General features: G+C 59.6%; 56 protein-coding genes, 1 tRNA gene, 1 pseudogene and 1 riboswitch (1 of these 59 cut by a window edge). Of the genes and pseudogenes, 33 read left to right on the forward strand and 25 right to left on the reverse strand.

Annotation, left to right across the window (positions count from 1 at the left end):
• From AB2L51_RS08260 to cobD, 3 genes and pseudogenes are all read right to left on the reverse strand, one after another.
• Positions 1-127 (reverse strand): annotated as a pseudogene (locus AB2L51_RS08260) (IS481 family transposase); the annotation flags it as partial.
• A 126-nt stretch (positions 128-253) separates the two neighbouring features.
• Positions 254-514, reverse strand: a complete 261-nt coding sequence (locus AB2L51_RS08265) for a hypothetical protein (protein ID WP_086646250.1) — start codon at positions 512-514, stop codon at positions 254-256.
• Positions 515-670: 156 nt separating this feature from the next.
• Positions 671-1,750 (reverse strand): threonine-phosphate decarboxylase CobD, encoded by a 1,080-nt coding sequence (cobD, locus tag AB2L51_RS08270; RefSeq protein WP_395582169.1) that lies wholly within the window; start codon positions 1,748-1,750, stop codon positions 671-673.
• 49 nt (positions 1,751-1,799) lie between these two features.
• Here cobD and cbiB point away from each other — a divergent pair, with 49 nt between their 5' ends.
• Both cbiB and bluB read left to right on the forward strand, forming a co-directional pair.
• Positions 1,800-2,789: an adenosylcobinamide-phosphate synthase CbiB gene (cbiB, locus tag AB2L51_RS08275; RefSeq protein ID WP_395582179.1), complete on the forward strand. Its 990-nt coding sequence runs from the start codon at positions 1,800-1,802 to the stop codon at positions 2,787-2,789.
• Entirely contained in the window at positions 2,786-3,424 is a 639-nt protein-coding gene (gene bluB, locus AB2L51_RS08280) for a 5,6-dimethylbenzimidazole synthase (protein WP_395582168.1), read from the forward strand. The genes cbiB and bluB overlap by 4 nt, the downstream gene beginning before the upstream one ends.
• A gap of 33 nt (positions 3,425-3,457) precedes the next feature.
• Here bluB and AB2L51_RS08285 read toward each other — a convergent pair whose 3' ends face one another.
• The 7 genes from AB2L51_RS08285 to AB2L51_RS08315 form a co-directional block, all read right to left on the reverse strand.
• Positions 3,458-4,984: a cobyric acid synthase gene (locus tag AB2L51_RS08285; protein WP_395582178.1), complete on the reverse strand. Its 1,527-nt coding sequence runs from the start codon at positions 4,982-4,984 to the stop codon at positions 3,458-3,460.
• A 14-nt stretch (positions 4,985-4,998) separates the two neighbouring features.
• Positions 4,999-5,625, reverse strand: coding sequence for a cob(I)yrinic acid a,c-diamide adenosyltransferase (gene cobO / locus AB2L51_RS08290; protein ID WP_395582167.1), 627 nt, complete (start codon positions 5,623-5,625; stop codon positions 4,999-5,001).
• Between the two features lie 44 nt (positions 5,626-5,669).
• The gene (locus AB2L51_RS08295; RefSeq protein WP_395582166.1) at positions 5,670-6,248 is read right to left on the reverse strand and encodes a histidine phosphatase family protein; all 579 of its coding nucleotides are present in this window, start codon (positions 6,246-6,248) and stop codon (positions 5,670-5,672) included.
• A 121-nt stretch (positions 6,249-6,369) separates the two neighbouring features.
• Positions 6,370-7,719 (reverse strand): cobyrinic acid a,c-diamide synthase CobB, encoded by a 1,350-nt coding sequence (locus tag AB2L51_RS08300; RefSeq protein WP_395582165.1) that lies wholly within the window; start codon positions 7,717-7,719, stop codon positions 6,370-6,372.
• Positions 7,720-7,722: 3 nt separating this feature from the next.
• The gene (gene cobN / locus AB2L51_RS08305; RefSeq protein WP_400921504.1) at positions 7,723-11,163 is read right to left on the reverse strand and encodes a cobaltochelatase subunit CobN; all 3,441 of its coding nucleotides are present in this window, start codon (positions 11,161-11,163) and stop codon (positions 7,723-7,725) included.
• A gap of 14 nt (positions 11,164-11,177) precedes the next feature.
• Positions 11,178-12,230 carry a cobalamin biosynthesis protein CobW gene (gene cobW, locus AB2L51_RS08310; RefSeq protein WP_395582163.1) on the reverse strand — a complete coding sequence of 351 codons (1,053 nt, stop codon included), beginning with the start codon at positions 12,228-12,230 and terminating at the stop codon, positions 11,178-11,180.
• Positions 12,227-12,667: a DUF1636 family protein gene (locus AB2L51_RS08315; RefSeq protein WP_395582162.1), complete on the reverse strand. Its 441-nt coding sequence runs from the start codon at positions 12,665-12,667 to the stop codon at positions 12,227-12,229. The genes cobW and AB2L51_RS08315 overlap by 4 nt, the downstream gene beginning before the upstream one ends.
• Between AB2L51_RS08315 and AB2L51_RS08320 the strand changes: the two genes are divergently transcribed.
• The 4 genes from AB2L51_RS08320 to AB2L51_RS08335 all read left to right on the forward strand — a co-directional run bounded on the left by AB2L51_RS08320 (position 12,564) and on the right by AB2L51_RS08335 (position 16,768).
• Positions 12,564-12,824 carry a hypothetical protein gene (locus AB2L51_RS08320; RefSeq protein WP_395582180.1) on the forward strand — a complete coding sequence of 87 codons (261 nt, stop codon included), beginning with the start codon at positions 12,564-12,566 and terminating at the stop codon, positions 12,822-12,824. The two genes, AB2L51_RS08315 and AB2L51_RS08320, sit on opposite strands and share 104 nt — an antisense overlap.
• 18 nt (positions 12,825-12,842) lie before the next feature.
• Positions 12,843-13,074, reverse strand: a riboswitch (cobalamin riboswitch).
• Between the two features lie 194 nt (positions 13,075-13,268).
• A complete protein-coding gene (locus tag AB2L51_RS08325; RefSeq protein ID WP_395582161.1) occupies positions 13,269-13,742 on the forward strand; it encodes a MarR family winged helix-turn-helix transcriptional regulator in 474 nt (157 codons plus the stop codon).
• A 25-nt stretch (positions 13,743-13,767) separates the two neighbouring features.
• On the forward strand, positions 13,768-15,978 hold the full coding sequence (locus tag AB2L51_RS08330) for an FUSC family protein (RefSeq protein ID WP_395582177.1): 2,211 nt from the start codon (positions 13,768-13,770) through the stop codon (positions 15,976-15,978).
• Positions 15,979-16,168: 190 nt separating this feature from the next.
• The gene (locus AB2L51_RS08335; RefSeq protein WP_395582160.1) at positions 16,169-16,768 is read left to right on the forward strand and encodes an acetate uptake transporter; all 600 of its coding nucleotides are present in this window, start codon (positions 16,169-16,171) and stop codon (positions 16,766-16,768) included.
• 101 nt (positions 16,769-16,869) lie between these two features.
• Here AB2L51_RS08335 and AB2L51_RS08340 read toward each other — a convergent pair whose 3' ends face one another.
• Positions 16,870-17,889 carry an enoyl-CoA hydratase/isomerase family protein gene (locus AB2L51_RS08340; protein WP_395582159.1) on the reverse strand — a complete coding sequence of 340 codons (1,020 nt, stop codon included), beginning with the start codon at positions 17,887-17,889 and terminating at the stop codon, positions 16,870-16,872.
• Between the two features lie 62 nt (positions 17,890-17,951).
• Between AB2L51_RS08340 and AB2L51_RS08345 the strand changes: the two genes are divergently transcribed.
• Both AB2L51_RS08345 and AB2L51_RS08350 read left to right on the forward strand, forming a co-directional pair.
• Complete coding sequence (locus tag AB2L51_RS08345) at positions 17,952-18,446, forward strand: flavin reductase (RefSeq protein ID WP_395582158.1); 495 nt, start codon at positions 17,952-17,954, stop codon at positions 18,444-18,446.
• A 49-nt stretch (positions 18,447-18,495) separates the two neighbouring features.
• Positions 18,496-18,627 (forward strand): hypothetical protein, encoded by a 132-nt coding sequence (locus AB2L51_RS08350; protein ID WP_260400870.1) that lies wholly within the window; start codon positions 18,496-18,498, stop codon positions 18,625-18,627.
• 34 nt (positions 18,628-18,661) lie between these two features.
• Here the strand turns inward: AB2L51_RS08350 and AB2L51_RS08355 are convergent, their stop codons facing one another.
• Genes AB2L51_RS08355 through AB2L51_RS08365 form a run of 3 tightly spaced genes read right to left on the reverse strand, consistent with a single transcriptional unit; the run spans position 18,662 to position 21,107 of the window.
• Positions 18,662-19,456 carry a metal ABC transporter permease gene (locus tag AB2L51_RS08355; protein WP_395582157.1) on the reverse strand — a complete coding sequence of 265 codons (795 nt, stop codon included), beginning with the start codon at positions 19,454-19,456 and terminating at the stop codon, positions 18,662-18,664.
• A complete protein-coding gene (locus tag AB2L51_RS08360; protein WP_395582156.1) occupies positions 19,456-20,262 on the reverse strand; it encodes a metal ABC transporter ATP-binding protein in 807 nt (268 codons plus the stop codon). The genes AB2L51_RS08355 and AB2L51_RS08360 overlap by 1 nt, the downstream gene beginning before the upstream one ends.
• The gene (locus AB2L51_RS08365; RefSeq protein ID WP_395582155.1) at positions 20,259-21,107 is read right to left on the reverse strand and encodes a metal ABC transporter solute-binding protein, Zn/Mn family; all 849 of its coding nucleotides are present in this window, start codon (positions 21,105-21,107) and stop codon (positions 20,259-20,261) included. Before AB2L51_RS08365 ends, AB2L51_RS08360 begins: the two co-directional genes overlap by 4 nt.
• A 186-nt stretch (positions 21,108-21,293) precedes the next feature.
• On the opposite strand from AB2L51_RS08365, the gene AB2L51_RS08370 reads away from it, so the two are divergent.
• From AB2L51_RS08370 to AB2L51_RS08380, 3 genes are read left to right on the forward strand one after another with little or no spacing between them, the layout of a single operon-like run.
• On the forward strand, positions 21,294-21,875 hold the full coding sequence (locus tag AB2L51_RS08370) for a Fur family transcriptional regulator (protein ID WP_395582154.1): 582 nt from the start codon (positions 21,294-21,296) through the stop codon (positions 21,873-21,875).
• Positions 21,875-22,396, forward strand: a complete 522-nt coding sequence (locus AB2L51_RS08375; RefSeq protein WP_395582153.1) for a hypothetical protein — start codon at positions 21,875-21,877, stop codon at positions 22,394-22,396. Before AB2L51_RS08370 ends, AB2L51_RS08375 begins: the two co-directional genes overlap by 1 nt.
• 27 nt (positions 22,397-22,423) lie before the next feature.
• Positions 22,424-23,467 carry an asparaginase gene (locus tag AB2L51_RS08380; protein WP_395582152.1) on the forward strand — a complete coding sequence of 348 codons (1,044 nt, stop codon included), beginning with the start codon at positions 22,424-22,426 and terminating at the stop codon, positions 23,465-23,467.
• Between the two features lie 157 nt (positions 23,468-23,624).
• Here AB2L51_RS08380 and AB2L51_RS08385 read toward each other — a convergent pair whose 3' ends face one another.
• Positions 23,625-24,332 carry a histone gene (locus tag AB2L51_RS08385; protein ID WP_395582151.1) on the reverse strand — a complete coding sequence of 236 codons (708 nt, stop codon included), beginning with the start codon at positions 24,330-24,332 and terminating at the stop codon, positions 23,625-23,627.
• A gap of 324 nt (positions 24,333-24,656) precedes the next feature.
• On the opposite strand from AB2L51_RS08385, the gene mtnA reads away from it, so the two are divergent.
• From mtnA to AB2L51_RS08415, 6 genes are all read left to right on the forward strand, one after another.
• Positions 24,657-25,754, forward strand: a complete 1,098-nt coding sequence (mtnA, locus tag AB2L51_RS08390; RefSeq protein WP_395582150.1) for an S-methyl-5-thioribose-1-phosphate isomerase — start codon at positions 24,657-24,659, stop codon at positions 25,752-25,754.
• A gap of 31 nt (positions 25,755-25,785) precedes the next feature.
• Positions 25,786-26,283, forward strand: a complete 498-nt coding sequence (locus tag AB2L51_RS08395) for an aminoacyl-tRNA deacylase (protein ID WP_395582149.1) — start codon at positions 25,786-25,788, stop codon at positions 26,281-26,283.
• 156 nt (positions 26,284-26,439) lie between these two features.
• Positions 26,440-27,330, forward strand: a complete 891-nt coding sequence (locus AB2L51_RS08400; RefSeq protein WP_395582148.1) for a DUF2272 domain-containing protein — start codon at positions 26,440-26,442, stop codon at positions 27,328-27,330.
• A gap of 72 nt (positions 27,331-27,402) precedes the next feature.
• On the forward strand, positions 27,403-28,446 hold the full coding sequence (locus AB2L51_RS08405; RefSeq protein ID WP_395582147.1) for a cysteine synthase A: 1,044 nt from the start codon (positions 27,403-27,405) through the stop codon (positions 28,444-28,446).
• Positions 28,447-28,575: 129 nt separating this feature from the next.
• Positions 28,576-28,794 carry a hypothetical protein gene (locus AB2L51_RS08410; RefSeq protein ID WP_395582146.1) on the forward strand — a complete coding sequence of 73 codons (219 nt, stop codon included), beginning with the start codon at positions 28,576-28,578 and terminating at the stop codon, positions 28,792-28,794.
• A gap of 6 nt (positions 28,795-28,800) precedes the next feature.
• Complete coding sequence (locus tag AB2L51_RS08415) at positions 28,801-29,550, forward strand: class I SAM-dependent methyltransferase (RefSeq protein WP_395582145.1); 750 nt, start codon at positions 28,801-28,803, stop codon at positions 29,548-29,550.
• A 177-nt stretch (positions 29,551-29,727) separates the two neighbouring features.
• On the opposite strand, the gene guaA is transcribed toward AB2L51_RS08415, so the two are convergent.
• Positions 29,728-31,326, reverse strand: coding sequence for a glutamine-hydrolyzing GMP synthase (gene guaA / locus AB2L51_RS08420; protein ID WP_395582144.1), 1,599 nt, complete (start codon positions 31,324-31,326; stop codon positions 29,728-29,730).
• Between the two features lie 228 nt (positions 31,327-31,554).
• On the opposite strand from guaA, the gene AB2L51_RS08425 reads away from it, so the two are divergent.
• Complete coding sequence (locus AB2L51_RS08425; RefSeq protein WP_395582143.1) at positions 31,555-31,992, forward strand: hypothetical protein; 438 nt, start codon at positions 31,555-31,557, stop codon at positions 31,990-31,992.
• Between the two features lie 71 nt (positions 31,993-32,063).
• A tRNA-Arg gene (locus AB2L51_RS08430) sits at positions 32,064-32,140 on the forward strand.
• Positions 32,141-32,371: 231 nt separating this feature from the next.
• Here AB2L51_RS08430 and AB2L51_RS08435 read toward each other — a convergent pair.
• Positions 32,372-33,556, reverse strand: coding sequence for a lipase family protein (locus AB2L51_RS08435; RefSeq protein ID WP_395582142.1), 1,185 nt, complete (start codon positions 33,554-33,556; stop codon positions 32,372-32,374).
• 149 nt (positions 33,557-33,705) lie between these two features.
• Positions 33,706-35,043, reverse strand: coding sequence for a PQQ-dependent sugar dehydrogenase (locus tag AB2L51_RS08440; RefSeq protein WP_395582141.1), 1,338 nt, complete (start codon positions 35,041-35,043; stop codon positions 33,706-33,708).
• A 221-nt stretch (positions 35,044-35,264) separates the two neighbouring features.
• Here AB2L51_RS08440 and AB2L51_RS08445 point away from each other — a divergent pair, with 221 nt between their 5' ends.
• Complete coding sequence (locus AB2L51_RS08445) at positions 35,265-36,860, forward strand: L-lactate permease (protein WP_395582140.1); 1,596 nt, start codon at positions 35,265-35,267, stop codon at positions 36,858-36,860.
• Between the two features lie 51 nt (positions 36,861-36,911).
• Here AB2L51_RS08445 and AB2L51_RS08450 read toward each other — a convergent pair whose 3' ends face one another.
• Positions 36,912-37,208, reverse strand: coding sequence for a putative quinol monooxygenase (locus AB2L51_RS08450; protein ID WP_395582139.1), 297 nt, complete (start codon positions 37,206-37,208; stop codon positions 36,912-36,914).
• A 257-nt stretch (positions 37,209-37,465) separates the two neighbouring features.
• On the opposite strand from AB2L51_RS08450, the gene lgt reads away from it, so the two are divergent.
• Genes lgt through AB2L51_RS08470 form a run of 4 tightly spaced genes read left to right on the forward strand, consistent with a single transcriptional unit; the run spans position 37,466 to position 41,122 of the window.
• Positions 37,466-38,314, forward strand: coding sequence for a prolipoprotein diacylglyceryl transferase (lgt, locus tag AB2L51_RS08455; RefSeq protein WP_395582138.1), 849 nt, complete (start codon positions 37,466-37,468; stop codon positions 38,312-38,314).
• 8 nt (positions 38,315-38,322) lie between these two features.
• Positions 38,323-39,351 carry a class I SAM-dependent methyltransferase gene (locus tag AB2L51_RS08460; protein WP_395582137.1) on the forward strand — a complete coding sequence of 343 codons (1,029 nt, stop codon included), beginning with the start codon at positions 38,323-38,325 and terminating at the stop codon, positions 39,349-39,351.
• A complete protein-coding gene (gene pgeF / locus AB2L51_RS08465) occupies positions 39,348-40,151 on the forward strand; it encodes a peptidoglycan editing factor PgeF (protein WP_395582136.1) in 804 nt (267 codons plus the stop codon). The genes AB2L51_RS08460 and pgeF overlap by 4 nt, the downstream gene beginning before the upstream one ends.
• Entirely contained in the window at positions 40,148-41,122 is a 975-nt protein-coding gene (locus tag AB2L51_RS08470) for a hypothetical protein (RefSeq protein WP_395582135.1), read from the forward strand. The genes pgeF and AB2L51_RS08470 overlap by 4 nt, the downstream gene beginning before the upstream one ends.
• Before the next feature lie 79 nt (positions 41,123-41,201).
• Here AB2L51_RS08470 and AB2L51_RS08475 read toward each other — a convergent pair whose 3' ends face one another.
• From AB2L51_RS08475 to AB2L51_RS08495, 5 genes are all read right to left on the reverse strand, one after another.
• Positions 41,202-42,626, reverse strand: coding sequence for a transglycosylase SLT domain-containing protein (locus AB2L51_RS08475; RefSeq protein ID WP_395582134.1), 1,425 nt, complete (start codon positions 42,624-42,626; stop codon positions 41,202-41,204).
• Between the two features lie 334 nt (positions 42,627-42,960).
• A complete protein-coding gene (locus AB2L51_RS08480; RefSeq protein WP_242005473.1) occupies positions 42,961-44,019 on the reverse strand; it encodes a transporter in 1,059 nt (352 codons plus the stop codon).
• A 170-nt stretch (positions 44,020-44,189) separates the two neighbouring features.
• Positions 44,190-44,465 (reverse strand): hypothetical protein, encoded by a 276-nt coding sequence (locus AB2L51_RS08485; protein ID WP_166113138.1) that lies wholly within the window; start codon positions 44,463-44,465, stop codon positions 44,190-44,192.
• A 160-nt stretch (positions 44,466-44,625) separates the two neighbouring features.
• The gene (hisC, locus tag AB2L51_RS08490) at positions 44,626-45,693 is read right to left on the reverse strand and encodes a histidinol-phosphate transaminase (RefSeq protein WP_395582133.1); all 1,068 of its coding nucleotides are present in this window, start codon (positions 45,691-45,693) and stop codon (positions 44,626-44,628) included.
• A gap of 116 nt (positions 45,694-45,809) precedes the next feature.
• Positions 45,810-46,382 carry an ankyrin repeat domain-containing protein gene (locus AB2L51_RS08495; protein WP_395582132.1) on the reverse strand — a complete coding sequence of 191 codons (573 nt, stop codon included), beginning with the start codon at positions 46,380-46,382 and terminating at the stop codon, positions 45,810-45,812.
• 344 nt (positions 46,383-46,726) lie between these two features.
• On the opposite strand from AB2L51_RS08495, the gene tkt reads away from it, so the two are divergent.
• The 8 genes from tkt (at position 46,727) to AB2L51_RS08535 (ending at position 56,078) form a co-directional block, all read left to right on the forward strand.
• On the forward strand, positions 46,727-48,829 hold the full coding sequence (gene tkt, locus AB2L51_RS08500) for a transketolase (protein WP_395582131.1): 2,103 nt from the start codon (positions 46,727-46,729) through the stop codon (positions 48,827-48,829).
• Between the two features lie 87 nt (positions 48,830-48,916).
• Positions 48,917-51,772, forward strand: coding sequence for a bifunctional transaldolase/phosoglucose isomerase (locus AB2L51_RS08505; protein ID WP_395582130.1), 2,856 nt, complete (start codon positions 48,917-48,919; stop codon positions 51,770-51,772).
• Between the two features lie 25 nt (positions 51,773-51,797).
• A complete protein-coding gene (gene gnd, locus AB2L51_RS08510) occupies positions 51,798-52,796 on the forward strand; it encodes a phosphogluconate dehydrogenase (NAD(+)-dependent, decarboxylating) (RefSeq protein ID WP_395582129.1) in 999 nt (332 codons plus the stop codon).
• A gap of 53 nt (positions 52,797-52,849) precedes the next feature.
• Complete coding sequence (locus AB2L51_RS08515; protein ID WP_395582128.1) at positions 52,850-53,758, forward strand: HAD family hydrolase; 909 nt, start codon at positions 52,850-52,852, stop codon at positions 53,756-53,758.
• 17 nt (positions 53,759-53,775) lie between these two features.
• Complete coding sequence (pgl, locus tag AB2L51_RS08520; RefSeq protein WP_395582176.1) at positions 53,776-54,525, forward strand: 6-phosphogluconolactonase; 750 nt, start codon at positions 53,776-53,778, stop codon at positions 54,523-54,525.
• A 17-nt stretch (positions 54,526-54,542) separates the two neighbouring features.
• Positions 54,543-55,268 (forward strand): ribose-5-phosphate isomerase RpiA, encoded by a 726-nt coding sequence (rpiA, locus tag AB2L51_RS08525; protein ID WP_395582127.1) that lies wholly within the window; start codon positions 54,543-54,545, stop codon positions 55,266-55,268.
• A complete protein-coding gene (locus AB2L51_RS08530) occupies positions 55,259-55,837 on the forward strand; it encodes a gluconokinase (protein WP_395582126.1) in 579 nt (192 codons plus the stop codon). The genes rpiA and AB2L51_RS08530 overlap by 10 nt, the downstream gene beginning before the upstream one ends.
• A gap of 13 nt (positions 55,838-55,850) precedes the next feature.
• A complete protein-coding gene (locus AB2L51_RS08535) occupies positions 55,851-56,078 on the forward strand; it encodes a hypothetical protein (protein ID WP_395582125.1) in 228 nt (75 codons plus the stop codon).
• Between the two features lie 48 nt (positions 56,079-56,126).
• Here AB2L51_RS08535 and AB2L51_RS08540 read toward each other — a convergent pair whose 3' ends face one another.
• Complete coding sequence (locus AB2L51_RS08540) at positions 56,127-56,351, reverse strand: hypothetical protein (RefSeq protein ID WP_395582124.1); 225 nt, start codon at positions 56,349-56,351, stop codon at positions 56,127-56,129.
• 107 nt (positions 56,352-56,458) lie between these two features.
• Here AB2L51_RS08540 and AB2L51_RS08545 point away from each other — a divergent pair, with 107 nt between their 5' ends.
• On the forward strand, positions 56,459-56,479 hold the start of the coding sequence (locus AB2L51_RS08545) for a TroA family protein (RefSeq protein WP_395582123.1). Its footprint extends 1,014 nt past the window's final position; 21 of the gene's 1,035 nt are visible here — the first part of the coding sequence; the start codon lies at positions 56,459-56,461; its stop codon lies off the right edge, out of view.

A 56,479-nucleotide genomic window follows, 5' to 3' on the forward strand; every position in this document is an offset into this window, starting at 1 on the left:
ATTTTGCAACTGTTTCCGGGTTGATCCCGAACTCCTTGCTCAGCGCCGCGAGCGAAGCCTGCGATCGCTGTATTGCTGCTCGCACGGCGTGCGTGGTCGTGGCGCTCCCAGGACGTATCTGCCCCATGAGGCTTCCTTCCACTCACGTGAAAATATCACACCATCAAACTACGGGACTAAACACCTAAGCCCTGCCTCATACAAGCACCCGGCATGTGCGTGCCGCTGTTAAAGCGGCACGCAAGAGGCCTTATCAGGCCTTGGGGGCGTCTTCTTCTTCGTCTTCGTCCCAGTCTTCATCGTCTGCTTCAAAGACCAGTTCTACCGTAATGGTCGCGTCGTCCCCTTCCTGCAGGGCCTTGGCGTCTGCTTCGGCTTCTTCCACCTTTTCGTAGAGCTTGCCTTCGTTAGGGTCTTCCTGCCACTCGTTCCGTGGCTCCCAGAAGGACAGTTCGCCCTCCGCATCTTCACGCTGGATGAGGTAGCCTACGATCACTTCGTCTTGGTCTTGCATGGCGGTATCCTTTTCTGCCTGTTTCCTTCTATGAACCATGTCGCAAAAAAGGGAAGAGGAAAGCGCGACAAACAGTTTGATGAAAATATGACAAGGCAGGATTTTGCGGCCATAAGGCACTAAAATCCACCATTCCACGCCCCGTTCATCTCTTTTTTACGCGCCCTGCCGGGCCACCTGCCATGCCTTGAGCGCACATGCCAGCCGGGTCCATTCCGCCTCGTTGGCGGGCAGGCCAATCCGCAGGCTATGGGAACACCCGGCAAAGCGGCGGGTTACAATGCCGTGGCGGCACAGATGCACCCACAACCCATAGGCATGGGGGGTATCAACCAGCGTGAACAGCGTTGCCTGCCCCCGCCACGCAAGGCCTGCACCATGCAGCATCTCTACCAGCCTTGCATGAGCCAGACGGGCTTTTTGCGCAGCCTGCTGCACCCAGTGCGTATCGGCCAGCGCCTGCGTACCTGCGGCGAGGGCCACAGCTCCGACCGGCCATGAACCCAGCAGGGAGCGTGCCTTTTGTGCCAGTACGGGAGTCGCCAGCAAAAAGCCCAGCCGCACACCCGGCAGACCATAGCTCTTGCCAAACGAACGCAGCACCACAAGGGCCGGGTGCGGCAACAGGGAAGCCACACTATGGGTGGCAAAATCCCCGAAGGCTTCATCCACCACAAGCCAGCTCCCCGCCTTTGCGCACTGCTCCGCCAGAGCCGCAAGGTCCTGCATGTCCAGCAGGCGGCCATCGGGGTTATTGGGGTTGCAGATCACACAGGCCGTTCCCGCCTGTTGCGCGGCTTGGCGAACCTGCTGGACATGCTCCACGCCGCTCCATGGCACACCATTATGCTCCCACGCCTGCCCGTGGCCAGAATAGGTTGGACCCAGCACGCAGGCCCTCCGTGCCCCCAGCAACCGGGGTAGCAGGGCTATAAGGCTCTGGCTGCCGGCCCCGGTTACCACCATGTCGGGTGTTGGCACGCCGTAGGCACGGGCGGCAACCTGTTGCAAAGCCTGTTCCTCCCCTTCTTCGGGCAGGCGTTGCAGGGTTTTCGGGTCTGGCCAGACCAGCGGGTATGCAACAGGGTTAATCCCTGTGGAGAGGTCTATAAAAGGCTCCGGCGCACCCACAAAATGCCGCATGACAGCCTGAACCTGCCCGCCATGGCTGGGCACCGGCAGTTCTGCTGCATCCGTTGTGGAGGACAAACCGTTAGGCGGTGCTGCGTGGTGCATGGTAGCGTCCGTGATCTTTTGTGCCAGCCTAGTGTTCATAGCCACCCCCATGCTGTTCTTCCCCCTCTCCATCACCCTGCCCGTTGCAGCCCTTGCCGCTGGCATGGAAGCCGCCTGGGGTTACCCGGCCCCCCTGCTGAACATGATCGGCCACCCCGTTATGTGGATTGGCGCACTGATCGACCGGCTCGAGCATGTGCTGAACAGGATGAACACATCCGAGCGCACACGGCGGTTATCAGGGTTTGTGGCACTGGCCCTGATTATTACCATACCCGTTACCCTTACGGCCGGCCTGCTTGGGGTGGGTTATACTCTTTTACCCGCCCCTGTCATGCTGCTTGTGCAGGCAGGGCTGGCCAGCACGCTTGTGGCACAGCGCTCGCTATGGGTGCATGTGCAGGCTGTGGGCACGGCCCTGCGCCACAATGGCCTGTCTGCTGGCCGCAAAACCGTAAGCATGATTGTAGGGCGTGACACCAGCGCACTGGATGAGGCCGCAGTTGTGCGCGCGGCACTGGAAAGTCTGGCCGAAAATTTTTCGGACGGGATTGTGGCCCCATTGTTCTGGACCGCCCTGTTTGGCCTGCCGGGCACGGTTTTTTACAAATGTGTCAACACGGCCGATAGCATGATCGGCCATCTTAACCCCCGTTACAGAGCCTTTGGCATGGCTGCGGCCAAACTGGACGACCTGATCAACCTGCCAGCCTCCCGCCTGGCTGCGCTGTGCCTGATGCTGGCGGCCCCACGGCAGCAATGGCCCCATATCTGGCGGACCATAAAGCGTGACGCGCCCCGCCACCGCTCCCCCAATGCAGGCTGGCCGGAAGCCGCCATGGCCGCAGCCCTGAACACCCTGCTGGCAGGCCCGCGCTCCTATGGTGGCAAAATGACCAAAGACCCATGGATTGGCAACGGCACATCCGGGGCCGGTGTGGCTGATCTGGAGCGTGGGCTGCGCCTGTACCGGCGTGCGTGCGGCGTGCTTATTGCCGGGTTGCTGTGCGCTGCACTTGGCGGCATGATAGGGGCATGAACGCACCCTCCTTCTCCCCCGCTTTTGCAGCCGAACTTGAGCAGCTTTTTACATGGCGGAGGGATGTGCGCCATTTCCGGACAGACCCGCTCCCCGACCATACCTTGGCACACCTGCTGGAAACCGCCTGTCTGGCCCCCTCCGTGGGGCTGAGCGAGCCGTGGCGCTTTGTAAAGGTGGATAGTCCGACCCGCCGCCATGCGATCCGCGAGAACTTTGCTCACAGCAATGCGCGTGAACTGGCCGGACGAGGCGGGGACGACGCCCAGCGTTACGCATCGCTCAAACTGGCCGGGCTGGACGATGCCCCTCACCATATTGCCGTTTTTTGCGAAACCAACCCCACACAGGGCCGCGGACTGGGCCGCGGCACCATGCCCCAGACCACCACATGGTCCGCGGTTATGGCCATCCATACCTTCTGGCTGGCAGCAACCGCACAAGGCATTGGTGTGGGCTGGGTTTCCATTCTGGACCCCAAAGAGGCCAACAGGGTGCTGGCCATTAACCCGGAATGGCAGTTTCTGGCCTATCTGTGCGTTGGCTATCCGCTGGAACCTGCCAGCTCGCCCGAGCTGGAACGCCGTGGCTGGGAACAGCGCAACCCCGCACGCCGCAAATGGATTGCCCGCTAGCCCGTACAGTGCAGGGCATGCGCCCCTTTGCCATCAAGCAGCGTAAACCGGCAGGCTGGCCAGTGCCAGAAGAGCGTCTATATCCATATGGCGTTCCAGATGATCGGCCAGATGGTCCAGTGCGGCGTCCACCACACCATCATGCATGTCCGGCAGGGTCTGCCCGGCCTGCGCCCATGCCCCCTCTGGTGCAAACGCGGCTCCTCCGGCCCGTTCGAGCAAGGCCAGCCGGGCCGCACGGTGTGTAAACACGCCATGCAGGTATGTTCCCCAGACCCGACCATTCCCCGACACGCACCCTTCGGCCTGCCCGTTCAGCCACAGGAGTGGGGTAGAACCCTCCGGCCTGTGGCTTTGCCCCAGATGCATTTCGTACCCTGCAACGGGCTGACCTCCTTGAGCCAGAAAACCCTTGCCGTATTCAAGCCTTTTATCATCTCCCAGAACAGTATGGATGGGTAATAGCCCAAGCCCCTGCGCCGCGCAGGGCGGGCCTTCCGTGCCGTGCGGGTCGGCAACACTATGGCCCAGCATCTGGTAGCCACCGCAAATACCCATAACCACACCACCTTTTTGCACATGCTCTACAATACGCCCAGCCCAGCCACGCGCGCGCAGGCACGCCAGATCCGCCAGAGTAGCTTTGGAGCCGGGCAGAAGAATAACATCGGCCTGAGGCAGGGCCTCCCCTTCCATAACGGGAATAACCTCGACCCCCGGTTCGGCACAGAGCGGGTCCAGATCATCAAAATTTGCAATCATGGGTAATATGGGCACAACCACGCGCAAGCGGGGTTCTGGTTGCATATCCCCCACTCGGCCCTGCAACCGCCTTGCCCGCAGGGTGTCCATGAGGTCGGCGGCATCCTCGGCGGGCAGGTCATGGACATCAGGCAGGTATGGTACCAACCCAAGCGCCTGCCAGCCGGTTTTTTCAGCAACAAACTGCATACCATCGGCAAACAGGGTCGGGTCGCCACGCATGCGGTTGACCACAAACCCCTTGATCCGCTCGGCATCTTCTGGCTGCAACACAACCTGTGTGCCAACAAGGCTGGCGATCACGCCGCCTCGGTCAATATCCCCCACCAGCACAACAGGCGCCTGCACGGCGCGGGCAAAGCCCATATTGGCAATATCATGCCGCCTCAGATTAACTTCGGAGGCGGACCCTGCTCCCTCAACCAGAACAATATCCGCACTGGCCGCCAGATTTTTAAAACTTTGCAGAACCTGCGGCATAAGCTGCTCTTTGCGGCTCTGATAATGCCGGGCCTCCACCGTATCCACCCGCTGGCCACGCACAACTAGCTGCGACCCGGTCTCGCCCTGTGGTTTCAGCAAAACCGGGTTCATGTCCGCCATGGGCGGCACACCACAGGCTCGGGCCTGTAGGGCCTGTGCCCGCCCGATTTCTCCACCATCCAGTGTAACGGCGGCATTGTTGGACATGTTCTGTGGTTTAAAGGGCAATACCCGCAGCCCCCGCCGCACAAGAGCCCGCGCGAGCCCCGCAACCAGTGTGGATTTGCCAACGCTTGAGCCTGTACCCTGCACCATAAGAACGCGAGCGCTCAAAACTCCACGCCTTCCTGTGCCTTGATCCCGGCTTTGAAGTGGTGCTTGACCAATGTCATTTCCGTGACCAGATCAGCCCCGTCCAGCATGGGCTGTCTGGCGTTACGGCCCGTTACCACAACGTGCTGGCTTTGTGGCCGGGCGTTAATATCCGCCAGAACCTGCTCCATATCCAGATACTCGTAGCGCAGGGCTACATTCAGTTCATCCAGCACCACAAGGGCAACATCCGGCCGGGCCAGCGCCTGCACCGCAACGGCCCATGCGCGTTCGCACGCTGCCACATCCCGCGCGCGGTCCTGTGTTTCCCACGTAAACCCTTCGCCCATGCTGTGCCATTCCACCAGATCACCAAAGCGTTCGAGTGCCCGGCGCTCACCCGTATGCCATGCGCCTTTGATAAACTGCACCACCACCACGCGCCGGTCATAGCCCAGCATGCGTAGCGCAAGCCCAAAGGCTGCCGTGGATTTGCCTTTGCCCGGCCCTGTATTAACCAGCAGCAGACCTTTTTCCCCAATTTTGCTGGCGACCTCCTTATCCTGCACAGCCTTGCGTTTGCGCATTTTTTCCTTATGGCGTTCGGCGTCGTGCTCTGGCGTATTGTGCTGCTCGTTACTCATGGTTTTGGTATTCTCTGTCTGTCAGATACATGTGTACGGCTGGCTCACGCAACAGGGTGCAGAGCCGGACGGGTGGCGGCCTGCTCCACCATAAACAGCCGTGCAAAACCCTGCGGCATGGAGGGGGCCAGCAGTTCCGGCTGCTCCCCCGCCGCCAGTGCGCTGAGAATACGCAGCGGCCCGCCGTGTGAAAGCACACACGCGGCCTCCCCCTTACGGTGCATATCCTGCCAGAAGTCGGTAATACGGTGGCAGAGCGCCAGACCGCTCTCCCCCTCCGGCGGAGCAAAGCTGGATGGGTCCCTGGCCCATTCATCCAGTTGCCTGCGCTCGATATCCTGCCAGCGCAGCCCTTCCCAGCGGCCAAAGTCCAGTTCGGCCAGCCTTGGGTCCACCCGCAGTTCCATACCTGTTACAGATGCCAGACGTTGCGCCATGTCCCGGCAGCGTTGTGCAGGCGAACTATGCAGCACACGGCAGACCGCCCCCTTGGCCAGAACAGAAAGCCCGGACACGATTTTTTCCCATCCCGGACGTAACGCCACATCCTGCCTGCCGTAACAGACACCTTCGGGCAGCAGCACGGGAGCATGCCTTACCAGCAATACAGGAAAAGACTGCATGGCCTGTCTCCTCTTTTCATCTCTGTCCGTTGTTCACACCGACCAGACGGGCCAGACAAACCGGCCCCGACCTGCCCCAGACACTTTGCCGACAAGCCGGACACACCACCACCCCCTTAATTCAGGCGCAAGACATGGTGATCGGCTCTGGCACACTGGCCAGCACATGGAAAAAGGAGCCAGACACAAACCCACGCTGGCCACCACACATCCCCAGTTCCTCACCTATGCCAGAACGCAGGCTGGCCAGTGGGGCATCCTGCCCCCCCTCCAGCACGGTGGCATAATGGAACTCATGCCCGCGCAAACGCGCACCACGCGCACCCAGAACACCATCTGCTACAAGAGTGGCCTCACGGTAACCCAGATTCAATTTGCGTCGCGCAAAAGACGTGCTGTGGCCAAGCAAACCTGCCATGCCATGCCGCACACCCTGTGCATCTTCCAGCCCCTGCCCCAGCACCATAAAGCCCCCACATTCGCCATGCACAGGGCGTGTGCGGGCAAAATGCGCCAACCCGGTAAGGAAAGTGGCAGCCCCCGCCAGCACGCCCGCATGGAGTTCGGGGTAACCACCGGGGAGCCAGCAGGCCGTGCAGGATGGGTCCGGGGCCTCATCCGCCAGAGGGGAAAACGGCACCAGTTCCGCCCCGGCCTGCCGCCAGAACAGGGCCAGATGCCCATACAGGAAGGAAAAAGCCGCATCATCCGCCACGGCGATCCGCTGCCCCGGTGGCGGCAGCACGCCGGTTTGGAGTAGCTCCTCCCCCATTCCACCCTGCAAAGGCCGGGCAGCGGCCAGAATACCGTCCAGATCCAGTTCACGCTCGGCCTTGTCTGCCAGATCGGACAGCCAGCCAGCGAGGTTCCCATGCTCACGCGCCTGCACAAGACCCAGATGCCGCTCTGGCAGGGTTTGCCCCATCTGCCGCATCAATGCGCCATAAACGGGTAGCTGCGCGGCCTGCACGGCCTCGCGCCCCAGCCGCTCATGCCGGGGGGAGGCCACACGGTTGAGCACAACCCCGCTCACCTGCACATGGGGGGACCATTGTGCAAACCCCCAGGCGATTGGTCCCACAGACTGCCCCTGCCCCGACACATCGAGCACAAGCAGAACCGGAATACCAAAATACGCAGCAATATCGGACGGCGCTCCCCGCTGGCCGTCGGGCAGGGATAAGCCATCAAACAGCCCCATGGCTGATTCCACGACCAGAATATCCACGTCCTGACAGGCCGCCTGCATAACGCGGCCCAGCAGGGCATCGGGCATGCACCAGCTATCCAGATTAAGACCCGGACGGCCCGTAATGGCGGCATGAAAAGCCGGGTCTATGTAATCCGGCCCGGTTTTGACCGCCCCAACCCGCAAACCCCGCCTGCCAAACGCTGCCAGCAGGGCCAGTGTAAGCGTTGTCTTACCCCCGCCAGACCGTGGAGCAGCGACCATAATGGCCCGTGTTGTCATACGTTATTCACCCTCATCCAGCACACAGGCCACGCTGTTACCGCGGGGGTGCCACAGACCACGCCGCATGGCCTCCTTGAAGCGCTGGCGCATGGCCTCCCTTGCTGCAGGGTTGGCTTGGCGCAAAAAATCATCACATTCCGCATTCCCCAGCGTTGCGGCAAACACCAGATCAAACTGCGGGTCAAAGCGCTGAGACATGGTGGCGGCAAAACCGTGCAACGCGTCCAGCCCGCGCGCCAGTTCGGCGGCACCGGCATATCCGTGCTGCTGCATGCCTTTTATCCATTGCGGGTTGGCCAGACGGCCCCGCACAATGCGGGCGACCTCATCCGCTGTGCCGCGCAGGCGGGGAGACTGTGGGCGGGAGGTATCTCCGTGCAGAACCGCAGGCGCGCCCCCCGCCATGTGGCTGGCGGCGGCCAGCCCCCCTTCATGCGCGGCAATATCGGGACTTTCCAGCAAGTCGGTTTCGGCATTGTCCTGCACGTGCAGAACAGTTTCCGCCCGCCCCAGTAGGGTGGACAGGGCAGCCTGATCGCGCGTGCCATCCCGCCCGCCACCATACATCCACGAGGAACCTTCCAGCCATGCAGCCCCCAATTCGTCACGATTATGCCATGTGCCGTGGAGCAGATGCTCCTCCACCCCGGTACCGTAACTTCCTGTGGCGGCACCAAAAATACGTGCGGTTGCCCGTTTGCGGGCCTCCCCCTCCAGCCCTCGGGCCTGTGCTGCAAGGGGGTTCCAGCCATCAGGTTCACGCCGGGCGGCTACGGCGCTGACCGCCTGATCGAACAGGGCAATCTGCTCGCCAAAGGCATCCCGGAACAGGCCGGAAATACGGAGTGTGACATCCACTCTGGGCCGGTCCAGTACGGGGAGAGGAATAACCTCAAACCCGCACACATGGCCCGTGCTGGCAGTGCGCTGCACCTCCACCCCCATAAGGCGCAGGGCCAGAGCCAGATCCTCCCCCCCCGTGCGCAGGCTGGCTGAACCCCACATATCCATGACAAGCCTGGTCAGGGGTTCGCCGTGTTCCTGCAGGTGGCGGGTCAGCAGGACCTGCTCCATCCGGGTCGCCAGCACCACCGCGGACGGCGTTGGCAGGGCACGCGGGTCCACGGTAAAAAGGTTGCGCCCGGTTGGCAGCACATCAATACGCCCACGCGTTGGGGCACCGGCTGGCCCGGCCGCCACCGGCTGCCCGGCCAGAGCCGCCAGCAGGGCGTGCATTTCCGCCGTGCCGCACTGCTTTATGCGCTGCGTAACATCGGCCACAAATGTCTGGTCCTCCTGCCGGGCACAGGCTTGTGCAATAGTTTGCACAAGGGCTGTGCAGCGTGGTGCCGTTTTGCCAAAAACATGCAGCCCGTCACGGATTTGCAGGTCCTTGACATCACACAGATACGCATCCAGCCGTGCCAGTGCTTCTGTCTCATCCAACTCCCCGGGTCTGACACCACTTTCAGCCAGAACACCCGTGCGGGTTGCACGTTCCAGAATATCCGCCCGCAGCAGGGCACCACGGCGGGGGTCCAGCCCATCGGCCTCCGCGTATTCATCAATCAGGCGTTCGAGTTCCTGCATTTCGTCCGACAGGCTGGCCTGCATGACCGGAGGCGTCATATGCCCGATGGTTACAGCACCCAGACGCCTGCGGGCAGCAGCGGCCTCCCCCGGATTATTGACAATAAAGGGGTAAATGACCGGCATATCCCCCGTAAGCACCGCAGGTGCGCAGAGCGGGGAAAGAGCCGTTGCCTTGCCCGGCAGCCATTCCAGCGTGCCGTGTGTGCCCAGATGCACCAGTGCATCCAGTTTTTGGCTACGACGTAGCCAGAGGTAAAACGCCACATAAGCATGGCACGGTGGCTGGTCCGGGTCGTGATATGTGGCTTTACGCTCTGCGGTTTTTCCTCGGTCGGGCTGCACGGCAAGGGTTATGGCACCCAGAGCCACGTAACGCAGGTGGAATGCGCCATCCCTTACCGCTGCATCCTGCTCCGGCTGGCCCCATGCGTCCGCAATGGTAGCCATGAAGTCCGGCGGCAGTTCCGCGCTCAGGACTTTATAGTCTGCCAGAGATAAAACGGCCTGCGGGGGGGACTGGGCCATAAGGCGGGCCAGTTCCTGCGCGGTTGGCACCGGCTGATCCCCTACCCGGTACCCCTGCTGCTGCATATGCTCCACAATGTTGTGCAGGCTGGCAAAACCGTCCAGACCAACAGCATGGGCCACATGCGCACTGCCCTGCTCCAGCCCAGCGCCGGGGTAGTCCGAGAGCACAATACCAACCCGTTTTTGCTCTACAGGCGTATGCCGCAACCGCGCCCATGCCATGGCCCGCGCCGCCACCATGGCAATGCCTGCATCATACGCCACACGCTGGGCGGGCAGCCCCGGAGCCGCCTCCTGACGGAAGGAAATGGGAAATGTGGCGATTGTTCCATCAAGTTCTGGCAGAACAACCTGCATGGCAAGGTCCGAGCGCCCCAGCCCGCGAGCACTTTTGGTCCACAAGGCCTGCGTGCAGCCCGGCTGGAGCACCTGCAACACAGGCGCACCCGCCGCATCCAGCGGGGAACTCCCCAGCCCCCCGCGAGCGGAAAAACAGGTGGCGTTCAACACCACATCGGGCTTTGTGCAGCGCAAATGCTCCGCAACGCCCTGCGCAACGCCGTGATCCTTGAGGGATGTCACAAACAGCACCGCCACGGTGCAGCCCTGCCCGGCCAGCACCTCGGCCAGCCGTTCCACCCCCGCCATGTCCGATGCCTGAAGATGCGCTCGGTAAAAAACCAGCGCCGCCGAACAGACCGCCTGCTCCCCGGCTGCCGGATACGTACGGTAAACACCCCATGTGGGCAAAGGCCCGGGCTTTGTGCCGTCATCCTCCCCATATCCGGCAAGGGCTGACATAAGCCGCAGGGCTGCGGCCATGTTATCTGGCCCACCTTGGGCGAAAAAGCCGTTCAGGCGTTGCCGTTGGGCGGCCTGCACACCGTAGGACAGTTCAGCCAGACGGGCATCATCCACCGTACCCTCCGCTGGCTGCCCGGCCCCACCGCACCCGGTATGGCCGGGCAGAAACACGACAGGCACAGCCTGCTCGCGCGCCCACGCGGCCAGTTCCTCCGCCCCGTAACGCCAGTAATCCAGCCCACCCAGCAGACGCACCACCACGCATCTGGCCCCCTGCAGGGTACTTTCCACATACAGGTCGATCGACATGGGGTGCCGCAGGCGGGCCAGACTTGTCACCTGAACGGATGGTAAGCGGGCATGCTCCTGCGTACGCATCTGCTGTGCCGCGTGATGCAACCCCAGCAGATCACTCTCTGTAAAGGACAGAACAACAATATCCGCACCGGGCAGGCCCAGATCTTCGGCTGTATCCTGTTCATCCAGTGTCCGGTTTTCGCGGACCAGAAGGTGCATGCCCGTAAACTCCCTTACGCGGCCAGATAGCCTGCAAGAGCGGCGGCAATGGCCGGAGCGTCCAGCCCTTTCTGGCCGATGACCACAATACGGCCCGTGCGGTCCTCCCCCGCACCAAGGGGGCGGTCGAATTCATGCCGGAAGCGGCTGCCCACACCCTGCACGGCCAGACGCATGGGTTTACCTGCAACGCTTGCAAAGCCTTTCATGCGCAGCACGTCAAAGCTGCGGGCCGTGTTTTGCAGGGTGGTCAGGAACTCATCCACACTGTGCTGCTCGGGCACGGCGACCACAAAGCTTTCAAAATCATCATGCTCGTGCTCGCCATCTTCCGCATCATGGTGGGATGGGCGGGCAGCCAGGTCGCTCTCGGCCGCAGCGCCAATACCCAGAAGTACGGCAGGGTCCACCCTGCCTTCCGTTGCCCGCACAATCTGCACAGGACGGGGAGCATGGTCCCGAATATGCTGCTCCACCGTTGCCAGCTGCGCTGCATCCAGCAGGTCGGTCTTGTTCAGCACCACCAGATCGGCAGCGTTGATCTGGTCTTCAAACACCTCGGCCAGCGGGTTGTCGTGATCCAGCGAGGGGTCTTCGGCCCGCTGTGCTTCCACGGCCTGCGGGTCATCCGCAAAGCGCCCGGCGGCTACGGCGGGGGCATCCACCACGGCCACAACGCCATCTACCGTCATGCGGCTACGCACCGTGGGCCAGCCAAACGCCTTGAGCAGGGGCTTGGGCAGAGCCAGCCCTGATGTTTCGATCACCACATGTTCGGGTGGGTCGGCCCGGTCCAGCAGGGCTTCCATAGTGGGCAGGAAGTCATCCGCTACAGTACAGCACAGGCAGCCATTGGTCAGTTCGACAATGTCTTCCTCGCGGCAGTCTTCCACCCCGCAGCCACGCAGGATTTCGCCATCAATACCGAGCGAGCCGAATTCATTCACCACCACGGCAATGCGATGCCCCTGCGCCCGGCTGAGCAGATGCCGCAGCAAGGTGGTTTTACCAGCGCCCAGAAACCCGGTGATAATGGTTACGGGTACACGTGTCTTGGCAGCAGTCATGGTTCTTCCTGTTCGTTATAAAGCGTTGCGGGCACACGCCCCAGCACCATATCGGCCAGCGTTGCCGGGCGGCGCGATGGCATGACAGTCCCTTTGGCCGATGCCGCATAGTGGCGGGCATACGCCAGAATATCCTCAGCTTTTTCCGGCCCAAGGTGGCCCAGCAGCCATGTCCAGCGCGCGGGCATGGCTATGGCCGCCGTACACCCCCGGTCACACGCTGCCAGACAGGCCACCGGGCGCAGCGTGGCGGAAGGGGCTGCCCCAGCCAGACGCTCCGCATCCAGCAGAACCTGCAGGCGCTCGAGCAGTTGCGCACCCGGTGGGCAATCCATGGCAGGTCCGCCCCGCCTGCACGTAACGCAGACATGCAGCACGGGTGGCCCAGCCTGTGCTGAAGGAGCAGAAGGGGAAGACAAAGAGTGTTCGGCGGTCATGCGTCTTTCCAACGGGCCATTGTTCCACAATGTGGGGTTGTGGCAGGCATGGGGCAGTAACAACCAGCCCTCTGCCACGCATATGGCAAAGAAAACGCACCACCGGGTGCATCCGTGCCTGCCAGGCACCCCGCCAGCAGACAACGCCAGAACGTAACCATTCCCGCAGGAACGGCCTTACAGACGAGTGATGGCAGGTCTCCTGGCTTGTACCCTGCCTGCACCAGCCATGAGCTGACGCAAAGCACTGTCCCGCTGCCTTCCCGAGTCCCGAAAGGACCAGTGGCGACCCCGAACAGGGCCGGGGCGGAACATGATGGGTACTTACAGTTGCGGGGGCAGCGACGGCCTTGCACCGGTCTTCCCTTTTCACCCCGGTCAGGGGCACCATCAAGTGTTGGCATGATGTGCACAAAAACCCTGCCGATTCAAGGCATGTCGCACTCTGGCCAAGCATGGCTGCGCAGCATGAACAGGCCGGAAAGGCCCTATCCTGCCCTGGAACATGGAGCACGGAACATGATTGACCCACAGGATGGGCTGGCCTATTTTACCCATATACTTTTTATCTCAACTATAATGACACTAATTTAATGGACCGATGACTGAGCCGCGCCACATGCCAGCACTGGACGAAACGTATTTTCCCGGCATGGCGCTGACCTTCCGGGTCATGCGGCTGGCAACGCTCTGGCGCACGCAACTGGACCGGGCCCTGCGCCCGCATGGCATGTCCCTTGCTGTCATGCGCCCTATGGCCTACCTGTGTATGCTGCCTGAAGGGGCAACCCAGCGCGACCTCGCCCAGACCATGACCATAGACTGCTCCGCACTGGTACGTGTTCTTGACCTGCTGGAAAAACAGAAGCTGATCACCCGCACACCCGATGCTCAGGACCGCCGTGCAAAACGCCTGTTCCTGACAGAGGCCGGGCGGGAACAGTGCAGGCTGTTCCATACGATTGCCGCCGAGCTCGAGCAGACCATACGATGCTCGCTCCCTCCGGCTCAGGCTGATACCCTCACACAGACCCTCTCCTCCTTGCTCGAAGCACACCATGCCCACACGCTCTGACCTGCTCACCCTGCCCGGATCGTTCATGCACTGGGTCAACCAGCGCTTTGCCCCCGCAGTTTTTGCGGATGATGCCCGCTGGAATGGCTTTACCGCCACGGCGGGCTATACCATGCGTGTGTTCCTCTCCATTGGTATTGCGCTTTTTCTGGCCTTTGTTTTTCAGCTCCAGTCCCCGCTCAGCGCGGCGACAACGGTGCTGATCGTCGCCAACCCCACGGTTGGGGCCATGGTCTCCAAAAGTGTGTGGCGTCTTATTGGCACCCTGATCGGGGCGACAATCAGTGTGGGAGTTATGGCTGTTTTTGTGCAGTCACCCGTTCTTTACTTTGCGGCCCTGTCCGTTTTTGTCGGCCTTGCCTGCATGGTCGCCACGTTTTTACGGTTTTTCCGTGCCTATGCGGCCGTGCTGACCGGCTATACGATCGTCATTATCGCAGCCCCCGCCTTTGCCGACCCCGATGGTATTTTCCTATCCGCCATGAGCCGCCTTTCCGTTGTAGCAACGGGCATTCTGGTCACGGCCTGCGTGTTCATGGTCACCTCCGTGCGCAAACCCAGCACCGTGCTGCACAAACTCGGTCAGGCGTTCAGGGAAACTGTTCTGCATGCCAGAACATTTCATAAAGCTGAAAGTGAACGCACAACACCCGAAGCACTTGATGCCACCGTAACCAGTACGCTGGAAAAACAGGAACAGAAAACCCAGAACACCAACACGATTTTTCGTGGGCTCGGCCAGCCAATCTATGACAGTCGCAGCAAGCTTCTGGCCAACATGTCCGGCCTGACCCCCGCCATAGAATTTGCCGCAGCCGATGACCCGGACATGCAAAACCGCGTGCGTAACCTGCGCCTGTGCTTAAGCCGCCTGACGGGGCTGATTGTCAGCTACCACCCATACTGGCTGACTTTTTCCGCCGGGGTGGAGGAAACCCGCGCCGTGCACCTGCTGGTTGCCCAGACACTGGGCGAGATTCTGGAACTGACCGAAAACACCCACTGGCTGACCAACCCCGCCCCGCTCTCCACCTGCCTGCATGACGCACTGAAAACACTGGAACAGCTTGCCCGCCAGACCACGAGTACCAGCACTCTGGCCGCACTGGACAACACGCGGGACGCACTGGTGCAGATGGACCTTGCCCTGCACGACCTGACCAGCCCGCACCCCGACCGCACACAGACCAGCATCCAGCCTTATCTGGAATGGCCAACAGCCCTGCGCAACGGCGTGCGCGGGAGTTTTATTGCCCTGCTGGCTGGTATGTTATGGTATGTTCTGCACTGGAGTTCTGGCCCGCTGCTGATCATATACACCGTTGCGGCGTCAAGCCTTTTGTCCACCACCCCCTCGGCGGCCAAGGCCAGCCCCATGATGGCGGCAGGCACCCTGCTGGCCGTGCCCATGGGGTTTTTGTGCCACACACTGGCCCTGCCGCGTATAGATGGCTACCCGTTGCTCTGGCTTAGTCTCTGCCTGTTCCTTCTGCCGGGTGTGTGGTTGCAGTTCCATCCGCGGTACAGCATTGGCGCATTTGGATATGCCGTGTTTTTTACCATGATGCTGTCAGTCAATAACCCGATTGTTTATGATGACCTGACCCTGACCAACAACTGGATGAGCATAATAGCCGCATGTGCCCTGCTGGCTATTGTCTTCAAGGTTATTCTGCCAGCAGACCACAGGCTGGATGCCGCGCGGCTGGTCACGTCCCTGACACGCAGCATTCAAAAACTGGCGCGCACCCCTTATGGCCGCACCGAACCATGGGTGGCGTGGGAAGGGCTGCAACTGCAAAAAATCTCGCGCCTGATGATGCGCCTTTCCTTCATGACCACCAGTCTGGACCGACAGGGATACACGGACGCAGCCTTTGCCTCGCTCTCTCTTGGCAGGTTGATTGTCCGGCTCAAATGGAATGCGGCCCACGCAACGCTGGACCCTCAGGCCCAGACCGCTCTGACAAACGCATTGAACGCTTTTGCCCAACTGCGCCATAACCCGGTTGAAACAGCCAATGCGCTCCAGCAGGCTGCTCTGGCCATTCGCGCCATTCCAACACAGGAAGCCGGGTTATCCCTGACGCGTGACCGAACCCTGTCCTGCCTTGAGCAGGCGGCCAATATCATTCTCTCGGTTCCCGGTTTTTTCCATGCGCACGGCCCTATTCAGCTGGCAGAAGATCTGGGGCGGCCTGCCATTCCGGTTTCTGCCCATCCTGCTGCGCACTAGATTTTTTACTGGATACCCTCCGGGAAAATAAACCCGATACTGTAAAAAACAAATTTCAGAGAGCAACGAACTTTATAGTCTCACTTAATAAATAAGTTTTTACGCTGTTAATATATTTTTTATGGGAACTTAACCTGAAGACACCTCTTATAAACGAGCCATTACATTAATTTCCATAAGAAGAAACACCATGGCTCAAACCGATCTTGCACTCCATACCCCCCTGCGAGCCAACCCGGCCCCACTTGGTCTGATGGGGTTTGGCATGACCACCATTCTACTCAACCTGCACAATGCAGGACTTGTATCCATGGGCTCCGCCATTCTGGCCATGGGCCTGCTTTTTGGCGGCATTGCACAGATTATCGCAGGTATTCTGGAATACGGCGTAGGCAACACCTTTGGTATGACAGCCTTTATCTCCTACGGTGCGTTCTGGCTGACCCTGGTCGCCCTGATCGCCATGCCACACACGGGCATTGTACCTGCCAGTTCCCCCGCGCTGGTGGGCAGTTACCTGCTCCTCTGGGGGCTGTTCTCCTTTATCCTGTTTATAGGCACGCTGCGGGCTACACGCGCGCATCAGATTATTTTTGGCACACTGGTTATTCTGTTTGCCCTGCTGGGGCTGGGTGACCTGCTGGGCCAGCCGGGGCTTACGGTCATTGCGGGTTATGAAGGACTGGTATGTGGCCTGTCCGCCATGTATCTGGCCGCGGCCGAAATTCTGGAAGCCCAGTTCAAATGCACGGTCCTGCCTGTTGGGCCTTATAGACCCGCCACGGCCTGAGCGCACCACGGCCCATAACTTCAAATACACTCCGCTTTTAAAATAACACCAGCAGCACTCCTTGCCCTGTAAGGTCAGGGCAAGGAGTGCTGTAGTCGTACCTAGCTGGCCAGCACGGCCTCCAGCGCGGCCACATCCACCGCCGCCAGCATGGGAGGTTGCCAGAGCGGGGCATTATCGCGGTCAATCAGACGCGCGCGCACACCTTCCACAAAATCCGTACGACCCACCATGTAACGGACCAGCCGCCCCTCAATGGCAAAAGCCTCCTGCAACGAGGATGCCCTGCGCGCATGCTGCCAGCCATACCATGCCGCATAAATGGACGTTGGGCAGGCGCGTGAAATATCCTCCAGATCCGTCCGGGCGGTCTTCTGGTCCGAACATTCCAGCCCACGCACAATCTGCTCCAGACTGGCCGAAGGATCGTATTCCTCCAGCGTGCAGGCCTGTGCGGGCAACTCCAGTGGACCAATAAGGCCGAACACATCTTCCACCGGGCGCAGAGCCAGCAAACCGCGCAGGTTATCCAGACTGTCCGAAGGCACCATACGGTCCGCAAAGCCCATGGCTACGGCCTCTACCCCACTCATACGTCCACCCGTAAGTGCCAGCCGCAACCCCGCACCCCCCGGAGCGCGCGACAGCAGCCACGACCCGCCGGCATCAGGCACCAGCCCTATGGATGTTTCAGGCATGGACACAATGGAACGCTCGGTCACAACCCGGTAGCGGGCATGACCACCCAGCCCCACGCCACCACCCATGGCAATACCATCCATGAATGACACAACGGGTTTGGCATACTGCGCTATGTGCAACATGGTCTGGTAGACACGGTCCATCAGCGCAAACGCATGGTCCGGCCCATCCACCAGCAACGCATCCCGTATGGCCTTGAGGTCTCCGCCCGCGCAGAACGCACGCGGAGCACTGCTTTCAATCAGCACCACATGCACGGATGGATCATCCCGCCATGCGGCCAGAGCGCGTTCAATGCCGGTCGCCATCTCCAGATCAACGGCATTCAGCCGTCTGGGCTTATCCAGTATGATGCTCCCCAGATGCCCCTGCCGGGCCGTTCGCACGCATGCCGTGCCGGAAAGGACGTCCTTGCTCATTGCTTTCCTCTTTGTTTCATGCACAAACACATAACCATCAACCGTTGGAATGAGGACAGCAGATGTTGGCTCCGGAGACCAGTGCCTATCGTGAAGCCATGGCCAGACTGGGTGCGGCTGTGAATATTGTGACAACAGGAACACTGGATAACCCGGTCGGATTTACCGCATCTGCCGTTTGCTCCGTAACCGACACGCCTCCCACATTGCTGGTCTGCCTGAACCGCAACAGTCGCGCGCGCTCCGCCTTTTATGAGGAAGGGACCATGTGCGTCAATGTTCTCACATCCAGCCAGCAGGATCTGTCCAACCATTTTGCAAGCCCGAACACCATGGCCGAACGCTTTGCCGCAGGGCACTGGCAGACACTGGCCACCGGAGCGCCCGTCCTGCACGAAGCCGCCGCATCCTTTGATTGCCAGATCAGCCAGATTGTGGAAGTGGGCACGCATAGTGTTCTTTTTGGCGTTGTGCAGGGTATTTTATGCCATGCAGGTGCGGAAGGACTTGTTTATTTTAACCGCAGCTACCACTCTCTACCTTGTCGGCAGGGTTAACGGCAGCCCAAAAGGCGCTGCATCCCTGTTTATATAAGGAGCATAACTGATGGTCCGTAAACATTCCCAAAGCCGCGCTCTGGCCCTTCCTACCACACAAAACCAGATGGTACTGGCCCTGTATGCGGCCCTGACCGCCGCTGTTGTTCTGGGCACGGGCCTGAACTGGCTGCTCACCTGAAAATTACCCTGTCTCAGGCACCATCTGCCCGGCTTTAGCGCCCGCGCAGATGGGCCACTCCATTGGCTGCGGCAAACACTACGCTCCCCAGCAACGCAATCCAGAAGGATGCGGGGCAGTCGCTCAGCCATGACAGGCACAACCCGCCCCATGCTTCAAACAGGGCAAGGGTAAATGCCACAGCCATACCCGGCATTGGACCAAAACCCAGACGCAGGCTGGCAGCAGCTGGGGCGACCATAAGAGTAAAAACCAGCAGTACTCCGGTAATCTGTGAGCACATGGCCGTGGCAATACCCACCAGAGCCAGAAACAGCACGTCCAGCAGGCGCAGGTTAACGCCTTTGGCCTCGGCCACATCGGGCTGGAGAGAGGCAAACAGTAAAGGTCTGCTCATAACGCCAAGGCACACCACACAGCCAATGGCCAGTGCACCCAGCCAGTAAAGGCTGGACGGAGCAATACCCAGAATATCGCCAAACAGCAAAGCTGTGGCGGCTCCTGCCGAGCGCGTCAGAAAATGCAGGCACAAGGCCCCGGTACCCATGGCGAGCGACAGCACCAGCCCGATCATGACATCCCGCCCGATCACCCGGTCGCTTGCCATACCCATGCCCATACCACTGATAACCGCACTCAGCCCGAACCCCAGCAGTGCGGGCTGCCCCCACAGCAAAGCCGCGCCAGCCCCGGCAAAGCCAACATGCGAAAGCGCATGACTGGCAAAACTCTGCCCCCGCAGCACCAGAAACCACCCTACGGGGCCGCAGACAAAAGCTGCCAGAAAAGCGGCCACAAACGCGGTGCGCATAAACTCGTAGGCAAACATCAGCGCGTATGCTCCGCACAGTCGCAACAATGCAGGGTGTCTGCCCCGCCATCGGCCACCACAAACAGGCGTCCGTCTGCGCGCACCACCTCGACCGGCGCACCGTAGAGCGCACTCAGGGCCGGGGTTGTCATAACCTCATCCACATTCCCCAACAACGCCTTACCATGCGCCAGATAAAGAACGTGGTCCATAAACCCCATAAGCGGGTTAATATCATGCGTGGAAAACAGGACCGTTAACCCCCGCTCACGTGCCAGATCATAAATCCGGCGCGTTGTCTCGCGCATGCGGGCCGGGTCCAGACTGGCCAGAGGCTCATCCAGCAGCAGAATGCGCGGCTGGTCCAGCAGGGCCTGCGCCAGCAAGAGCCGCTGCCGCTCCCCACCGGAAAGAGACATGACCGGCCGCATGGCCAGATCCTGCGCATCCACCGCATCCAATGCGGCATTGACCTCCGCCCGTGCACTGGCCGAGCACCATGGCAGGCCCCAGACGCGCCCCTGCAAGGCGGCGGCCACCATGTGCCAGCCATTAAGCTGCCCGGCCACCATACGCCGCATTTGCGGCATATAACCCACAGGCATGCGGCCCTTGCCAAAACTCTGCCCTTCCACCCGTACATAACCCTGCTCTGGCGTGGTAAGCCCCAGAATGGCGCGAAAGAGAGAGGTTTTGCCAGCGCCATTCCCCCCCAGCACAGCCACAAAGCTACCCGGTGGAATGGCAAAACTGACCTGATCAAGCACACGCCGCCCGCCATATGACACACTGAGTTGCCCGGCCTCGATAGCTGGAACGCTCACTGCTGCACTCCCAGAAGCTGGCCTGTGCGGGCAAGAATATCATGGACCCAGACCTGCCAGTGCTTGCGCGGTGGCAGCATTTCAGACAGCGGCATGGTGGGCACATTGGACTGCTGCGCCAGTTCCAGCAGATGCCGGACGGATGGTTCTTCCACCTGCTGGTTATAAACCAGCATTTTCAGGCGCTTGTCTTTCAGGTCGCTCTCAAATGTTGCAACGGTGGAAGGTGCTGGCTCCACATCGTTCATGATTGCAAGCTGGTAAGCCCGTTCGTCCATCTGCAAACCCAGCAGGTCCGCAAGGGGGGTGAACAGCGGTTCGGTCGCGCCCACGTGCATGCCCGCGACATGCTCCCTCAACAACCCGGCATGCGCCTGAATGGACTGGATGATCAACTGCATCTTTTGCGCCCGACCTGCGTATCCATCCGCGTGGTCGGGGTCTATATGGGCGCAGGCTTCGGCGAAATGCTGCACAAAAGCGCTGACCGCATCTATATTGAACCACAGATGCGGGTTGCCCCCTTCCTGCCAGCCTGACCACGAATCGGCCTTAACATACCGCACAGGCAAAAGGTCGGAGGCGGCAACCAGCTTGTCGGCCCACGCATCGTACCCTGCGCCGTTCGCCACAACCAGTTCCGCCGCCGCAATCATGCGCGCATCGGTCGGAGTGGCCTGATATTCGTGCGGGTCCACCGCAGGGGAGGACAAAATGGCCACAACCCGCATGTCTGGTGCTGCAATCTGTGCGGCAATATCACCCCACGTATTTTCCGCTGCCACAACAAGCGGCATTTTGGCAGCCTGCGCGCCACCGGCCACACCCCCGAGAATGCTCACCATAACCAACGCACAAAGAGCTGTTTTTAAACAGAAATTCTGTTCTTTATTACCTCGAAGAACCATGACGCAGACACCTCAATCAATGATATGTAATAATATTACATCAGTTCTGGTCATCCGTCACCTCATCACGCATATCTGGCCTTCCTCTCCTGGCTCGTTTAGGCTAGAAACAAGAGAGAACGGATGATGAACATGCAGACCAGAACACCACCCTCCTCCCCAGCAGATAACGGCTACGGTTTTTCGGACCGTATTCAGCACCAGCTTGAGCACGCCGCCCATCTCTGTGCCGGGCAGGGAGGACGCATGACCCCGCAACGGCGCGATGTTCTGGGCCTGATCCTGACTGCCACAACGCCCGTTGGAGCCTACGACCTGCTTGAACAGCTCAAAACATCGGGCCGCAAACCTGCCCCCCCTACCGTTTACCGCGCGCTCGATTTTCTGCTCGAACATGGTCTTATTCACCGCATTGAACGCCTGTCCGCTTTTGTGCCGTGTACCCACCTTCAGCAGGACCATCCCCACGACCACTCTCATGGACCGGCGGAGAACTGCCTGCATAGCGCGCAGTTCCTGATCTGCCGGAGCTGTGGCGGTGTGACCGAGATTGCCGATGCCCCGCGCGTTCTGGATGTCCTGAAAAGCATTTGTGGCAAAAAAAACTTTACCATGCAAAGCGCATCGGTCGAAGTGGAAGGTGTATGTGAAGACTGCGCCCCCGCCACACGCGGCCAGAAGGGGCCTGCCCCAGCCCCCAACTGATGGAACACCCTGCCCCAACCGGCCCTGTTCAGCCAGACCTGCCAACCCTGCCTGCTGGCAAGGCCCGCAAACCCATTCGGGCGGGTAAAAAAACAGTCAGACCCGGAACAGTTTCCAAAGCACCGGGCTTGCAGCAGACAGACCTGTTTGCCCTGCCCCTACCCCCCCTCCCCCGTTCGCACTTCCTGCCCGACGAAATCCGCCTGAGCCTTGTGCCTGCGCCGGAAAAGCTTCCGCCTGCTGGTGAAGACTGTTTTTTATACATGGTTGTTTCGCAAAATTATGCGCAACATCTTATGACCACCGGGCTTCCCCTTAACCGACGCGCCCCCCTTATGCTGACCGAACGGGCCGGAATTCCCCCATGGCTGGCAAAAACGGCAGAAACCACGGCATATGATGCACACAACATGCCTGTTGTGCTTAAACTCAAACGCTCCCTTGTTGCGCAAGCTCTGGAGCTGGAGCCAGACCATACGGCAGAATTTGCCACACCATGCTACCTTCTCAGCGGCAATTAAACATTCTCGATCAACAGGCCCAGTTTCATGACAGATGACGCTCTTCTTGCTCAGACAACCCGCAACGGCCTTGTGGAATCCAGCCATTATGGCGCGGCCATTGTTGTGGATGCGCACGGTAAAACCGTTTTTTCCGCCGGGGACTGCACAACACCTGTTTTTCCACGCTCCACGGTCAAGGCGTTACAGGCACTCCCTTTACTGACCGAGGGTGCCGCAGACCGCTTTGCCCTACCAGACAAAGCACTGGCACTGGCCTGCGCCTCCCATCAGGGGGAGCCTGAGCATATTGCTGTTGCCACAGACATGCTGGCCCGCACGGGGCTGGATTACGGCGTGCTCGAATGTGGCTCCCACTGGCCGCTGGATACAGCCGCCGCCCGCGCGCTGGCGACAGCGGGGGAGACACCCTGCGCACTCCATAACTGCTGTTCGGGCAAACATGCGGGCTTTATCTGCCTCTCCTGCGCGACCGGGCAGGATGTGGCGCACTACACACGCCCGGAACACCGCGTAATGCAAACCGTTGCCCAGACACTACAGGAGGTTACCGGGGCACCTCATACCACGGCAAACAGGGCTATAGACGGATGCGCCATTCCCACATGGGCTATCCCCCTGTCTGCTCTGGCGCTGGGTTATGCCCGTTTTGCCAGTGGCATTGGTCTTTCCCCCGACCGGGCCCTTGCGGCACAACGCCTGCGCAACGCCATAGCCCAGAACCCGTTCATGATCGCGGGCAGCGGGCAGTTTGACACACGGGTCATGACCGAACTGGCCCCCAGGGTCCTGACAAAAATGGGGGCTGAAGGCGTGATGCTTGTCGCCCTGCCAGAACTGGGGCTGGGCATGGCCATAAAATGCCGTGATGGCGGCGTCCGTGCGGCAGAAACTGCAGCAGCAGCCCTGATTGCCCGTTTTGCCCGCATAGAGAATGCGCCTGTTTTAACATACTTCATGCGCCGCCCGCTTAAAAACTGGAATGGTCAGCTCGTAGGGGAACTACGAGCATCCAACCTGCTGGCACAGACCTATCTGCCCCCCGCCCCATTGAAGCAGGACTACGCATAAAAAAACCGGATAACCCAAACGGCTATCCGGCATTATGGGCCTTTGCACACCTTAACGAACACCCCTGTGCGGTAAGAGTAACAAGAACCCGGCATAAACAATGCGGGCCTGACCAACCTCTGTATGGTCAGGCCCGCACCATAACGCTGCTTAACCCTTATGCCTTTGTGGCACGGGGTCGCTGTGTCGCGGTAGCCTTGCGCTTGCGCACGGGTGCGGCTTTTTCCGTATCCGCTGCAGCTTCGGCTGCCAGACGTTCATAACGCTTGCGACGGCGGCGTTCCTGCACAACGCGCAGTTTTTCAACTGCAGACAGGTTCTTGGCACTCTCTGCGGCTTCGGCCTTCTCAGCCCGCTTCCGTGTTGCTTTTGCAGCAGGCTTGGCAGGAACCGGAGCTTCCACCACAGCCTTGCGGGCTGACTTACGCGCACGGGCGGGAGCAGGCTGCACAACTTCTGGCGCGGCAACGACCGGGGCGCGTGTTGCGCGGGTGGCTGTCTTGGCGGCCTTTACCTTACGGGCTGCCTTGACCGGAGCCTCCACCACGGCAGCTACGGCTGCGGTTTTTGCACGGCGCGCCGGTTTGGCCGCGGCTTCCACCGGAGCTGCCGCGGCAGCGGCCTTGCTGGCTTTTCCGGCTGTTGCAGGCTTGACCGTTTTTTCTACCTTGGCCGCTTTGCGTGGCGTTGCGCTCTGCCGTGTCTTGCGCGTGGTGGAAGCCGGGGCTGCTTCCACTTCAAAAATTTCTTCTACCACTTCCACTTTTGCACGCGGCGCGCGTTTTTTGGGGGGCGTTACAGCAGCGACGCGGGCAGGGGCACGTTTAGCGGCAACAGTCTTGCGGCCTTTTTTGGTCTCACTCATTCCAGCATTCCTTTTTCATCTTCTTTAAAAAGATCAAGAAGAGAAAACATTCTTTTAAAAAATTAAAAACAAACCTGTTCGTGGCACATTCCGCAATATCAGCAAAGCGCGCCCATTTCCCCCTCTACATAACAAAAATGACTGGAAATGCAAAAAAATACTCTCAGCTTTTCAAGAATAGACTGCCTGGATTCAACCATTACAGACCCTATGTTCTATACATGTTCGCAAAACTGTCATGGCATGAGGATATTGCCCACATACTCAAAGAAACCCTATGATCAGCGAGCGATTTTTATCTCCCGCCATCAGGAACCTTGGCCAATGAAAATTAACGGCACACCTTACCGCAGCGTTTGGGTTGATGAAAAAGACGGCTGGTCCGTGCATATTTTTGACCAGACCCGCCTGCCTTTTGCACTGGATATTCTCCAGTTGACCACACCCGGGCAGGTTGCCCATGCCATTAAAACCATGCAGGTCCGTGGCGCCCCGCTTATTGGCGCGGTTGCGGCCTATGGTCTGGCTCTGGCCCTGCGCACGGACAGTTCCGACACCGCACTGGAACAGCAGGCGGCCATGCTGGCCGCCACGCGCCCCACGGCCATAAATCTGGTCTGGGCGATTGAAAGAATGCTGAACCACCTCCGCCCCCTGCCCCCCGCCCAGCGGACCGATGCGGCCTATGCCGAAGCAGGCCGCATCTGTGATGAAGATGCCGCCCAGAATGAGGCCATTGGCCTGCATGGTCTGGAACTGCTGCGCACACTGGCTGCGCAACGCGGCAAGAATGACCGAATTAACATTCTGACACATTGCAATGCCGGCTGGATTGCCACAGTGGACTGGGGCACAGCACTCGCCCCCATTTACATGGCACATGACGAAGGTCTGAACGTGCATGTCTGGGTGGATGAAACACGCCCCCGCAATCAGGGTGCTGCGCTAACGGCATGGGAGCTTGGCAGCCACGGCGTGCCCCACACCGTTATTGCGGACAATGCCGGTGGCCACCTGATGCAGCACGGGCTGGTGGATATGGTTATTGTTGGTACCGACCGCGTCACCCGCAATGCCGATGTCGCCAACAAGATTGGCACTTACCTGAAAGCCCTGGCCGCACGGGACAACAATGTGCCATTCTGGGTTGCCCTGCCTTCCACGACCATAGACTGGCGCGTGGCCGATGGCATGCGTGAAATCCCTATTGAAGAACGCTCGGAAGCCGAAATTACCCATATCCATGGGCGGAATGACAGCGGGCAGATCAGCCGGGTGCAGATTACTCCAGACGGCAGCAAGGCCGCCAATCCCGCGTTTGACGTAACCCCGGCCCGCCTTGTAACCGGCCTGATAACAGAAAAAGGCTGCTGCGCGGCCACACCCGATGGCCTGCTCTCCCTTTTTCCCGAACGAGGCTAGAACTCTGGACCACATTGGAAAAACGTCTGTTATGCCGAACTCTGATCAAACACCGACAACACTGTTCCTGACCGCCCATGCCGTGCCCTACACCATGCATGATTATGATTACGTGTCCGATCCGGGCAAGATCGGCCTGCATGCCGCGGCAGGCATAGGCATTGACCAGCAAAAGGTTTTTAAGACCCTGATGGTGGAAGTCGACAAAAAGCAGGTTGTCTGCACCGCCATTCCCGTTCACCTGAAAATGGACCTGAAAAAAGTGGCCGCCCTTTTTGGCGGTCGCAATGCCCGTATGCTTGGTGCTGAAAAAGCTGAAGCGCTCACGGGTTTTCGGGTTGGGGGAATCAGCCCCTTTGGCGCACGCACAACCGTACCCGTTGTGTTTGACGAAAGCATTCTCAAACTGGACAGGCTCTACATCAACGGTGGTGGCCGTGGCCTTATTGTGGAACTGGCCCCGGCAGACGCCATACGATGCGTGCAGGCCCGGACTGCCAGCATTACCATGGATACACCCCCGGCCTGAGCAGACAAAAAAGCACATGAGAGGGTTAAAGGAGCATAAACCCCCTTCCACCCTCCAGAAAGGACGCCTATTCCTTACAACAGGGTTTTGTTCTGCAAGGCGGCCGAACCACTTCGTCCGCCCCCGAACAAGGCCCTGTTCTGGTATGGAGACAAGATGCCACGCAAGCTGACTGTGGCCCTTCTGGCACCTTTGTGTCTGGCGGCCTGCACCTCCCAGCCCTCTTCGGGGGGCGGTACGTCCTCCCGTGGTAGCCGCGTATCGGGCAGCTATGGCGTAAACAGCCATGTACCGGACTTTGCCACGCGCAATTTTGAGCCTTTCAATCCGCAGGATGTCGTAGCCATTGCCATGCGCGAATGGCGCCTGTTTGGCAGCCCGGTTAATGATGATGACCCCGAACAGCGCCCCGAACCACAGGTCGCCGCCATTAAACCCGAGCGAGCACCCGGCCTGTGGCAGCGCGTGGGCGAATACTGGTGGATCGGCATGGACCCGAACACGACCGAAGCCTCATGGAGCGGCAAACACAATGCCGATGGCCAGTTGACGGACTTTGTGCATGACGGTTTTTTTGCATGGTCGGCTGCATTCATCTCATACGTCATGCGTATTGCCGGAGCGAATGACCGCTTCCCCTATTCACCCAACCATTCCACCTATATCAATGCCGCTGCATCGGGGTTATCCCCCATCCTGCGCGCGCGCGACCCCGCAGCTTACACGCCCAAGGCGGGCGACCTGATCTGTGTGGCCCGTGGGCGTGGCAGGCAGAGCATCCGCTTTGCGAGCCTGCCGACTTCCTACGGTTTTCCTGCGCATTGCGGCTATGTAGTGGCCACAGGCCAGAATGGGCCACCCTTTGGCCGCCAGATCAGCGTTATTGGCGGCAATATTGACGATGCTGTCGCCCTGACCCACGTTCCCACAGATGAACAGGGGCGTCTGGCAAGCCCGACCGGTCAGAGCTACGATCCACGCTATCCTTGGTGTGCGGTTTTGGAGGTGTTATATGATGCACAAGAAGAACCGGACGCAGGCCGGTAGGCGGCAGGAGTTTATCTCCTGCGCAGACCAGCCCCGATCGACCAACCTGATCATAACAAGCAGGGTATACAGATGACCAGAAGCGCAGCGCCCTCCACCACCCATCCAGGCTGGACTTCACTCTCGCCCGACATGCCCGGTGCGGTAGGTGGAACCCCTCTTATTCTTCTGCGCAAGGCATCTGAAGCAACGGGTTGTCAGATTTACGGCAAGGCGGAGTTTATGAATCCCGGCGGCTCCGTAAAGGACCGTGCGGCCCTTGCCATTATTGACGATGCGGAACGCCGTGGCGTGCTCAAGCCCGGTGGCACTCTGGTGGAAGGCACGGCGGGCAATACCGGCATTGGCCTGACACTGGTCGCCAATGCCCGCGGCTATAAATGCGTGATCGTCATGCCCGAAACACAAAGCCGCGAAAAAATCGGCTTTTTGCGCATGATTGGCGCGGACCTGCGCCTTGTGCCCGCCAAACCCTACCGCGACCCGGGCAACTACGTGCATGTCTCCCGCCGTCTGGCGGAAGAAAACGGCTGGGTCTGGGCCAACCAGTTTGACAACACCGCCAACCGCGAGGGCCACCGCGCCACCACAGCGCAGGAAATCTGGCAGCAGATGGATGGCAAGGTGGATGCTTTTACCTGCGCATGCGGCACGGGTGGCACACTGGCAGGCATAGCCCTTGGCCTGCACGATGCAGCCCGGCGCGACGGCGTAAAAACCCCGCAGATTGTACTGGCAGACCCCGAAGGCTCCGGCCTGTATGGCTGGGTCAAGAATAACGACCTGTCCGTAGCCGGGTCTTCCATTACCGAGGGTATTGGCCAGTCCCGCGTGACCGGCAACCTTGAGGACGCTCCCATTGACGATGCAGAGCGTATTCCCGACCCTGAAGCACTGGACGTGATTTACAGCCTGCTGGGAGAAGAGGGGCTGTCTGTCGGCGGGTCTTCTGGCATTAATGTCGCGGCTGCCATACGCATCGCCCGCAGGCTTGGACCGGGCCATAGAATTGTGACCATTCTGGCAGATGGTGGCGCACGGTATGAATCCAAACTGTTCAACCCGACCTTCCTGCGGGAGAAAAACCTGCCGGTTGCTCCCTGGCTGGATCAGTAAGGTGATGTCCCTGCCCAAAGAAACCCCGTTATGGTCAGTTTTTTGGGCAGGTATTGCCAGAACTCCGGATCACGCCTGTTTTATGGACCATATCAAGGAGCACGCCCCGGTTTCTGGCGTGAGATGTTCATGACAAAACTCGGTCTTCCCGAAAGCTGGCCTGTCGCAGTGTTCTGCTGCCTTATTACCCTGACCATTTCCATTGCCGCGTTTTGTATCGGCATTGTTGTCATTCAGGATTTTAACATCTTCCCTGGCCTTCTCTGGCTTTTTGTTTCAGCACTTACGTTGTGGCTGTCAGATGTCTGCATAGATTGGCACAACCGCCCGTCATCGCATGACAGCTAGATTTTGATGGTACAACCTACTTCATCCACACCACCTGGCAGTGATGGCCTGACCTGTTATGAAAAAAAGCAGGCTTTCAACCCGCTGGTTTCTTACCTGCATACCACCCGATACAAGCATTTAATCCGGCTGTTTACCAAGCTGTCCGCCCAAGCCCCATCCCGCACCTTACGGGTGGTGGATATAGGCTGTGCACATGCCAAAGTGTTCCATATCCTCAATAGCCGCTTCAACATCACCTATATCGGCATAGATCAGGATGAGGCGTTAAGCGGTATTGCGCGGGCAAGGTATTCGGAGCATCCGAACTTTAAAATCATCACGGGTTCCATTACTGACCACTATGACGCGTTCCAGAATACCGATGTTATTCTTGCGCTGGAAACCCTGGAGCATATTCCGGAAAATCTTGTTGTCCGCCTTATAGAACAGATAGCCCTTGCTCAGCCTGCCGCCTTTATGTGCTCGGTCCCTAACGAGGTCGGCCCGGTTATTCTGGTCAAGAATATTGGCTCCCTGCTCACGGGCTATATGCGGCACAAGGAATACACATGGGCCGAAACCCTGCATGCCGCACTGTTCAATCTGGATAGGGTGGAAACGCACGGCACGGGCCACAAAGGGTTTGACTGGCGCTGGCTGGCACAGACCATCCGCCACAATATGCGGATCGACCAGATTCATACAAACCCGTTCGACTGGCTCCCCAAAACATTCTCACTGTCCATCATCTTCATCTGCCTGCGCAAACCCTGATGATTTGAGTTTTTACGCACGTCCGGTCTTTCAACCTCGCGCAAAACTCACCCCGGCACCTCTTTTGTTGGCAAAAAAAACAGGGCGCACCTTTATGGATGCACCCCGTTTCTAAATTGCGAAACCCTACCTCAGCAGTTCACAGAAAGGTCACCTGTCTGAGTGGCTCTGTAGCGCTTATTCCCACTCGATCGTGCCGGGGGGTTTGGAGGTGATGTCATATGTTACGCGGTTAATACCGCGGACCTCGTTAACAATCCGCCCAGCCACTCTGGTCAGGAAGCTCATGTCAAACGGGTAGACATCTGCCGTCATGCCGTCTGTGCTGGTTACGGCACGCAGGGCACAGGCCTGATCATATGTGCGGCCATCCCCCATAACGCCCACAGTGCGCACGGGCAGAAGCACGGCAAATGCCTGCCAGATGGCATCGTACAGACCCGCCGCGCGGATTTCTTCCAGAAAAACGGTATCCACCTTGCGCAGCAGATCCAGCTTTTCACGCGTGATATTCCCGGGAATACGAATGGCAAGCCCCGGACCGGGGAACGGATGCCGCCCGACAATAACTTCCGGAATCCCGAGCTCACGCCCCAGATCGCGCACTTCGTCCTTGAACAGTTCACGCAGCGGTTCCACCAGTTGCATGTTCATGCGTTCGGGCAAACCACCAACGTTATGATGGGATTTGATGGTTACAGACGGGCCACCCGTAAAGCTCACGCTCTCGATCACATCAGGGTAGAGTGTGCCCTGAGCAAGGAACTGCGCGCCGCCGAGTTTGGTGGCTTCTTCCTCGAACACTTCCACAAACAAACGGCCGATGGTCTTGCGCTTGATTTCCGGGTCTGTCACGCCGTCGAGCGCGCTCAGGAAAATGTCAGACGCATCCCGGTGAATAAGCTGGATGTTGAACTGGCCACGGAAGGTTTTGATAACATCATCCGCCTCCCCTGCACGCAGCATGCCGTGATCGACAAAAATGCAGGTAAGCTGTTCGCCAATGGCTTCGTGGATCAGCACGGCAGCAACGGAGGAATCCACACCGCCGGACAGACCGCAGATTACCTTGCCTGTCCCGACCTGAGCGCGGATACGGGCAATTTCCATTTCGCGGAAACCAGCCATGGTCCACGACCCTGAACAGCCTGCCACGTTGTGCGTAAAGTTTTCCAGCAGTGCGGCACCGTGCGGCGTATGCACGACCTCAGGGTGGAACTGCACACCGTAAAGGCGCCGCCCTTCATCCGCGATCACCGCAAACGGTGCCCCCTGGCTGACCGCCACCGTGCGGAATCCCGGCGGTAATGCGACCACCCGGTCACCATGGCTCATCCAGACCTGCTCACGCCCACCGCGTGCCCATGCCCCACGGAACAGGGCGCAATCTTCTACAATATCAACAAAGGCGCGGCCGAATTCACGGTGTTCCCCGCTTTCCACTTCCCCGCCGAGTTGCTTGCACATGGCCTGCTGACCATAGCAGATACCCAGAACGGGCACTGCCATCTCAAACACCACATCCGGAATTCTGGGGGCATCGGGCCCATTTACGCTGGCCGGGCCACCAGACAGGATAATGCCGCGCGGAACAAAAGAACGTATTTTTTCAGCGTCTGTCGTAAAGGGCCAGATTTCGCAATACACGCCGCTTTCACGCACACGGCGGGCAATCAGCTGCGTAACCTGGCTGCCAAAATCCAGAATCAGAATACGGTCATGGTGCAAGGCTTCATCCAGCACAACAGGTGAAACGGGCTGAGCGGCATCGGACATGGGTCATGGTTCTTTCTGGTCTGCGTCAGGGTCGGCTTTGCTTGTGCTGTGGCGACAAACACGCTCAAGGCCCACCACCAAATAAGTATGACAGCGGATATAAAGCCATGCAGCGGGCTCGTCACCCTATAAAAGCCGGAAGACCAAGCAAATCTGTTTTCCGCCCGGACTTGCCACAACCTGCTTATCACCCCAGATTCAGGCTGACAGCACAGGAGAGCCCCGAACATGAACGTCAGACACTTGCAGTTATGCGGATACGCCGTCCTGCTGGGCATGGGGTGGGCAGCCTTTAGCCCCGCACAGGCCGCGACCTCCGCCGCCAATGACCCGTATGGGGACTGGACAGGCACTCTGGTGGCGGACAAAGGCCTCGACTGCCCAACCGAAGGCGTATCCTATATGCAGATACAGCCCACACGCATGATTTTTGTGCCCCAGATGGGCAATCTGGTCCTGCATGGTGTCCCCAACAAGGCGCGCCAGCACTACCACGCCCAGCTTATCCTGACCGATGCCCGCAAGCAGCCTCTGCCCATCGTTTTTGAGGCCCATCCGATAGACGACACGTTTGAAGGCATTTACGGCACCCCCACCTGCCGCGCGCACATCATACTCCGCCGCCCGGAGAACCACCCGCTGGATAACTTTTTGAACCGAAATTAGAAAAAAAGTCAGAAATATCATTTTTAGGGGTTGCCGAGGTCAGGATGCTCGGCTAAACACCGCCTCACAGTGCACCCGTAGCTCAACTGGATAGAGCACCAGACTACGAATCTGGGGGTTAGGAGTTCGAGTCTCTTCGGGTGCACCACACTTTCCCTAAAATAAAAATTTCTGCCATAAAGAGCAGTTTTGCTGTTCTGTCTATTGCAGAGCACCTCGTCTCATTCTGGCGGCCCTTATTCCGGCTTCAGGAGAGCAGGCAGGCTCCAGAGCGTAATACTGTGCAAAGCACGTACGCTGCATGAAACAGGCCCGAGCATTCAACAGGAACCGGAACACTGCGGAATGCTCCGGTTTCTGCCTGCTGTTTTACAAAACCTTATTGCGCAACCGGACTGCACACCGCCTGAACAGGCTGGCCGTTCATGACTGCTGTGGTAAAGGCCGCGGAATCCGCCATGGATGCCAGAACAGCCTGAGAGTGGTCCTGCCCCTTATACAGATGCGCCTGCACAACAGTGCCCGCCTTGCAGGCATCCTTGACCAGCATAAGCTGCCCCTGAGGGGCCACATCCCTGTCTGTCATGCCAATACCGACAAACAGCGGCACATCAAGCCTGAGCGTGGGGAACAGCATGCCTTTGAACGCAGGCGCCATAGCCTGTAGCAGGGTTGGTTCAAATGCATTGGCCCGTGTCAGCTCTTCGGTTTTTATACGCGCCATCAACGGGCGGGCGCATATTTCCGATGCAGCATGGAATGTGGGCATGGCGCGCGGCGTAAAGGCCTGCTCCGGCTTGAACGCGGGGTTAAGCCCGGCTTCGGATGCGCCAATCAGCAGGGCATAAGCGACAACCGGGTCTATGCCACTTGCACTGTTCTGTGGTTTGGCATGCAGAACAACCTTGATAACCTCAGGCGACATATAGGGAATACCCGTGGCCACCACCCCACGCACATGCAATGCCGGAGCGTACGCCGGGGCATAGCCCGCAGAGGCAAAAGCCGCTCCCGCCCCCTGAGACTGCCCCACGATCATGATCGTATTGCTCAGGTCAGGCAGACCGGCCAGTGCAGCCTTTACCCCATCAAGCACGCTGTACGCTTCTGCCCGGGCGTTCAGGTACGGATGTGTGCCATCACTCCCCAAGCCCTGATAATCGGTAGCGACAATGGCAAACCCACGGCGCAACCATTCGCTCAGATATGTCTGGTCCCGTGCAGAGCGGGGGTTGAGAGAGGGCGCACAACTTCTGGCAACCCCCACCGTGCCGTGTGCCCACGCCACAATAGGCCAGCCCCCCTGTGGGGCCGGGCCCGCAGGGTAAATGACAACCCCCGTAACCGGCACCAGCCCAACACCCGACACCCCGTTGGTGGACAGATACTGCATGCTAAAAGCCGGACCACTCCCCGCAACCCCAAGCTCGGGTGCAAGCGGCTGATGCTGCGTTAATATACCACTCACCGGCACAGGTGGGGCCGGAACCTGCGGTGCTGGCGTCTGGCACGCCGCCAGAGCAAGCAGGGAAGCAGCAGCTACAAGACGTGGTACGGATTTCATGAAATACCCCTTGTACGGAGCTTATGCGCCCCATATTGCAAAAAACGGCAGAAATGCAAACACTCTGCCAATTTTATGCCTGTAGAGTTTCATTATCCCGCCCCGGACGCAAGGGCACAAAAACCCCAACACTGCCGTTGCAGACCGGCTCAGGGAGCTTGGGTCACGCGCCAGATGGTATTCCCCACATCATCAGCAACAAGGAGTGCGCCATTCCGGTCAATGACAACGCCCACAGGCCGCCCATGCACATGGTCCTGATCGGGGGTGAGGAAGCCTGTCAGCACCTCCTGTGCCGCGCCATCGGGTTTGCCCGCGTTAAAGGGAATATAAATGACCCTGTAACCACTTTTGGGCCGCCGGTTCCAGGACCCGTGCTGCCCGATAATAACACCCTGACGCATGGCTTCGGGCAACAGCCGGGCGGTCTCTGTAAATGTCAGGCCGAGGGATGCGGTATGCGGGCCGAGTGCATAATCGGGCACCAGTGCGGTGGCGACCAGATCGGGACGTGGTGGGCTCACCCGCACATCCACATGCTGGCCGTAATAACTATAAGGCCAGCCGTAAAACCCTCCCTCCTGCACAGATGTCATGTAATCCGGCACAAGGTCACTGCCAATTTCATCACGTTCATTGACTGCCACCCATAAGGCACCGGTTTCTGGCTCCCACCCCATACCATTCGGGTTGCGCAAACCTGTTGCATATGGCTCCAGCTTTCCGGTTTGCAGGTCCAGCCTGTCAATCCGTGCGCGACCTTCCTCCACCGCCATGCCGTGTTCGGCCACATTACTGTTGGAGCCGACGGTCACGTATAAAAACCGCCCGTCCGGACTGGCCAGAATGTTCTTGGTCCAGTGGTGGTTATACCCTGCTGGCAGATCAGCCACTTTTACAGGCTCGGCCGTAATATGCGTATCCCCCGGATGGTAGGGAAATTTTACAATGGCATTGGCGTTAGCCACGTAAAGGTCATTCCCGACCAGCGCCATGCCAAAAGGGGAATAAAGATGGTCTAGCAGAACCGTTTGCAGCGTTGCTGTCCCCTGCCCCTTTTCATCACGCAGGAGCATGATTCTGTTGGGGCTGGGCTCCCCCGCGCCAACAGCCCCCATGATAAGGCTGGCAATACGGTTCTTGACTGTCTGGATATCCGTGCCCGGAGAATTGCTCTGGGCAACCAGCACATCCCCATTGGGCAGGACATAGAGCCAGCGCGGATGGTCCAGCCCTGCGGCAAAAGCCGTCACACCGAGCCCGGGGGCGGGCGTTGGGTGTTCTCCTTTCCGCCAGCCTATGGGGTTGGCAATGTTGACCGTAGGCAAGAGCCGTGGCGCGGGGGCAGGCAGCATGGGGGCAGGACCCATACCCTGTTCAACAGCCAGCCCTGCCCGCTCCGTGCGGGAATACTGAACACCACCCCCAACCACGGCCGCCAACGCAACCAGCGCGCCACCCGCCACCCATATTCTTCGTGACCCCATAAATCCGCCCTCCGTACACCGCACAACACTTAATCCATGATAACCCGAACGCAGCATGTGACCACGGGTTTGCACGGCAAAAACCGTACTGGCAGGCGGCTCACAGGAACACCCTGCATGATATAACACGAAATTTTATTGCATCTTCACACAGGAGCACGTGTTACTTCAAACGCTCTCTCCATCACGAGAGAGGTACAACGCCTTGTTTGAGAACAATCATGTTCATACAGCCTCTTGCTCCTGTGGGTCACAGCCTGCTGCTTTCCTTTCTTGTTGCAGCCTGCCCCATTCTTGTTACCCTGTTTCTTATGGGGGTTTTGCGCCGCCCTGCCTGGCAGTCCTCCCTTGGAGGGCTGGCCGTGGGGCTGGTTATTGCCATTGGCCTGTGGGGCCTGCCCCCTGCACTGGCTGTGGCCAGCATAACCAACGGTATGGTTTTTTCGCTGCTGCCGGTCATGTGGATCGCGCTGTGCGCCCTGCTTCTGTTTAACGTTGCCGTCCATAATGGACGGTTTGACGCGTTCAGGGGCTGGATTATCCGGCATGTCCCCAATGACCGCCGTATCATCCTGATCGTGCTTGGCTTCTGCTTCAGCGCAGCGCTGGAAGGGGTTGCCGGGTTTGGCACACCTGTTGCCATTACAAGTGCGTTGCTGATCATGCTGGGTTTTCCCGCACTGGACGCGCTGACCTATGTGCTCATCTTCAACTCAGCACCCGTGGCTTTTGGGGGGCTGGGGATTCCCGTAACCGTGCTGGGCTCCATTACCGGGCTGCCGCCAGATGTGCTTGGCGCGACCATTGGCCGCCAGCTGACCCCCTTTGCCTGCCTTATTCCGTTTTATGTTATGGCGCTTTACGGTGGGTGGCGTTCCATACGGCAGACATGGCCCATTCTGCTTGTCGCCGGTGGAAGCTTTGCCCTGACCCTGCTCGTCATTTCCGGCGCGGGGCTGTACAGCCTGAGTAACGTGCTGTCTTCCAGCGTGTCTCTTGTAGCCAGCATTGTGTTCCTGCGCTTCTGGCAACCTGCGCCTGACCCGGCGTACGCCATAGACCTCAGCCAGATCAATGCGGAAAAACCTGCCAACGCAGCCCCCGTGCCGCTCTGGCAGGGCTGGATTCCATGGGTTACGGTCATTGCCGTGGTCATTGCATGGGACGCGCTGCACGTTGCCCGTATTGGTGCGCTGCCCGTACACTGGCCGGGGCTGGACAATGCTGTTTTCATATCGCTGTACAAATCCGTTTATGCTGCGGTCTGGAAGTTTGAACCCCTCGGCACGGGCACGGCCATTCTGGTTGCCGCCATTCTGAGCGCCCTGCTCACCCGCACCACGTTGCGCCAGTTTGGCGCGGCCATTGCCACAACCGTGCGACAGGCGTGGCTGGCGGTCGTGACCGTAGCACTGACCATTGGTCTGGCGTTTTTGATGAACTATTCGGGCATGACCTACACGCTGGGCTATGCGGTATCTTCCACCGGCATGCTCTTCCCGCTTGTTTCGGTCTTTCTGGGCTGGGTGGCCGTCTTCCTGACCGGAAGCGACACATCGGGCAATGCGCTCTTTGGCAACCTTCAGGTTGCTGCCGCACACCAGCTCTCGCTTGACCCTGTTCTGTTTGCCTCGGCCAACTCCTCTGGCGGGGTCATGGGCAAGATGATCTCCCCCCAGAACATTACCACCGGTGTATCCGTCACCTCGCTCAAGGGGCAGGAAGGTGCTGTGCTGGCCCGCACATTCAAGCACAGCCTGTTCCTGACCTTCTGCATCGGTGTGCTGGTCGTTATCCAGCAGTTTGTCCTGCGTTAGCCACTCCGCCAGCGCCCCTCCTGCCAAGGGGAGCGCTGGCCCTTCTGGCTTTCAGGCTACTGGTTGCAGGATATGCACCTGCAAGGGGGCTTCAAGCAGCCCTTCCAGCGCGGCCGCCAGTTGTTTGAAGTGCGGTGTTTCCATATGATCGGCCAGAGCCTGCCGGCTGGCCCAGCGTTCAATAAAAATCAGTGTCTGCGGGTCATCCAGATCCCGGTTGGGCACATACTGGCGGTTTGTGGCCTCCGCGCGGGACGCGGGCACACAGGCCGCCATGGCTTTTGCAACAGCATCCTCACAACCCGCTTTGGTCTTGAGAATAGCAACGACCGTAATTTCATCGCTCATGGGTCAAACCTTCTGTCTTCTCAAAAAGGGATAATACCGGGCATGATAGAAAACTGACACTCCCCTGACTACCGGCTTATTACCCGGTTTTTGCACGTTCATGTGCGTTGCCACGCATTTGCTGGCTTGGAGGGAGCAGGCACGCCCTTTATAGTCCCGCCTAAGCCCCACCCTCTGGTGGGCCGGTTGCTGCTCTGGTCCGCCTGAGCGCAGACCACCCCGATCTCTGGCCCCTCACGCACCGGATTAACCTTTCCATGCTTCCTGTTCTGATGTTTCCACAGTTCGACCCGGTGCTGGTGCATTTCGGGCCATTGGCCATTCGCTGGTATGCGCTGTCCTATATTCTGGGCATTGTGCTGGGTATCATGCTGCTGCGTAAACTGCTGGCCCTGCGCCCGCGTGCGGGCACGACCGAACTGGCGGACGACTTTCTGACATGGGTGACCATTGGCGTGCTTGTAGGGGGGCGGCTTGGTTACGTGCTGTTCTACCAGCCCAGCTATTACCTCAGCCATCCGCTCTCCATACTGGAAGTGTGGCACGGGGGCATGTCTTTCCATGGGGGAGCGCTCGGGGTCATTACCGCCATGGTGCTGTTTACCTGGCGCTATAAGCTGAACTTTCTGGCTTTTGCAGACCGCGTGACCGTAGCTGTCCCCATCGGGCTGGGGCTGGGGCGTCTGGCCAACTTCATTAACGGCGAACTCTGGGGCCGCGAGGCCCCGGCAAGCCTGCCCTGGGCCATGATTTTCCCTACCGGGGGGCCAATCCCGCGCCATCCTTCCCAGCTTTATGAATCCCTGACCGAGGGACTTTTGCTGTTTTTAATCCTGTTTACCGCCTCCCGCCGCCAGTCGGTGCGGGAACATCCCGGTTTTCTGGCTGGCATGTTTCTGGCAGGATATGGCTGTGCACGCTCCTTTTGCGAGTTCTTCCGCGAGCCGGATTCCTTCCTCGGCTACCTGCCCGGCGGCATTACCATGGGGCAGTTGCTCTGCCTGCCCATGCTGGTCGCAGGCATTGGCCTGATGCTGTACGCCCGCCGCCAGTCCATATACGCCGGCCTGCCCGACCCGCAAGATCAACCTGCTGAAAAAAACTGAACGGACCTATGGCACCACACATCTACCACGCAGAGCGACTTGACCACTTTATGGCGCGGGTAAACGCCCAGTATTATGCCGAGACACCGTTCCTGTCGGACTTTATTACCGCGCCAGAAATTTCTCAGGTTTTTGGCGAACTGCTGGGTGCGTGGGCCATTACGGTGTGGCAGGGCATGGGCAGCCCCGCCAGGATCATTCTGGCCGAAGCAGGCCCGGGGCGGGGTACGCTCATGGCCGATGCGCTGCGTGTGATCACCCGTCAGGCCCCTGCCATGGCGCAGGCGCTCAGTGTGCATCTGGTCGAAACATCCCCCCGTCTGCGGCAGGTGCAGGCAGAAATACTGCACCCTTATACGCAGCCCGTGTGGCACAAACACGTCGAGGACATCCCCGCAGGTTCCATGATCCTGCTGGCCAACGAGTTTCTGGACGCCCTGCCCGTACGGCAGTTCATCCAGACCAGCACGGGCTGGCATGAGCATTATGTGGCCGACAAAACGCTGGAACTGATCGCCTGCCCCCCACCCACCCTGCCGGACAGCCGTGTGCTCGAACCCAACACGGTTGTGGAAATATGCGAACAGGCCCAGCATATTGTGCGCGACCTCGCTCACAGGTTTACCCATTCCCCCGGTGTGGCGCTGTTTATTGATTATGGGCACAACACAAGCTCCACCGGAGATTCGCTTCAGGCCCTGCGCCATGCACGCCCGACCCATCCGCTACAGGCGGAAGAAGGTGAGGTTGACCTGACCACGCATGTCGATTTTACAGCCCTGCTTGCCGTAGCCCGCAAAGGCGAGGCCGCCACTTACGGGACCGAAGATCAGGGTGATTTTTTGCAGCATCTGGGCATTATGGAACGCACCGAGCAACTGGCCCGCAACGCCGCACCGCAGGATGCAGCCATGCTGCGCTCGGCTGCAAACCGGCTGGTAGCACCAGATAAAATGGGGCATCTGTTCAAGGTCATGGCGCTGGCCAGCCCCTCCCTGCCTACGCCTCCCGGCTTTACGAAAGGTCCGGTTGCATGAGCTGCTCCTCCACCGCCCCCACTGGTCTGGCCCCCCTGACCAGCCCCCTGCTGGGGCAAGCCCGGCATGGCTTTTTCACGCGTGAAGGCGGTGTGTCCAGCGGCCCGTATGCCAGCCTGAACTGCTCTACCCGATCGGGGGACAGTGCAGAAAATCTGGCGCTTAACCGCCAGCTTGTCGCCAGCCATATGGGTGTGCAGGCAGACTGCCTGCTGGGTGTAACACAGGTGCATGGCCCAGCCGTTATTACCGCCACCAGCGGGTGGCCTGCGGGCACTGGTGCTGCGGCAGATGCACTGGTAACCAGCAACCCCGCACTGGCCATAGGGGTGATTACGGCAGACTGTGCCCCGGTCCTGTTCAGCACTGCGCAGGCCGCCGTTGTTGGTGCAGCTCACGCAGGCTGGCGCGGTGCGTTAAGTGGTGTGCTGGAAGCAACAATAGAGGCCATGCTCCCCCTTGGCGCCGTGCGTGAAGATATACGCGCCGTGGTTGGCCCCTGCATTGCGCAGGAAAGCTACGAGACAGCTGAGGACATGCACACTGCCATTACAAGTGCTGACAAACAGGCAGCCCGTTTTTTTGCTCCCGGCAAACAGGCAGGCCATTACCAGTTTGATCTGGCCGGATGGTGCGTCTTTCGCCTGCAACGTGCAGGGCTCAGGCATGTCGCCGCTCTGGGCGTGGATACACTGAGTGACGAGACACGTTTTTTCAGCCATCGGCGGCGCACGCTGGCTGGGGGCGGCCCCATTGGACACCAGATTTCTGTTATCGCCACGGGAACCCGCAACGGATGAAACACCGCCAGCAGCCTTTACGCCTAGCCTTTTCCTGTTCCGCCCTGCTTTTGCTGGGCGGCTGCCTTGATGTGCCACACCCCTTTGCGCATTCAGGCAAAAACGGGCCGGGACTGGCTGCCAATGCGCCCCCTGCACGGCTGGATGTACCCACTCCCCCACCCAATGCCCTGCTCTCCGACGCCCATGCCAGCCTGTGGGCCAAGGATGTCGCACAGGCGCTCCTCCAGCAGACCATCCCGGCCATTGCCCAGCCCACACGCAAGGGGGACTGGTGGCTGAGCATGAAGGCTGAACTGCGCAACGGGCAGGTTGTACCCGTTTATACGGTCATGACCCCCAAAAATACGGTTCGCGCCACACAGGAAGGCCAGCCGGTTCCTGTAGAGCAATGGTCGGCGGGGGATGGACCATTTTTCACGCTGGTTGCGCAGGATGCGGCAAGCCGTATTGCCGCGGTCCTGACGGGTATTCAGGCTGATGATATGGATAAGGACCCGCACAGCCTTAAGCACCGGGCCGCGCGCGTGTATTTTGCAGGTGTTACCGGCGCTCCGGGCGATGGCAACACATCACTGGCGCAAGCCTTTGTCGCCTCATTCCGGGATAGTGAAGATACAATCCAGAATTCAGTCAAAAATGCCGACTTTATTGTAAGCACCACCGTAAAGCTCTCGCCCGGCCCGGCTGGCACTACGGGGCACCCTCAGGAACACATCGAAATTGTCTGGCATGTTGTAGATGCAAACGGCAAGGAAGCCGGGGCAGCCACACAACTGCATGACATAGATGCCCATTCGCTCGACCAGTATTGGGGGGATGTCGCCGTAGCAGCAGCGCAGGAAGCCGCCGCAGCCACAAAACAGATTATTGACCGTTATTCCGGTCGGGACAATGCCCCTCTTGCTACCCCCGGCGCATCCAAACCAACCCCGGCAGCCCCTTCCCCCCCATCCGCTCCGGCGGGTTGACCCGAGTGCCGCAGCCCCCGCTGACATAAAGCCTCCCCGCGCGCAAATCTGCGCAGGCGGAAAGCCGCAAGCGACCTGCCTAGAGGTGTGATTCAGGCGAGATCACAACACACCCGCTCAGTTTACGGCAGGCCCCTACTGCATCGGTATGTGACAGGTTGGTCAGACGGGCACGGTACAACCGCCCTGTTTTAGCCTGCACCACAGCAATCTGCACCCGCGCACCAGAGAGAGACGTGTTCTGATGCTGCGCCCGCCCCGATGCCTGCTGCGCCAGAGCCGCGGAACCAAAAGCACCAACCTGAATGGACCAGTTTCTGGTATCCACACCCCGCACCTTCCTGCTCAGCAGCGGAGCCGGTTCCGCATGCGCGCTGGGGAACAGGCGTAAACTCCCCCCTTTCCGCCCGCCCGCCACGACGACCCGGGCAGGTTCGGAGTCAGACTCTCCCGATTCGGTCAGAGGTGCTGGAATATATGCGGCATCATCCGCTTCCGTTTCCTCCGCCTGAGCAACCTGTACCGGTGCGCCCGGGAGGGTCTGCGCGGTTGCTCCCAGCCGTTTGGCCCATATGGCCCGCACATCCGACGGGCTTTCCGTCAGCCCATCCACTTTTGTTTTACGTGAAACAGGGTGCCAGTCCTGCCCATAGGTAGCCGAGGGGGCGCTGGGACTATCGGCAGTATCATCCCCAATGGCGTCCGCCACCTGTACGGGCTGCATCCCCCCCTGCTGCCTGCCCGACCAGGCAGCCTGCACAGCGCTTATGCCACCTGCATTCCGGCCAGCGCCGCTGCCGATCGCCCTTTGCGTAAACGAATCATGGCTGGCTACCTGCATATCGGCCTGCGAGCGATTGACTGGTGAAATGCCCACAATACGCCGCCCGATGGAGGCCACATAATTCCGCGTCTCACGCGGGAGGGTGCGATTGCGGGTTATAAAATCTTCCAGACGTCCGGGGCCCGCATTATATGCGGCCAGAAAGCCGGGAGAGCCGTAGACATCATACAACTGCCGCAAATACGCAGTACCCGCCATGATGTTATCGTGCGGTTCGTAGGCATCCCCACCCAGATTATACGCAGCGCGCATTTCGTCATAGGTTGGGGGCATAAGCTGCATCAGACCCATGGCACCGGGGCCGGATGTCACGAGCTGGCCGTCATGGAACAGCTTGCCGCCGGATTCCTGCTGGATAACGGCACGCACCCATTCCTCGGGCACATCAAAACGTTTGGACGCTTCGCGGATATAAGGGCCCCATGGGTCTTGCGCCGGGCCCGGAGGCGCATAGTAGGACCGGGCATGGGCACGGTAAAACTCGGCTTCCTGCGCTATGGGAACATCCGTATCGCTTCCGCCCGGCTGGCCAGCGCAGGCCGCCAGCACGGCCAGCAGCCCCAGAGCAAGTACACCCCTGATACCACGCCCAAACCTGCTGGGGGCATTACGGGCGGCACAACAGTCTTGCATCCTGAAAAAGGGCTGTCTGCCTGTCATGCTGTTTTATCCATCCTTGCCGTGGCACAGGAAATCCGACCGGTTCCATGCCCACGCCCACATGTCCGGACCAGAAAATACGCCCATGTGTTTATACGGGCCATACCCCACATGCAAGAAAACGCTCCACCGACATTCATGCGCCCTGTGGCAGAACCGGCTTTACTCTGCGCAAACGACACGGACATGGCTATTTTACTCATGAGCTGGCCAGATAATACCATAACCCCAGCCGACGACCATGCCCCTCAACTTGGCTTATTTTATGGCACACACACTCGCATGCACCCATTCTGATACTTGTGGTCCTGCCGATATACGCCACAGGCGGCTTTTACAAAAAGCGGATGAACTTGAGTAAAAACCATGTTCCCATCATGATCAGAAAACACAGTCCACCGGCATCCACCGTGCCCCAGCGACCGTCGGTCAGGAACATGCCGCCCGTATTCATGCCAAAAAAGCCGGTTACCAGCGTTGCCGGGAGCATAAGAATGGTGCCCACGGTCAAAATATACAGCCGCCGGTTGGTTTCTTCCGCCTGATTGGATGTCAGCTCATCCTGCAAGGAACGGGCCCGATCCTGAAGGGCCAGAAGGTCATCGAGCGCGGCATGAACCTGCCGGTGCGAGCGGTCCTTCAGGTCATCCTCGGCCCATTCGGGCAGTTCCAGCTCTTCATCACGGAAAATACGGTCAACGGGCGCCAGCACCCGCCGCAGTTCCGTGGAGCGGCGGCGCACCATACCCAGCAGGGCGCTCATACGGCCCAGATCCGTATCACGGTCGAGCATCAGCAGCACATCTTCCGCCCGGTCAAGCTGGTCATCCAGCCGGGCAAAGTCACGCCGCAACGTATCGGCAAATTCCAGCAGGGCACGGTCCACCACCTTGGCGGGGGAGCGCGGCACCAGCCCGCGCTTGAGTTCATGAAACACAACCCCGAGGGCGGGAATAGGGTGGCGGCGGGTGGTCAGCAGCAGATCAGGCTCAAGGGAGAACCGCCATGTGCTGACGTTACGATCATCATCGGTAGACGTATCATCAAACGCGGGGAGTGCGCCAAAAACTATATCCCCCTCGTTTTCCAGCCGGGTGCTGCGTTCAAGATTGGTCAGAACCTGCCGCACCTCTTCGGGCAGGGAGGGAATGGTCTCGATCTGATGACGTGACATGGTGTGGACAATGTCAAAGTGAAACCACGCCCACCCTGCGCCCTCGGCAAACTCGGGGGGAAAGTTCCCGGTTGTCAGGCGATGAACCACCACATCGCGCTCAAGTTCCTGCGGCTCATGACCGGGGCGGCAGTAAATGGCCCAGACCAGACCATCGCGCAGCAGGGTACCCCCCTCGGAAAGCAGATCGGTCAGTTGAGACAAGGTGGTTCCAGCCAATTCCGATCTCCCTGCTCTGCCAATCTGTTATGGGGGTATTTTTCCAATGCACCGCAACCACCTGATCCTGCGGTCATGAAGACGCCACAACACGCACAAGCCACACAAAAAGGGGAGAGGTCAACCACCCCTCCCCTGTCTGACCCGTTATTTAAAGAGACCGTATTGTTTTAAAGGGACCGTATTGTTGGCCGACGCGGTGCATTCCCCCGTTCCTGCCGGGGCCGGGCGGCACCACTGGGGCGGTTGGACTTAAGAACAGGAGCCGCCGTAAGCTCAGCCTCAAGCTGGGCAATGCGTTTACGCACACTCTCCTTGAGTGCAGGAGATGTGTGGGACTTCATGGCAGCCAGCGTTTCCTTTAAGTCACGCAGTTGCTTCTGTTTTTCCGGCAGAGAGCGCCGGATTGGCTGGTTATCAGACATCTGGCCGCGAAAAGCGCGCATGAACAGACCCTCCATCAAATCAAGACCGTACGGCGGGGTCGCGGCACGGTTTATGTCTTAAAAATTTAATACCTGACCGGCCTTGTCACACCAGCCGCGCACAGTGCACGGCACTGGCCCGACCATGATCGTAACGGCTGGACAAATGACCAGACAGTTTTTACGAATTGCGAAGAACACTGTCGCGCAACACATCAAGCAAGGCCTGACACTGCTCTTGCGTTCCCACCGTAATGCGCAACCACGCCATTGTGCGTTCACCCTTGAGGTGGCGGACAAGAACGGCCCGGGCTCTTAACTGCGCCGCGAGTTCTCCTGCATCACGATCGGGATGCCGAGTGTAAACAAAGTTTGCCATGGAGGGCAAGACTTCAAAACCAAGGTCGCGCAGTCCGTCGCTCAGCAGCGTGCGGCTGCCCATAACCCGCTGCACGCTTTTGGCAAACCAGTCCTCATCCTCGACAGAGGCCAGAGCCCCGGCCTGCGCCAGACGGTCCAGCGGGTACGAGTTAAAGCTGTCCTTGACCCGCACCAGTGCCTCAATCAGATCAGGTTGCCCAAAGGCAAAGCCCACCCGTGCACCCGCCAGTGCGCGGGATTTGGAGAAGGTCTGCACAACCAGCAGGTTAGGGTAATCACGAACCAGTTCCACCGCGCTCTGCGCGCCAAAATCCACATAGGCTTCATCAACCAGCACCACCCGCTCGGGGTGCATGTCCAGCAGTTTGCGTATGGCGTCCAACCCCAGAGCAATACCCGTTGGCGCATTGGGGTTGGCAATCACCACACCGCTGCATGGGCCGGTGTAATCCTCCACTGCAATGCCCATATCCGCACGCAATGGCACCATGCGGTAAGGCAGTTTGTACAGCCCGCAGTAAACCTTGTAAAAACTGTAGCTGACATCGGGGAAGAGCAGGGGGGCCCCGTGTGCAAACAGAGCCTGAAACGCATGGGCCAGCACCTCGTCCGAGCCATTGCCAACAAACACGTGGTCCGCGCCCAGCCCCACACGCTGGCCCAGCGCCGTGCGCAATGCCAAGGCTTCCGGGTCGGGGTAAAGGCGCAGGGTGTCATTGGTGGCAGCCTTTATGGCCTCCAGCGCACGGGGGGATGGGCCATAGGGTGATTCATTGGTGTTCAGCTTGATCAGATTGGCAATTTTTGGCTGCTCACCCGGCACGTAAGGCGTAAGGGTGTGAACAAGAGGGCTCCAGAAACGGCTCATTCCGATCATTCCATGCACATAAGTTGAACGGCCTGCGCTGACAGGCCGTTGCTCAAAAAAGCTCAATCAATAAATCAGAAGCAGCAGTGCCTTGCAGCAGTGCCCCTGCGTCAGGCTCAGGCGGAAACGCCTACCGCTTTTTTCAGGTCCTGCAACAACGCGCCATTGCCCTGCCGCTGGGCCAGATCCAGGGCATTCAGCCCCTCCCCATCACGCAGCAGCACGTTGGCGCGCGCCCCAAGCAGCACACGGGCAACGTCATCCCGCCCGAACATAACAGCAAACATAAGCGGCGTACGCCCTACGGCATTGACGGCATCGACCTCGGCACCGGCTGCAAGCAGCATGTTCACCAAGGCAACATCCCCTTTAAACGCCACACCCGAAAGGGCGGTGGAGCCTTTTTCATCCTTCAGGTTCGGGTCCGCGCCACGGTCCAGCAGGACGCGCACGGCGTCCCCGTGCCCGTTATAAGCTGCCAGAATAAGGGGGGTGTACCCTTTTTCCATCCTGAGATTCGGGTCCATGCCAGCTTCAAGGAAGCGGGCCAGCAGGTCTGCATCCCCTTCTCTGGCAGCGTTAATGAACAGGGCGTCCACCTGCTCGCGCGTAAAAGTCTGCCCGCCTTCTCCGGCTGCCGGATTGGCGGGGGCCTGCCCGGACTGTGTCCGTGTAGACTCTTCTGTCATGGCTGACCTCCGGAAAAAACGGTTTATCCTGATCAGGGCAACGCCCTGCGCACTCGTGCACCTGATTGCACGAGCGTTCCATTTTGCCACATTACCCACCCACAGCAAAGCAACTTGTTGGCATATGGCGGACGGGGAACATGGCAGAACAACAACTCTTTTGATATAATGGGTTGAACTGGATAACTCCGCAAGGGTTCCGCTCCCGGCAAGCTCGTCTCTTGCCGAAAAATGCAGAACCGTGGAATTGTGCAAAAACGTTTTTTAATGGGGCCTCGTGCGCAGGCCCCAACCCTATATTTGCGGGCTTTGGCACTAAAGCCCAGCTGGAGGACAGGCCCGCTATGCGCGTTTCTTTTTCTACCCCCCTGCGTGCACCTGCCGGGGCAGAAGCCGGTAGAGTGAACAGCCCCGATACGCTGTGCATCAACACCATCCGCACTCTGGTGATGGATGCCGTGCAGAACGCCAATTCCGGGCATCCCGGGGCAGCCATGTCCATGGCCCCCATTGCCTACACCCTGTGGCAGAACACCCTGAATTACGACCCTACAGCCCCGCTCTGGCCCAACCGTGACCGCTTTGTGCTGTCCATCGGCCATGCCTCCATGCTGCTTTACGCGCTTATTCATGTTGCAGGCATCCGGCAGGTCACCAACGGCAAGGTCACGGACGAACCCGCCCTGAGCGTGGAAGACCTCCGCCAGTTCCGCCAGTTTGGCTCCAAAACCCCCGGCCACCCCGAATACGGCCACACAACGGGGGTGGAAACCACAACAGGGCCACTGGGTGCAGGCTGCGGCAATTCCGTAGGCATGGCCATTGCCGAAAAATGGCTGGCCGCGCGCTACAACATGCCCGGTTTTACGCTGTTCGACCACCATGTGTACACCCTGTGCGGGGATGGAGACATGATGGAAGGTGTATCCAGCGAGGCCGCCTCCCTTGCTGTGCATCTGGAACTGGGCAACCTGACATGGATCTATGATTCCAACCGGATTTCCATCGAGGGCTCGACCGATGTCGCGTTTACCGAAGACGTAGCCGAACGCTTTGCCGCTTATGGCTGGCAGGTGCTTGAGCTCAGGGACGCCAACGACACAGCCGCTTTTGCAGAACTTTTAGCCCAGTCCCGCGCCCAGACCAGCAAACCAACCCTGATTATTGCGCACTCGGTTATTGCATGGGGTGCCCCGCACAAGGCTGGCAAGGCCTCCGCCCATGGTGAGCCACTGGGTGCGGAAGAAGTGCGCGAAACCAAAAAGTTCCTCAACTGGCCCGAAGACAGCAGCTTTGCCGTGCCCGATGCCGTTCTGCCGCACATGCGCGCAGGGCTGGGCGCACGCGGGCTGGCCGCACGCACGGCATGGGAAAAACTGTTTGCGGATTACCGCACCGCCCATCCGGAAAAAGCAGGCGAACTGGACGCCATTTTCAGCGGTACCCTACCCGAAGGCTGGGATGCGGATATTCCGCTTTACCCGGCAGACGCCAAGGGCACTGCCTCACGCGCCAGTTCGGGCGAAGTGCTGAACGCCGTTGCGGGCCGCCTGCCGTGGCTGCTGGGGGGCTCGGCCGATCTGGCCCCCTCCACCAAAACGCTGCTCAAGGGGCAGGAGAGTTTTCAGCCCGCCAGATGGGGTGGCAGCTATGCTGGCCGCAACTTCCATTTTGGTGTGCGTGAACACGCCATGGGCGCCATTGTAAATGGCATGGCCCTGTATGGCCTGCGCCCATATGGTGCGGGGTTCCTGATCTTTTCGGACTACATGAAGGCCCCTATCCGCCTGTCCGCCCTTATGGGGCTGCCAGTGACCTATATTTTCACCCACGATTCCATTGGCGTGGGTGAGGATGGGCCAACCCACCAGCCGATTGAACAACTGGTGCAACTGCGTGCCACCCCCGGCCTAACCACCCTGCGCCCGGCAGATGCCAACGAGGTTGCCGAGGCATGGCGCTACCTTATTGCCAACCGCTCCGGCCCTGCGGCACTGGCCCTGAGCCGTCAGGACCTGCCTACGCTGGACCGCACACGCTATGCGCCTGCCTCGGGTCTGGCAAAAGGCGCTTACGTGCTGGCCAGCAGCGAACAGACCCCCCGGGTTATCCTGATCGCAACAGGCAGCGAACTTTCGCTGGCGGTCGAAGCGTATGAAACCCTGAGTGCTCAGGGCGTGCCTGCCCGCGTGGTCTCCATGCCAAGCTGGGAACTGTTTGAAGCGCAGCCACAATCTTACCGCGAAAGCGTTCTACCTTCCGCCGTTACGGGGCGTGTGGTGGTAGAAGCGGGCTCCCCCATTGGGTGGGACCGTTACGCTGGCCCCACCGGCACCATTATTGCCATGAACGGCTTTGGCGCATCTGGCCCGGCCGGCCAGTTGCTCAGGCACTTCGGCTTTACGGTGGACGCTGTTGTCAACGCCGCCCGCAAGCAGGCAGGCTGAACCAGACAGCCCCTCTGGCGTAACGGTTACAGGACTAAAGCCCGGCTCCTGCCAAACAGCAGCCGGGCAGGATAAGGATATGCACGTATGACCGCCTCTGTGCCAACAGGCAGCAACCCATTACAGGCCCTGGCCACGGTCCATCAGTCCCCCTGGCTGGACTTTATCCGCCGCTCCTTTGTGGAAGACGGCTCGCTGGCCAAGCTGGTGCACAGTGGCGACATACGCGGCGTAACCTCCAACCCGGCCATCTTCCAGAAAGCCATGGGAGAAGGCACGGAATATGACCCGCAGATACGCGATATTCTGGCGCATGAAACACTCTCCCCCGGCGCTCTGTATGAACGGCTTGCCGTAGCCGACATTCAGGTCGCAGCCCATGTTCTGGCCCCCATTTACGAGCAGACCAAAGGCCGCGACGGGTTTGTAAGCCTTGAAGTGTCCCCCTATCTGGCACGGGACGAGGCAGGGACTGCGCATGAGGCAAAACGACTGTGGGCAGATGTAAACGCCCCGAACCTGATGATCAAAATCCCTGCAACACCGCAGAGCATTCCGGCCATCCGCCAGAGTATTGCCGCAGGGATTAACGTTAACGTCACGCTCATTTTCTCACTCGCGGCCTATGCGGATGTGGTGGAAGCATGGCTGAGCGGGCTGGAAGACCTCAAGGCCCGCGGGGGCGACCTGTCGCGCGTGGCCTCTGTGGCCTCGTTCTTTGTCAGCCGGATTGATGGCAAGATTGACGCCGCCATAGACCAGCGGACCAAAGCAGGAGACAAGGATGCAGAGCACCTTAAAAACCTGCGCGGCAAGGTAGCCATTGCCAACGCCAAAATGGCCTACGCCTACTGGCAGAACATCATGCAGACCCCGCGCTGGAAAGCGCTGGAAGAGGCCGGGGCGCAGACCCAGCGCCTGCTATGGGCCTCCACAGGCACCAAGGACAAGGCCTATAGCGATGTGCTGTACGTGGACACGCTGATCGGCCCGCAGACAGTCAACACCCTGCCCCCCGCCACCATGGATGCCTTCCGTGACCACGGCACGGTAAGCGAAAGCCTGACCCAGGGCGTGGCCGAAGCCCGCAAGGTGATGGAAGAGGCCGAATGCCTTGGTCTTGACCTGGATGGCGTAACCGCCACGCTACTCAATGAAGGTGTCAGCGCGTTTGAAGATGCGTTTGACGCCCTCCTTGGTTCCGTTGCTGCCAAACAGATCGCCCTGATGGGCAACAAGCTGACCACATCCAGAACCAGTCTGCCAGCCGACCTGCAAACGGCGCTGGATACGGGGCTGGAAGCATGGCGCAAGGATGGCACCATCCGCCGACTATGGCGTAAGGATGCCTCCGTCTGGACCGGCAACTCCGAATCCGGCTGGCTGAACTGGCTGGATGTTGTGGACGAACGGCTGGCCCATGTGGACGAGCTGGAAGCGTTTCAGGCCGAGGTCAAGGCGCGTGGTTTCAAGCAGGTGCTGCTGATGGGCATGGGCGGCTCCAGCATGGGGCCGGAAGTGCTGGCCATGACCTTTGGCAAGCACGAAGGCTTTGGCCACCTGTATGTGCTGGACAGCACGGACCCGCAGCAGGTTGCGGCCTTTGAACGCAAGATAGACCCCGAGCACACGCTATTTATTGTTGCCTCCAAATCCGGTAGCACGCTTGAGCCCAATATTATGCTGTCCTATTTTCAGGATCTGGCCAAGCGCGCCCTCAAGGATAAAGCGGGCTCGCATTTTGTAGCCATTACAGACCCCGGCTCCAAGCTGGAGGCACTCGCCCGGCAGGAAGGGTTCTGGAAGGTTTTTGCAGGCGACCCCAAAATTGGCGGGCGCTATTCCATTCTCTCCAACTTCGGGCTCGTGCCAGCGGCTGCCGCCGGTGTGCCCATCCGCCTGTTTTTGGAAGATGCCCTGCGTGGCGTACGCCTGTGCGATGCCAGCGTGCCACCTGCACTCAACCCCGGCGTGCAGCTTGGCACACTTATGGGCATTGCCGCTCACGCACTGGGCCGCGACAAGCTGAGCATTATTGCCACACCCCAGATTGCAAGTTTTGGTGCATGGCTGGAGCAGCTGGTGGCGGAATCCACCGGCAAACACGGCAAGGGTATTATCCCGGTTGATAACGAAACTCTGGGTGGCCCCAGCCGCTACGGCCACGACCGCCTGTTTGTTTACTTACGTCTGGCCCCCGAACACCGGCATGAGCAGGATGAGGCCATTGCAACCCTGATCGAAGCCGGACAGCCCGTGCTGACCATCACCTTGCACAACAAGCGCCAGATTGCACAGGAGTTCTTCCGCTGGGAGGTGGCAACCGCTGTTGCCGGGGCTTTTCTGGGCATTGACCCGTTTGACCAGCCCGATGTGGAATCCACCAAAATCGAAACCCGCAAGCTGACCGCAGCTTACGAACAGACCGGCGCGCTGCCTGCGCAGGCTCCGTTTGCCGAATTTGGGCCTCTTGCCTTTTATACGGACCCTACCAACGCCGCCGCCGTAAAGGCCGAGAGCGCCTGTGGCGTTCTCAAGGCACATTTTGACCGCGTAAAACCGGGTGACTACGTGGCCCTGCTCGCCTTTATCGAGCGTAACCGCGAAACGGCAGAATGGCTCCAGCACATCCGCCTGCATGTGCGTGATGCCAAAACCATTGCCACCTCAACAGGTTTTGGGCCGCGCTTCCTCCACTCCACAGGGCAGGCTTATAAAGGCGGCCCCAATACGGGTGTGTTCCTCCAGATTACGGCAGACAATGCGCGCGACCTGCCCGTGCCCGGCACCAGCTACACGTTTGGTGTGGTCAAGGCTGCACAGGCCCGTGGTGATTTTGACGTGCTGAGCGAGCGCAAACGCCGCGCCCTGCGCGTGCATATCCATGGCAATCTCAAGGAAGGGCTTGCAGCACTGGCCTCCGCCCTGCATGACGCCCTGTAATAAAGACTGAAAGCGGAGAGAGATCATGCAGATAGGCATTGTTGGGCTGGGCAGGATGGGAGGCAACATTGCCGTCCGCCTGACACGCTTCGGGCACGACGTTGTTGTGTACGACCGGGACCCCGCAGCGGTGGAAAAAACCGTGGCACGAGCAGAACCCGGCCGCGCAGCAGGGGCAAGCAGTCTGGCCGATGTTGTTGCGCAGCTACGTGGCCCCAGAAAAATTGTGTGGTCCATGCTCCCCGCTGGCGACATTACGGAAGAAACCGTTATGTCCCTTGCCGGGCTGATGGGCCGGGGCGACATCGTCATTGATGGGGGCAACACCTACTACAAGGACGATATCCGCCGCGCCAGAGTGCTGGCCGAAAAAGGGGTTGATTACCTTGATATAGGCACATCCGGTGGCGTGTGGGGGCTGGACCGGGGCTACTGCATGATGTACGGCGGGGCCAAAGAAGCCGCTGACCATCTTGACCCCATTCTGGCAGCACTTGCTCCGGGTATGGGGGACATCCCCCGTACCCCCGAGCGCGACCGCGAAGGGCTGGACCCGCGGGCCGAGCAGGGGTACCTGTATTGTGGTCCGGCGGGTTCTGGCCATTTTGTCAAAATGGTCCATAACGGCATTGAATACGGCATGATGCAGGCCTTTGCCGAAGGCTTTGACGTCATGTACCGCAAGGACTCCCCGCTTCTGGCCGAGGACGAACGGTTTTCGCTTAACATGGCCGATATTGCCGAAGTCTGGCGCCGGGGTAGCGTGGTGTCCTCCTGGCTGCTGGACCTGACGGCACAGGCTCTTGCCAATAATGGCGAGCTTTCCAAATTCAGTGGGGAAGTCAGCGATTCGGGCGAAGGCCGCTGGACTATTGAAGCCGCTATTGAAGAAGCCGTGCCTGTGCCGGTCATGACGGCGGCCCTGTTTACGCGCTTTCGTTCACGCAGTGACAATACATTTGCAGAAAAAATCCTGTCCGCCATGCGCTTCGGCTTTGGCGGCCACGTAGAAAGCAAAGGCTAAACGCCTTTTACCCCCGGCCCTTATACGGGCCGGGGCATTGGGGGAAGAACACAATGGCAGGCTTTGGGCAGAACAGGCATGGCCCCGAACGCCCCCCTGCCCGCTATGTCCGCCTTGTTGTTTCCGACATGGATGGCACGCTGCTCACCCCGGACAAGCAGATTACCCCCCAAAGCATGGCGGCAGCGCAGGCATTGCAGCTTGCGGGCGTGCCCCTCTGCCTTGTCAGCAGTCGTCCCCCCGGCGGGATGGAAATGTATTTTGCGCAGTTAAGGGTCAGTACCCCTTACGGCGCGCTGAATGGCGGCACCCTGTTCAACCCCGACCGGACCATCCGCTCCAGCCTCTCACTCGCCCCCCAAACCGTGCAGGAAGCCCTGGACCTGCTGGCTGCCCCGCAGGTGGACCCATGGCTGTTCCGTGGGCATGAATGGCTTGTGCGCAATGCGCAGAACCCTCTTGTGCTGGCAGAAAGCCGGACCGTGCAAAGCACCCCCACACAAGTGGGCGACCTGCGCGCCTGCGTGCATGATATTGGTAAGGTTACCGGTTCCACCGCAGACCATGCCATGCTGCAGGAACAGGAGGCCCATATAGGCCGCAAACTGGCAGGACGGGCCAGTGTTGCCCTCTGCAGCAAATGGTTTTTGGATATTACCCCCCTGCACGCCAACAAAGGATATGCCGTGCGCCAACTGGCCGCTGACTACGGCATAAGTGTGGGCGAAGTTGCCTGTATCGGGGATATGAACAACGACATTCCCATGCTGGCCATTGCCGGGCTTGCCATTGCAATGGGCCAGTCCACCCCGGATGTGCAGACCTACGCGCATTGCATAACCACCCCCAACACGCAGGAGGGCTGGGCCCGCGCGATAACGGAGTTTGTGCTGCCGCGTTGCCATACGGCCTCCGCCCTGCACTATGTTCCCGCCCCTGCAAACGCCGCACCCCCTCCATGAGCATGAAAGACCCCATGATGCCCGGACAGACCACCGCCACTGGAACCATGCATGTTTTTCCCCACCGGGAGGCACTGATAACCGGACTGGCGGACTGGCTGCTCGAACGCAGCATAGCCAAGGCTGATACAGCACCGTTCCGGCTGGCGCTCAGCGGGGGCTCCACCCCCCAGCACCTGTATGCCCTTATGGCCAGCGCACCCTATGTTGCGCGCTTTCCGTGGCATAACATGCAGTTTTTTATCGGGGATGACCGCTTTGTGCCCCATGACCATGCCGACAGCAATTTTGGCATGATGCAGCGTCTGCTTTTTTCAAAAGCCCCTATTCCTGCCTCCAATATTTTCCCCATGCCAGACCACGGGCTGGCCGAAGATGCTGCCGGAGCGTACGAACAGACCCTGAAAAACCTTTATGGCGCACAGGATTTTTCACCAGAACGGCCTTTTTTTGATGTGCAGCTTCTGGGCATAGGCACGGACGGGCACACAGCCTCGCTTTTTCCCGGCCAGCCTGTGCTCGACAACCGTCGCGCATGGGTTGCAAGCTGCGTGCCCCCCGTGGCGCCCCATACCCGCCTGACACTAACCTACCCTGCCATTCATTCCAGCCAGACTGTGATTTTTTTGGTGGAAGGCGCCGCCAAACGGGATATTCTGGCCCGCATTCGTGCGCAGGACCCCGCATGCCCGGCCAGCGCGGTTACCGCGCAAGGCGAACTGATATGGTTTACAGACCAGGCCGCAGCCCCATCGGGCCAAGAATAACAAGGACAAACAGACAGATGACAACCACCACACCCGACCCCGCCGCAGCCTTTAAGCAGCAATCCGCCGTAAAAGCCGCATCTCTGGTGCAAAGCGGTATGGCCGTGGGCCTTGGCACCGGCTCCACCGCCAAATTTGTGGTTGCCGAGCTTGGCCGCCGCATCCGCGAGGAAGGGCTGCGGATTACCGCCATTCCCACATCCATCGTGACCGAAAAACAGGCACGCGAAGAGGGGATTCCCCTGACCACCTTTGGCCAGCAGCCCGAGCTTGATCTGGCCATAGATGGCGCGGATGAAATTGAACCCAGAACCCTGAACCTGATCAAAGGGCTGGGCGGGGCACTCCTGTGGGAAAAAATTGTGGCAGCCGCGGCAGCCCAGTTTGTGGTGGTGGCTGATGCCAGCAAATACGTGGACCACTTAGGCATGCGCTGCCCCCTGCCTGTAGAAGTCATTCCCTTTGGATGGGAAAATGCCGCACGTAAGCTCGGGCTTTTGGGTGCGCAGGTTACACCGCGCCGCATGCGCGATGGGTCTTTTTTTCTCACGGATGAAAAAAACCTGATCATGGATTGTGTTTTTCCGGCCATTATGGAGCCCGAAGAACTGAGCCACGCCCTGTATGGCATTGTTGGCGTGGTCGAGCATGGGTTGTTCCTGCATATGGCCACCCAGACCATTACCGCAGGCCCGGAAGGGATCCGGATCATCACACCACAAGGGAGCCAAACATGTCTTTGAACAGTTCAGCTTTTCCGCCGGGGCATGTTCTGCCCGCACAGCCTGCGGCACATGGTATTGGCAAACGCCTTATTGTTGTCATGGGAGTCTGCGGGTCTGGTAAAACCACTATTGCCGAAGGCCTGCATAACGAACTGGGCTGGCCATGGCTGGATGCGGACACCCTGCACGATGCCACCAGCATTGCCAGAATGCGCGATGGTATCCCCCTGACTGACACAGACCGCAAAGCATGGCTGGAGCGGTGCCATGCGTGGCTCAAATCCTGCGCGGAACGCAATACCGGCGGTATTGTGGCATGTTCGGCACTCAAGCGTGCGTATCGCACTATGCTGTGCGCACAGGGTCTGGCTGTGCAGTTTGTTTATCTGCATGCGGATGAAGGGACTTTGCACACGCGCCTTAGCACACGTACAGGCCACTTTATGCCTCCCGGGCAACTGCCCAACCAGTTGGAAACACTCGAACCCCCACACCCGGACGAGGCTGCATGGTCCCTGCTGACCCTGCACCAGCCAGCAGAAACCATTGCCGAGATCATGGGTCTGCTCAAAGCCAGCAAACACTGAAAGACCGCCAGTTATGGGGCATAACTACGCCAAACCACTCACCTCGGGCCAAAAAATGGAACGCCTGTTAAGCCGTATTCCCCCATCGTGGCATGTGGTGATGGAGCGTATGGCGGGGGAGGCCCAGTGGCGGGCACTGGCCCATGCCCCCGGTCAGGATGGCGCATGGAGTGACCTCCACCCCGACCCGGCCGATGCACTGGAAGAGAGCTGGCGCCGGAACCGCACGGTTACGGTCTGACGTTAAAACCCATGGGCCGCCGCCCACGCACAACATGAGCCGTAAAGTTCAGGCTTTCCGTTTTGCCGCCTGTCCGTCAGTCTGGGGTTTATTGTAAGGCTTGCCGGTCAGGGAATTTATGCGTGCCGTGCGGGTGCGCTGGGGCGTTGGGTCAGGCACAACATAGGCCTGTATGCCCTCCGCCTGCCGGGCACGGGCAAAACGCTGCGCGTGCGATAACTGCGCTGCGTAATACAGAACCCTGTTCCCCACCATAACACGATGCCTGCGCACGATCTGCCGCCTCCTGCTTGTATGCTGCGGGGCTTTTGCCTCCCCCGCCGATGTGGCTTGCAAGCCGTCTGTCCATATTTTAACATATCTGAAATTAGGATAAGCGCATGACCTTCCACCGCCCCAGA

Source organism: Acetobacter fabarum (assembly GCF_040702925.2).
Lineage (GTDB): Bacteria > Pseudomonadota > Alphaproteobacteria > Acetobacterales > Acetobacteraceae > Acetobacter > Acetobacter fabarum_B.

Coding starts and splice junctions, on each gene's coding strand:
- AB2L51_RS08265 (WP_086646250.1), bottom strand. CDS start 514: ATGCAAGACCAAGACGAAGTGATCGTAGGCTACCTCATCCAGCGTGAA.
- cobD (WP_395582169.1), bottom strand. CDS start 1,750: ATGCACCACGCAGCACCGCCTAACGGTTTGTCCTCCACAACGGATGCA.
- cbiB (WP_395582179.1), top strand. CDS start 1,800: ATGCTGTTCTTCCCCCTCTCCATCACCCTGCCCGTTGCAGCCCTTGCC.
- bluB (WP_395582168.1), top strand. CDS start 2,786: ATGAACGCACCCTCCTTCTCCCCCGCTTTTGCAGCCGAACTTGAGCAG.
- AB2L51_RS08285 (WP_395582178.1), bottom strand. CDS start 4,984: ATGGTGCAGGGTACAGGCTCAAGCGTTGGCAAATCCACACTGGTTGCG.
- cobO (WP_395582167.1), bottom strand. CDS start 5,625: ATGAGTAACGAGCAGCACAATACGCCAGAGCACGACGCCGAACGCCAT.
- AB2L51_RS08295 (WP_395582166.1), bottom strand. CDS start 6,248: ATGCAGTCTTTTCCTGTATTGCTGGTAAGGCATGCTCCCGTGCTGCTG.
- AB2L51_RS08300 (WP_395582165.1), bottom strand. CDS start 7,719: ATGACAACACGGGCCATTATGGTCGCTGCTCCACGGTCTGGCGGGGGT.
- cobN (WP_400921504.1), bottom strand. CDS start 11,163: ATGCACCTTCTGGTCCGCGAAAACCGGACACTGGATGAACAGGATACA.
- cobW (WP_395582163.1), bottom strand. CDS start 12,230: ATGACTGCTGCCAAGACACGTGTACCCGTAACCATTATCACCGGGTTT.
- AB2L51_RS08320 (WP_395582180.1), top strand. CDS start 12,564: ATGGCAGGTCCGCCCCGCCTGCACGTAACGCAGACATGCAGCACGGGT.
- AB2L51_RS08315 (WP_395582162.1), bottom strand. CDS start 12,667: ATGACCGCCGAACACTCTTTGTCTTCCCCTTCTGCTCCTTCAGCACAG.
- AB2L51_RS08325 (WP_395582161.1), top strand. CDS start 13,269: ATGACTGAGCCGCGCCACATGCCAGCACTGGACGAAACGTATTTTCCC.
- AB2L51_RS08330 (WP_395582177.1), top strand. CDS start 13,768: ATGCACTGGGTCAACCAGCGCTTTGCCCCCGCAGTTTTTGCGGATGAT.
- AB2L51_RS08335 (WP_395582160.1), top strand. CDS start 16,169: ATGGCTCAAACCGATCTTGCACTCCATACCCCCCTGCGAGCCAACCCG.
- AB2L51_RS08340 (WP_395582159.1), bottom strand. CDS start 17,889: ATGAGCAAGGACGTCCTTTCCGGCACGGCATGCGTGCGAACGGCCCGG.
- AB2L51_RS08345 (WP_395582158.1), top strand. CDS start 17,952: ATGTTGGCTCCGGAGACCAGTGCCTATCGTGAAGCCATGGCCAGACTG.
- AB2L51_RS08350 (WP_260400870.1), top strand. CDS start 18,496: ATGGTCCGTAAACATTCCCAAAGCCGCGCTCTGGCCCTTCCTACCACA.
- AB2L51_RS08355 (WP_395582157.1), bottom strand. CDS start 19,456: ATGTTTGCCTACGAGTTTATGCGCACCGCGTTTGTGGCCGCTTTTCTG.
- AB2L51_RS08365 (WP_395582155.1), bottom strand. CDS start 21,107: ATGGTGAGCATTCTCGGGGGTGTGGCCGGTGGCGCGCAGGCTGCCAAA.
- AB2L51_RS08370 (WP_395582154.1), top strand. CDS start 21,294: ATGATGAACATGCAGACCAGAACACCACCCTCCTCCCCAGCAGATAAC.
- AB2L51_RS08375 (WP_395582153.1), top strand. CDS start 21,875: ATGGAACACCCTGCCCCAACCGGCCCTGTTCAGCCAGACCTGCCAACC.
- AB2L51_RS08380 (WP_395582152.1), top strand. CDS start 22,424: ATGACAGATGACGCTCTTCTTGCTCAGACAACCCGCAACGGCCTTGTG.
- AB2L51_RS08385 (WP_395582151.1), bottom strand. CDS start 24,332: ATGAGTGAGACCAAAAAAGGCCGCAAGACTGTTGCCGCTAAACGTGCC.
- mtnA (WP_395582150.1), top strand. CDS start 24,657: ATGAAAATTAACGGCACACCTTACCGCAGCGTTTGGGTTGATGAAAAA.
- AB2L51_RS08395 (WP_395582149.1), top strand. CDS start 25,786: ATGCCGAACTCTGATCAAACACCGACAACACTGTTCCTGACCGCCCAT.
- AB2L51_RS08400 (WP_395582148.1), top strand. CDS start 26,440: ATGCCACGCAAGCTGACTGTGGCCCTTCTGGCACCTTTGTGTCTGGCG.
- AB2L51_RS08405 (WP_395582147.1), top strand. CDS start 27,403: ATGACCAGAAGCGCAGCGCCCTCCACCACCCATCCAGGCTGGACTTCA.
- AB2L51_RS08410 (WP_395582146.1), top strand. CDS start 28,576: ATGACAAAACTCGGTCTTCCCGAAAGCTGGCCTGTCGCAGTGTTCTGC.
- AB2L51_RS08415 (WP_395582145.1), top strand. CDS start 28,801: ATGGTACAACCTACTTCATCCACACCACCTGGCAGTGATGGCCTGACC.
- guaA (WP_395582144.1), bottom strand. CDS start 31,326: ATGTCCGATGCCGCTCAGCCCGTTTCACCTGTTGTGCTGGATGAAGCC.
- AB2L51_RS08425 (WP_395582143.1), top strand. CDS start 31,555: ATGAACGTCAGACACTTGCAGTTATGCGGATACGCCGTCCTGCTGGGC.
- AB2L51_RS08435 (WP_395582142.1), bottom strand. CDS start 33,556: ATGAAATCCGTACCACGTCTTGTAGCTGCTGCTTCCCTGCTTGCTCTG.
- AB2L51_RS08440 (WP_395582141.1), bottom strand. CDS start 35,043: ATGGGGTCACGAAGAATATGGGTGGCGGGTGGCGCGCTGGTTGCGTTG.
- AB2L51_RS08445 (WP_395582140.1), top strand. CDS start 35,265: ATGTTCATACAGCCTCTTGCTCCTGTGGGTCACAGCCTGCTGCTTTCC.
- AB2L51_RS08450 (WP_395582139.1), bottom strand. CDS start 37,208: ATGAGCGATGAAATTACGGTCGTTGCTATTCTCAAGACCAAAGCGGGT.
- lgt (WP_395582138.1), top strand. CDS start 37,466: ATGCTTCCTGTTCTGATGTTTCCACAGTTCGACCCGGTGCTGGTGCAT.
- AB2L51_RS08460 (WP_395582137.1), top strand. CDS start 38,323: ATGGCACCACACATCTACCACGCAGAGCGACTTGACCACTTTATGGCG.
- pgeF (WP_395582136.1), top strand. CDS start 39,348: ATGAGCTGCTCCTCCACCGCCCCCACTGGTCTGGCCCCCCTGACCAGC.
- AB2L51_RS08470 (WP_395582135.1), top strand. CDS start 40,148: ATGAAACACCGCCAGCAGCCTTTACGCCTAGCCTTTTCCTGTTCCGCC.
- AB2L51_RS08475 (WP_395582134.1), bottom strand. CDS start 42,626: ATGACAGGCAGACAGCCCTTTTTCAGGATGCAAGACTGTTGTGCCGCC.
- AB2L51_RS08485 (WP_166113138.1), bottom strand. CDS start 44,465: ATGCGCGCTTTTCGCGGCCAGATGTCTGATAACCAGCCAATCCGGCGC.
- hisC (WP_395582133.1), bottom strand. CDS start 45,693: ATGAGCCGTTTCTGGAGCCCTCTTGTTCACACCCTTACGCCTTACGTG.
- AB2L51_RS08495 (WP_395582132.1), bottom strand. CDS start 46,382: ATGACAGAAGAGTCTACACGGACACAGTCCGGGCAGGCCCCCGCCAAT.
- tkt (WP_395582131.1), top strand. CDS start 46,727: ATGCGCGTTTCTTTTTCTACCCCCCTGCGTGCACCTGCCGGGGCAGAA.
- AB2L51_RS08505 (WP_395582130.1), top strand. CDS start 48,917: ATGACCGCCTCTGTGCCAACAGGCAGCAACCCATTACAGGCCCTGGCC.
- gnd (WP_395582129.1), top strand. CDS start 51,798: ATGCAGATAGGCATTGTTGGGCTGGGCAGGATGGGAGGCAACATTGCC.
- AB2L51_RS08515 (WP_395582128.1), top strand. CDS start 52,850: ATGGCAGGCTTTGGGCAGAACAGGCATGGCCCCGAACGCCCCCCTGCC.
- pgl (WP_395582176.1), top strand. CDS start 53,776: ATGCCCGGACAGACCACCGCCACTGGAACCATGCATGTTTTTCCCCAC.
- rpiA (WP_395582127.1), top strand. CDS start 54,543: ATGACAACCACCACACCCGACCCCGCCGCAGCCTTTAAGCAGCAATCC.
- AB2L51_RS08530 (WP_395582126.1), top strand. CDS start 55,259: ATGTCTTTGAACAGTTCAGCTTTTCCGCCGGGGCATGTTCTGCCCGCA.
- AB2L51_RS08535 (WP_395582125.1), top strand. CDS start 55,851: ATGGGGCATAACTACGCCAAACCACTCACCTCGGGCCAAAAAATGGAA.